The sequence below is a fragment of the Pseudoalteromonas sp. P1-9 genome (assembly GCF_001399975.1).
Classification (GTDB): Bacteria; Pseudomonadota; Gammaproteobacteria; order Enterobacterales; family Alteromonadaceae; genus Pseudoalteromonas.
The window spans coordinates 57,672-115,342 of the sequence record NZ_LKBD01000009.1 but is presented as its reverse complement, the minus strand read 5'-3'; the positions used below and the strand labels follow the sequence as shown (position 1 = coordinate 115,342).

General features: G+C 41.6%; 55 protein-coding genes (1 of these 55 only partly in view). 29 read left to right on the top strand and 26 right to left on the bottom strand.

The features are described 5' to 3' along the window. The first annotated feature begins 97 nt into the window (after nucleotides 1-97). Complete coding sequence (locus AN214_RS08460) at nucleotides 98-841, top strand: ABC transporter substrate-binding protein (protein WP_054979329.1); 744 nt, start codon at nucleotides 98-100, stop codon at nucleotides 839-841. A 22-nt stretch (nucleotides 842-863) separates the two neighbouring features. On the opposite strand, the gene AN214_RS08455 is transcribed toward AN214_RS08460, so the two are convergent. Further along, complete coding sequence (locus tag AN214_RS08455) at nucleotides 864-1,661, bottom strand: helix-turn-helix domain-containing protein (RefSeq protein ID WP_054979328.1); 798 nt, start codon at nucleotides 1,659-1,661, stop codon at nucleotides 864-866. A gap of 120 nt (nucleotides 1,662-1,781) precedes the next feature. Between AN214_RS08455 and AN214_RS08450 the strand changes: the two genes are divergently transcribed. Continuing rightward, nucleotides 1,782-2,954: an MFS transporter gene (locus AN214_RS08450; protein WP_054979327.1), complete on the top strand. Its 1,173-nt coding sequence runs from the start codon at nucleotides 1,782-1,784 to the stop codon at nucleotides 2,952-2,954. 79 nt (nucleotides 2,955-3,033) lie between these two features. Here AN214_RS08450 and AN214_RS08445 read toward each other — a convergent pair whose 3' ends face one another. Next, complete coding sequence (locus tag AN214_RS08445) at nucleotides 3,034-3,474, bottom strand: MerC domain-containing protein (RefSeq protein ID WP_235576725.1); 441 nt, start codon at nucleotides 3,472-3,474, stop codon at nucleotides 3,034-3,036. A 158-nt stretch (nucleotides 3,475-3,632) separates the two neighbouring features. On the opposite strand from AN214_RS08445, the gene AN214_RS08440 reads away from it, so the two are divergent. Further along, nucleotides 3,633-5,147 carry a serine hydrolase gene (locus AN214_RS08440; RefSeq protein WP_054979326.1) on the top strand — a complete coding sequence of 505 codons (1,515 nt, stop codon included), beginning with the start codon at nucleotides 3,633-3,635 and terminating at the stop codon, nucleotides 5,145-5,147. Nucleotides 5,148-5,201: 54 nt separating this feature from the next. On the opposite strand, the gene AN214_RS08435 is transcribed toward AN214_RS08440, so the two are convergent. Continuing rightward, nucleotides 5,202-6,233, bottom strand: coding sequence for a LacI family DNA-binding transcriptional regulator (locus tag AN214_RS08435; protein WP_054979325.1), 1,032 nt, complete (start codon nucleotides 6,231-6,233; stop codon nucleotides 5,202-5,204). Between the two features lie 115 nt (nucleotides 6,234-6,348). Here AN214_RS08435 and AN214_RS08430 point away from each other — a divergent pair, with 115 nt between their 5' ends. The 8 genes from AN214_RS08430 to AN214_RS08400 all read left to right on the top strand — a co-directional run bounded on the left by AN214_RS08430 (nucleotide 6,349) and on the right by AN214_RS08400 (nucleotide 16,034). Then, the gene (locus AN214_RS08430; RefSeq protein WP_152960743.1) at nucleotides 6,349-8,751 is read left to right on the top strand and encodes a GH92 family glycosyl hydrolase; all 2,403 of its coding nucleotides are present in this window, start codon (nucleotides 6,349-6,351) and stop codon (nucleotides 8,749-8,751) included. A gap of 20 nt (nucleotides 8,752-8,771) precedes the next feature. Further along, the gene (locus AN214_RS08425) at nucleotides 8,772-11,297 is read left to right on the top strand and encodes a GH92 family glycosyl hydrolase (RefSeq protein WP_054979324.1); all 2,526 of its coding nucleotides are present in this window, start codon (nucleotides 8,772-8,774) and stop codon (nucleotides 11,295-11,297) included. Then, a complete protein-coding gene (locus AN214_RS08420) occupies nucleotides 11,297-12,505 on the top strand; it encodes a sugar MFS transporter (RefSeq protein ID WP_054979323.1) in 1,209 nt (402 codons plus the stop codon). The genes AN214_RS08425 and AN214_RS08420 overlap by 1 nt, the downstream gene beginning before the upstream one ends. Then, nucleotides 12,502-13,494: a carbohydrate kinase gene (locus tag AN214_RS08415; RefSeq protein ID WP_054979322.1), complete on the top strand. Its 993-nt coding sequence runs from the start codon at nucleotides 12,502-12,504 to the stop codon at nucleotides 13,492-13,494. The genes AN214_RS08420 and AN214_RS08415 overlap by 4 nt, the downstream gene beginning before the upstream one ends. Before the next feature lie 9 nt (nucleotides 13,495-13,503). Beyond that, the gene (locus tag AN214_RS08410; RefSeq protein ID WP_054979321.1) at nucleotides 13,504-14,697 is read left to right on the top strand and encodes an AGE family epimerase/isomerase; all 1,194 of its coding nucleotides are present in this window, start codon (nucleotides 13,504-13,506) and stop codon (nucleotides 14,695-14,697) included. A 166-nt stretch (nucleotides 14,698-14,863) separates the two neighbouring features. Beyond that, nucleotides 14,864-15,316: a cellulose biosynthesis protein BcsD gene (bcsD, locus tag AN214_RS08405; protein WP_010559468.1), complete on the top strand. Its 453-nt coding sequence runs from the start codon at nucleotides 14,864-14,866 to the stop codon at nucleotides 15,314-15,316. An 8-nt stretch (nucleotides 15,317-15,324) separates the two neighbouring features. Then, nucleotides 15,325-15,486, top strand: coding sequence for a hypothetical protein (locus AN214_RS22665; RefSeq protein WP_161805670.1), 162 nt, complete (start codon nucleotides 15,325-15,327; stop codon nucleotides 15,484-15,486). Nucleotides 15,487-15,575: 89 nt separating this feature from the next. Next, entirely contained in the window at nucleotides 15,576-16,034 is a 459-nt protein-coding gene (locus AN214_RS08400; RefSeq protein WP_054979320.1) for a hypothetical protein, read from the top strand. Between the two features lie 35 nt (nucleotides 16,035-16,069). Here the strand turns inward: AN214_RS08400 and AN214_RS08395 are convergent, their stop codons facing one another. Further along, nucleotides 16,070-18,700, bottom strand: coding sequence for a serine/threonine-protein kinase (locus AN214_RS08395; RefSeq protein ID WP_054979319.1), 2,631 nt, complete (start codon nucleotides 18,698-18,700; stop codon nucleotides 16,070-16,072). A gap of 98 nt (nucleotides 18,701-18,798) precedes the next feature. On the opposite strand from AN214_RS08395, the gene AN214_RS08390 reads away from it, so the two are divergent. Continuing rightward, the gene (locus AN214_RS08390) at nucleotides 18,799-19,722 is read left to right on the top strand and encodes an FHA domain-containing protein (protein ID WP_054979318.1); all 924 of its coding nucleotides are present in this window, start codon (nucleotides 18,799-18,801) and stop codon (nucleotides 19,720-19,722) included. A 149-nt stretch (nucleotides 19,723-19,871) separates the two neighbouring features. Here AN214_RS08390 and AN214_RS08385 read toward each other — a convergent pair whose 3' ends face one another. Next, nucleotides 19,872-20,717, bottom strand: coding sequence for a DUF2306 domain-containing protein (locus tag AN214_RS08385; RefSeq protein WP_054979317.1), 846 nt, complete (start codon nucleotides 20,715-20,717; stop codon nucleotides 19,872-19,874). Nucleotides 20,718-20,904: 187 nt separating this feature from the next. On the opposite strand from AN214_RS08385, the gene AN214_RS08380 reads away from it, so the two are divergent. After that, nucleotides 20,905-21,999 carry an AraC family transcriptional regulator gene (locus AN214_RS08380; protein WP_054979316.1) on the top strand — a complete coding sequence of 365 codons (1,095 nt, stop codon included), beginning with the start codon at nucleotides 20,905-20,907 and terminating at the stop codon, nucleotides 21,997-21,999. Between the two features lie 63 nt (nucleotides 22,000-22,062). On the opposite strand, the gene AN214_RS08375 is transcribed toward AN214_RS08380, so the two are convergent. The 3 genes from AN214_RS08375 to AN214_RS08365 all read right to left on the bottom strand — a co-directional run bounded on the left by AN214_RS08375 (nucleotide 22,063) and on the right by AN214_RS08365 (nucleotide 26,382). Further along, nucleotides 22,063-22,740, bottom strand: a complete 678-nt coding sequence (locus tag AN214_RS08375; protein ID WP_054979315.1) for a manganese efflux pump — start codon at nucleotides 22,738-22,740, stop codon at nucleotides 22,063-22,065. Then, entirely contained in the window at nucleotides 22,724-24,337 is a 1,614-nt protein-coding gene (locus AN214_RS08370; protein WP_054979314.1) for a hypothetical protein, read from the bottom strand. The genes AN214_RS08375 and AN214_RS08370 overlap by 17 nt, the downstream gene beginning before the upstream one ends. A gap of 218 nt (nucleotides 24,338-24,555) precedes the next feature. Further along, nucleotides 24,556-26,382: an alkaline phosphatase PhoX gene (locus AN214_RS08365; protein WP_054979313.1), complete on the bottom strand. Its 1,827-nt coding sequence runs from the start codon at nucleotides 26,380-26,382 to the stop codon at nucleotides 24,556-24,558. Nucleotides 26,383-26,890: 508 nt separating this feature from the next. Between AN214_RS08365 and AN214_RS08360 the strand changes: the two genes are divergently transcribed. Beyond that, complete coding sequence (locus AN214_RS08360) at nucleotides 26,891-27,178, top strand: hypothetical protein (RefSeq protein ID WP_054979312.1); 288 nt, start codon at nucleotides 26,891-26,893, stop codon at nucleotides 27,176-27,178. Nucleotides 27,179-27,471: 293 nt separating this feature from the next. Here the strand turns inward: AN214_RS08360 and AN214_RS08355 are convergent, their stop codons facing one another. Then, nucleotides 27,472-29,232 (bottom strand): endonuclease, encoded by a 1,761-nt coding sequence (locus AN214_RS08355; RefSeq protein ID WP_054979311.1) that lies wholly within the window; start codon nucleotides 29,230-29,232, stop codon nucleotides 27,472-27,474. 289 nt (nucleotides 29,233-29,521) lie between these two features. Between AN214_RS08355 and AN214_RS08350 the strand changes: the two genes are divergently transcribed. The 3 genes from AN214_RS08350 (at nucleotide 29,522) to AN214_RS08340 (ending at nucleotide 33,268) form a co-directional block, all read left to right on the top strand. Beyond that, nucleotides 29,522-29,722 carry a hypothetical protein gene (locus AN214_RS08350; RefSeq protein ID WP_054979310.1) on the top strand — a complete coding sequence of 67 codons (201 nt, stop codon included), beginning with the start codon at nucleotides 29,522-29,524 and terminating at the stop codon, nucleotides 29,720-29,722. A gap of 58 nt (nucleotides 29,723-29,780) precedes the next feature. Continuing rightward, on the top strand, nucleotides 29,781-30,905 hold the full coding sequence (locus AN214_RS08345) for a TRAP transporter substrate-binding protein (RefSeq protein WP_054979309.1): 1,125 nt from the start codon (nucleotides 29,781-29,783) through the stop codon (nucleotides 30,903-30,905). Nucleotides 30,906-31,144: 239 nt separating this feature from the next. After that, nucleotides 31,145-33,268 carry a TonB-dependent receptor gene (locus AN214_RS08340; RefSeq protein ID WP_054979308.1) on the top strand — a complete coding sequence of 708 codons (2,124 nt, stop codon included), beginning with the start codon at nucleotides 31,145-31,147 and terminating at the stop codon, nucleotides 33,266-33,268. Between the two features lie 58 nt (nucleotides 33,269-33,326). Here AN214_RS08340 and AN214_RS08335 read toward each other — a convergent pair whose 3' ends face one another. The 7 genes from AN214_RS08335 to AN214_RS08305 all read right to left on the bottom strand — a co-directional run bounded on the left by AN214_RS08335 (nucleotide 33,327) and on the right by AN214_RS08305 (nucleotide 39,073). After that, complete coding sequence (locus AN214_RS08335; protein WP_054979307.1) at nucleotides 33,327-34,187, bottom strand: EamA family transporter; 861 nt, start codon at nucleotides 34,185-34,187, stop codon at nucleotides 33,327-33,329. A gap of 201 nt (nucleotides 34,188-34,388) precedes the next feature. Continuing rightward, on the bottom strand, nucleotides 34,389-35,390 hold the full coding sequence (locus AN214_RS08330) for an NAD(P)-dependent alcohol dehydrogenase (protein ID WP_054979306.1): 1,002 nt from the start codon (nucleotides 35,388-35,390) through the stop codon (nucleotides 34,389-34,391). Between the two features lie 66 nt (nucleotides 35,391-35,456). Beyond that, entirely contained in the window at nucleotides 35,457-35,723 is a 267-nt protein-coding gene (locus AN214_RS08325; protein WP_054979305.1) for a hypothetical protein, read from the bottom strand. Between the two features lie 131 nt (nucleotides 35,724-35,854). Beyond that, nucleotides 35,855-36,697, bottom strand: a complete 843-nt coding sequence (locus AN214_RS08320; RefSeq protein WP_054979304.1) for an alpha/beta hydrolase — start codon at nucleotides 36,695-36,697, stop codon at nucleotides 35,855-35,857. A 126-nt stretch (nucleotides 36,698-36,823) separates the two neighbouring features. Further along, the gene (locus tag AN214_RS08315) at nucleotides 36,824-38,266 is read right to left on the bottom strand and encodes a DKNYY domain-containing protein (protein ID WP_054979303.1); all 1,443 of its coding nucleotides are present in this window, start codon (nucleotides 38,264-38,266) and stop codon (nucleotides 36,824-36,826) included. A gap of 107 nt (nucleotides 38,267-38,373) precedes the next feature. After that, nucleotides 38,374-38,583 (bottom strand): helix-turn-helix transcriptional regulator, encoded by a 210-nt coding sequence (locus AN214_RS08310; RefSeq protein ID WP_054979302.1) that lies wholly within the window; start codon nucleotides 38,581-38,583, stop codon nucleotides 38,374-38,376. Continuing rightward, entirely contained in the window at nucleotides 38,576-39,073 is a 498-nt protein-coding gene (locus AN214_RS08305; RefSeq protein WP_054979301.1) for a hypothetical protein, read from the bottom strand. The genes AN214_RS08310 and AN214_RS08305 overlap by 8 nt, the downstream gene beginning before the upstream one ends. 280 nt (nucleotides 39,074-39,353) lie before the next feature. Between AN214_RS08305 and AN214_RS08300 the strand changes: the two genes are divergently transcribed. The 3 genes from AN214_RS08300 to AN214_RS08290 are packed head-to-tail and all read left to right on the top strand — an operon-like array spanning nucleotide 39,354 to nucleotide 41,618. After that, entirely contained in the window at nucleotides 39,354-39,650 is a 297-nt protein-coding gene (locus AN214_RS08300) for a hypothetical protein (RefSeq protein ID WP_054979300.1), read from the top strand. Nucleotide 39,651: 1 nt separating this feature from the next. Beyond that, the gene (locus AN214_RS08295; protein ID WP_054979299.1) at nucleotides 39,652-41,256 is read left to right on the top strand and encodes a PepSY domain-containing protein; all 1,605 of its coding nucleotides are present in this window, start codon (nucleotides 39,652-39,654) and stop codon (nucleotides 41,254-41,256) included. Then, the gene (locus AN214_RS08290; RefSeq protein ID WP_054979298.1) at nucleotides 41,253-41,618 is read left to right on the top strand and encodes a DUF3325 family protein; all 366 of its coding nucleotides are present in this window, start codon (nucleotides 41,253-41,255) and stop codon (nucleotides 41,616-41,618) included. The genes AN214_RS08295 and AN214_RS08290 overlap by 4 nt, the downstream gene beginning before the upstream one ends. Nucleotides 41,619-41,698: 80 nt before the next feature. Here AN214_RS08290 and AN214_RS08285 read toward each other — a convergent pair whose 3' ends face one another. The 3 genes from AN214_RS08285 to AN214_RS08275 form a co-directional block, all read right to left on the bottom strand. Beyond that, nucleotides 41,699-42,556 carry an alpha/beta hydrolase gene (locus AN214_RS08285; protein WP_054979297.1) on the bottom strand — a complete coding sequence of 286 codons (858 nt, stop codon included), beginning with the start codon at nucleotides 42,554-42,556 and terminating at the stop codon, nucleotides 41,699-41,701. A gap of 70 nt (nucleotides 42,557-42,626) precedes the next feature. Next, the gene (locus tag AN214_RS08280; protein WP_054979296.1) at nucleotides 42,627-43,010 is read right to left on the bottom strand and encodes a hypothetical protein; all 384 of its coding nucleotides are present in this window, start codon (nucleotides 43,008-43,010) and stop codon (nucleotides 42,627-42,629) included. Continuing rightward, nucleotides 43,007-43,312, bottom strand: a complete 306-nt coding sequence (locus AN214_RS08275; protein WP_408002957.1) for a hypothetical protein — start codon at nucleotides 43,310-43,312, stop codon at nucleotides 43,007-43,009. Before AN214_RS08275 ends, AN214_RS08280 begins: the two co-directional genes overlap by 4 nt. A gap of 222 nt (nucleotides 43,313-43,534) precedes the next feature. Between AN214_RS08275 and AN214_RS08270 the strand changes: the two genes are divergently transcribed. After that, a complete protein-coding gene (locus AN214_RS08270) occupies nucleotides 43,535-44,635 on the top strand; it encodes a c-type cytochrome (protein WP_054979295.1) in 1,101 nt (366 codons plus the stop codon). A gap of 91 nt (nucleotides 44,636-44,726) precedes the next feature. Here the strand turns inward: AN214_RS08270 and AN214_RS08265 are convergent, their stop codons facing one another. Further along, nucleotides 44,727-45,098, bottom strand: coding sequence for a DUF2750 domain-containing protein (locus AN214_RS08265; protein WP_010559495.1), 372 nt, complete (start codon nucleotides 45,096-45,098; stop codon nucleotides 44,727-44,729). Between the two features lie 195 nt (nucleotides 45,099-45,293). Here AN214_RS08265 and AN214_RS08260 point away from each other — a divergent pair, with 195 nt between their 5' ends. Continuing rightward, a complete protein-coding gene (locus AN214_RS08260) occupies nucleotides 45,294-45,974 on the top strand; it encodes a tellurite resistance TerB family protein (RefSeq protein WP_054979294.1) in 681 nt (226 codons plus the stop codon). Nucleotides 45,975-46,021: 47 nt separating this feature from the next. Here AN214_RS08260 and AN214_RS08255 read toward each other — a convergent pair whose 3' ends face one another. The 3 genes from AN214_RS08255 to AN214_RS08245 form a co-directional block, all read right to left on the bottom strand. Next, nucleotides 46,022-46,594: a YSC84-related protein gene (locus AN214_RS08255; RefSeq protein WP_054979293.1), complete on the bottom strand. Its 573-nt coding sequence runs from the start codon at nucleotides 46,592-46,594 to the stop codon at nucleotides 46,022-46,024. Between the two features lie 171 nt (nucleotides 46,595-46,765). Then, nucleotides 46,766-46,999: a hypothetical protein gene (locus AN214_RS08250; protein ID WP_054979292.1), complete on the bottom strand. Its 234-nt coding sequence runs from the start codon at nucleotides 46,997-46,999 to the stop codon at nucleotides 46,766-46,768. 282 nt (nucleotides 47,000-47,281) lie between these two features. Continuing rightward, entirely contained in the window at nucleotides 47,282-48,199 is a 918-nt protein-coding gene (locus AN214_RS08245) for a LysR family transcriptional regulator (RefSeq protein WP_054979291.1), read from the bottom strand. Nucleotides 48,200-48,308: 109 nt separating this feature from the next. Between AN214_RS08245 and chrA the strand changes: the two genes are divergently transcribed. Continuing rightward, on the top strand, nucleotides 48,309-49,454 hold the full coding sequence (chrA, locus tag AN214_RS08240) for a chromate efflux transporter (protein WP_054979339.1): 1,146 nt from the start codon (nucleotides 48,309-48,311) through the stop codon (nucleotides 49,452-49,454). 83 nt (nucleotides 49,455-49,537) lie between these two features. Continuing rightward, nucleotides 49,538-49,873, top strand: coding sequence for a DUF5522 domain-containing protein (locus AN214_RS08235; protein ID WP_082428535.1), 336 nt, complete (start codon nucleotides 49,538-49,540; stop codon nucleotides 49,871-49,873). Between the two features lie 101 nt (nucleotides 49,874-49,974). Here AN214_RS08235 and AN214_RS08230 read toward each other — a convergent pair whose 3' ends face one another. Beyond that, nucleotides 49,975-50,223, bottom strand: coding sequence for a DUF3297 family protein (locus AN214_RS08230; protein WP_054979290.1), 249 nt, complete (start codon nucleotides 50,221-50,223; stop codon nucleotides 49,975-49,977). 249 nt (nucleotides 50,224-50,472) lie between these two features. Between AN214_RS08230 and AN214_RS08225 the strand changes: the two genes are divergently transcribed. Continuing rightward, nucleotides 50,473-50,865 carry a hypothetical protein gene (locus tag AN214_RS08225; protein WP_054979289.1) on the top strand — a complete coding sequence of 131 codons (393 nt, stop codon included), beginning with the start codon at nucleotides 50,473-50,475 and terminating at the stop codon, nucleotides 50,863-50,865. A gap of 55 nt (nucleotides 50,866-50,920) precedes the next feature. On the opposite strand, the gene AN214_RS08220 is transcribed toward AN214_RS08225, so the two are convergent. Next, a complete protein-coding gene (locus AN214_RS08220) occupies nucleotides 50,921-51,763 on the bottom strand; it encodes a Tim44 domain-containing protein (protein ID WP_054979288.1) in 843 nt (280 codons plus the stop codon). 238 nt (nucleotides 51,764-52,001) lie between these two features. On the opposite strand from AN214_RS08220, the gene AN214_RS08215 reads away from it, so the two are divergent. Continuing rightward, nucleotides 52,002-52,502 (top strand): NlpC/P60 family protein, encoded by a 501-nt coding sequence (locus AN214_RS08215; RefSeq protein ID WP_054979287.1) that lies wholly within the window; start codon nucleotides 52,002-52,004, stop codon nucleotides 52,500-52,502. Nucleotides 52,503-52,599: 97 nt separating this feature from the next. On the opposite strand, the gene AN214_RS08210 is transcribed toward AN214_RS08215, so the two are convergent. Continuing rightward, entirely contained in the window at nucleotides 52,600-55,104 is a 2,505-nt protein-coding gene (locus AN214_RS08210; RefSeq protein WP_054979286.1) for a S8 family serine peptidase, read from the bottom strand. A 397-nt stretch (nucleotides 55,105-55,501) separates the two neighbouring features. Between AN214_RS08210 and AN214_RS08205 the strand changes: the two genes are divergently transcribed. The 3 genes in view from AN214_RS08205 to AN214_RS08195 are tightly spaced (at most 33 nt apart) and all read left to right on the top strand, a layout consistent with a single transcriptional unit that may run on beyond the window. Continuing rightward, on the top strand, nucleotides 55,502-55,984 hold the full coding sequence (locus AN214_RS08205) for a curlin subunit CsgB (RefSeq protein WP_054979285.1): 483 nt from the start codon (nucleotides 55,502-55,504) through the stop codon (nucleotides 55,982-55,984). A gap of 18 nt (nucleotides 55,985-56,002) precedes the next feature. Then, a complete protein-coding gene (locus tag AN214_RS08200; protein WP_054979284.1) occupies nucleotides 56,003-57,511 on the top strand; it encodes a curlin in 1,509 nt (502 codons plus the stop codon). Between the two features lie 33 nt (nucleotides 57,512-57,544). Next, nucleotides 57,545-57,671: the 5' end (the start) of a CsgE family curli-type amyloid fiber assembly protein gene (locus AN214_RS08195; protein ID WP_010559511.1), read on the top strand. 269 nt of this gene lie beyond the right edge of the window; the window shows 127 of its 396 coding nt (coding positions 1-127); the start codon lies at nucleotides 57,545-57,547; its stop codon lies beyond the right edge, outside the window.

The window sequence follows — 57,671 nt, the reverse complement described above, 5'->3', positions numbered from 1 at the left end:
CTTGTGATTCAACGCAAAAAAGTAGTCATTTTTGATTTAAAGCAACCCATGCTTAAGGTAGGCTATTACTTTACGTTTAGTTGTTGTGACCGCCCTTATGCTCAAGTATGTTTGTTTAGCACTGGTTCTTTTTGCATGTGATTTGTTTTCATGTGACATTACCGTGCGAGTTGAGCAATATTCTGCACAATCACAGAAAGTTACGGGCCGCTGGCAAGGGCTCGATGTTGAACTAGCCGAGCTATTATTAAATGAAGCACACTGTGAATTCGATTTTGTCGATTTACCTTGGGCGCGCTCGCTTAAGCTGCTCGAAAATGGTGAAATTGATTTGATGATGTCGGTTACTAAAACCGACGAACGCGAGCAGTTTGCCTACTTTGTTGGTCCGCAACGCTTTGAAACTTTGGTATTTGTTAGCCCGCCCATGAGTGAAGAAATCACTCAAGTAACACAGCTTTTTTCACTAAATAACCCCGTTGCCATTCAAACAGGGTCGTTCTACGGCGAAGCCTTTATGAACACCTTGGCACAGTCTGAACGGAATAAAGATAAAATTGTTTGGGTGACAAATAATCAAACCAAAGCCATTTTATTAAAATCGCAGCGTATTTCAGGATACCTTGAGGCCAAACTCAATATCATGTTTGAACAACAACAAGGCACGGCAATGCCAAACTTGAAAATTCATCCGCTTATTGTAAACAAGGCTGCGGTTTATTTTGCGTTCAGCAAGCAGAGCGTTTCACCTGCGCTTGTTAGCAAACTAAAACACGCGTTTTTGGTGCTACAAAAAAGCGGTAAAATTGACGCTATCTTGGCTAAATACGGTGCTAAGTAATCACAAAAACCCATACCCTAAGTCAGCTTTTATTTACGTGATGTGATTTTACATAGGCATTTGGGGCTATGCCAAAATAATGTTTAAATGCGGTATTAAATGCCGACACCGATTCAAAGCCGAGTTGATGTGCAATATCTTGCTGACGATACCCTGCTTCTAATAACTCTACCGCTTTAAATGCTTTAAGCTTTTGTTTCCACTGTGAAAACCCCATATTCATTTGCTTATTGAACAAACGACTGAGCGTACGGCTTGATGCACCCACCTTTTCACCCCACTGTTCAATGGTGAGTTTATTCCCAGGGTTAGCCAAAAGCTCACTAATAATTGGCATTAAACGTACATCCTCACTTAGTGGCATCACAAAGTTAGTTTCTTTGGCAAGTTCAATACGGTCAATAAACACATCGATAAAACGCTGAGTTTTATCATCTAATTGATAGTCATCTTGCCACGTGCAGATCTCTAAAATAAACGCACGGAGTACACTATCGACTTCAATTGATTTGGCAGATGTGCCTAACCGTTCGGTAAACTTTTCATCAATATAAACACTGCGAAACTTACCGCCATAGCGACAAAAACTTTCATGCTCAAGCCCAGGTGGCAGCCAAAGCGCTTGCTGGGGCGGAATAATAAATTTGCCTTCCGGCGTAAAAAGCGTAAGTACGCCATTACTGGTATAAGCAAGCTGTCCCCACGTATGTTTATGGGTTTTTACATGCTCCCACGGCGGCATATTGGTGGCTCTTGGCAACACTGGTCTGCCAAGGATTTTCTTTTTAAAGCGAGAAGGAGTTGAGCGCCATTGGTTCATTAATGTGTATTATAATCTTGTCTGATTTTATAAATAGAATGTCATATATTCGATAACATGACAAAGCGTTACTGCTTTACACTTTTAGCGTTCTTATTCAAAACCGACAGGAGCGTCACTTTGCTTAACGCTATCAAATCTTATAAAGCCAGTCCCTTTAGCTTTTTAGCTATTGCCGGTGCAGTAATGGCATTTACCTTTTCAACGTGGAATGCACTGTTAAATAACTTTGCGATTGAAGCCGCTAATTTTAACGGCGCCAAAATAGGCATGTTGCAGTCACTTCGAGAAATACCGGGGTTTCTTGCCTTTACTGCGGTGTTTGTATTACTGGTATTAAAAGAGCAAACCTTTGCACTTATTTCTCTCGCGCTATTAGTAATCGGTGTAGCACTTACGGGGCTATTTCCAACAGTTTATGGTTTGTACGCAACCACAGTACTTATGTCGATTGGTTTTCATTACTATGAGACGATTAATCAATCACTGAGTTTGCAGTGGTTTAGTAAAGAAGAAGCGCCTGAAAAGCTCGGTAAGTTACTGTCTATCAAATCAATTGCATCACTGTGTGCATTTGCCATTATTTGGTTCTTGTTTACCTTTATGGCAACCTCGTATCAATTTGTTTATTTGTTTGTTGGTGGAATTGGCTTAGTTGCAACTCTTTGGCTTTGGCTCTCACACCCACACTTTCAGCAACACGCTGCACAAAACAAAAAACTGATTTTAAGAAAAGAGTATACCCTCTTCTATTTACTCACTTTTTTCTCAGGTGCAAGGCGTCAAATTTTCATGGTGTTTGCCGGCTTTTTAATGGTTGAAAAATTTGGTTACGGCGTTGCTGAAATTTCCGCACTTTATATGCTTAACCATCTACTGAATATATTTATTGCGCCAAAAATTGGCAAAATGATCGGTAAGATTGGCGAGCAGCGCGCATTATCAATCGAATATATTGGACTAATATTTGTATTTATTGGTTATGCTATTGTCGAAAGTGCAACCGGCGCTGCTGTGTTATATGTGATTGACCATATCTTTTTTGCGATGGCAATTGCCATTAAAACCTACTTCCAGAAAATCGCTCGCCCTGAAGACATTGCCGCAACAGCTGGCGTAAGTTTTACCATCAACCATATTGCTGCAGTAATTATTCCAGCAAGCTTTGGTTTAGTATGGCTTTACGATAATTCACTGGTGTTTTATTTTGGTGCAGTACTAGCGTTTTGTTCACTGATATTAAGTCAGTTTATTAACCCACATTTGGCACGAAAAGAAGCAACGTTGGTGTAACTTCTTTTGTAATCGCTACGTGTTAAGCATTTAAATATTTTAGATACTTAGCACGTATATCATGTTTTAAAGCGAGAGTTTATTCGGGACACGTTTGATGGCTACATTCAAGTTGTTTACACAAACGATAATTTTGAACATGACCAATAATCACAAAAAGCGACCCAACTAAAGTTAACCCTTTTTCAAAGAGTTCACCAAAGTCATGGCCAAATAACACCGCACCAATTAAGAGTAATAAACCGCCCAACCCCCAAGCCAAAACACGCCATGCTTTATGTCGTCTGCAGCCCATAAATAATGCACTACAACTGGTTAATAACACTGCAACAACCAGCATTTGGTGAAACGCTTCGTCAGCAAGCGTTTGTAAACCAATTGAAGGGATAAGCACAATACCTATTGGCAGTAATAAGCAGTGCACGATACACAATGAAGAAATACTAATGGCTAATTTATCTAGACGTTGTTGCACAAAATGATTCTCATCACAAATAATGAGATAATATAACATATCCATTTGAGTTATCAATAAGGATTATGGATCCTGCCCTAAAAGTGCAAAAGCACACTTACACAAAGCAACAGTTTCTCACAAAGCCTCACTAACACTTACAGAAAACCGAAACTGTGCGTTTTATAGTCTATTTACTGTTACTTTTTATCAAGGAATATAGAATGAAACACACGCTATTTTTAATCACATTTACACTATTAGTCACTGGCTGCGGCGGCTCATCAAAAAAAGATGATGCTGTTGTAATAACCCCGCCCTCAGCATTAATGCAACAAGCAGAACAAGATCGTATTAGTAATAATGCGGGTGCAATTTCAGTTGCCATTTATCATAAAGGCGAAGTCGTTTTTGCTGATGCGGTTGGCAATAAGCAGCCAAATAGTACCGAAAAAGCTGATAAAAACACCCTTTTTCAAATTGGCTCTACCACCAAAGTACTTACCAGCATTGCCGCACTTCAACTTGTTGAACAAAATCGTTTAGCGCTAGACGATAAACTTGTTGATCACCTACCAAATATAAACTTTCCTACTGAGCACGCTGCTTTTTGGCAAGCAATTGAGCTTGAATGGTTAATGACTCACAAGGGTGCGTTTGAAGATGACTATGAAGGCATTAGTGAAGATTCAGATTTAATTTCGTTTATGCGCGATGAATACACCATTGATAATGGTGTGCTTAACCAACCTGGACTTTTCTACAACTACTCTAACCCTAATTATTCGTATTTAGGTGCCGTGATCGCGTTAGAAAGTGGGCTTGATTATGCAAGTTATGTAGAGCAAGAAGTATTTACGCCACTTGCTATGACGCGCTCAACATTTTCAAATGAAGAAGTAAAAGCCGATGGCAATTTTGCGCTCAGTATTGATGACGGCAATAATCAAATTAAAAAGCACACCAGTATCGAGGAATTACTTTTCTCTGAAGTCGTATTACCAGCGGGGGGCAATACCTGGTCAACGCCAACAGAAATGCTTAATCTGGCAAAGCTCTTACTTCAAGGTAATGAAAATGTGCTTACACAGGCATCCTCGCAAACACTTAGCGGCAAACACGTATTAATACCCAATCCGCTGCCTGTTCATTATGGCTATGGCATGTTTGTCAGCGATGGTTTTATGTATGACAACAAATGGTACCCAATTAGGCATTTTGAACACGGTGGCAATGCTAATGCTTACACCAGCTTGTTTTATGTATTCCCAGATCATGACCTAGCAGTTTCAGTGCTTAGCAGCGGTGAGTCAGATAATTTATCAGGTACATTGATTGCAGCGCTTAAACATGTCAATGTGCTGCCAGAAGCACAGCCGTTTGAATTACCAGCCGTTAACACTGAGTTATTTGATAAATTTGCTGGTGAATACACCATTTATGGTTTGGATTTAACCATTACAAACATATCGGGCAAGCTACAGGTATCCATGCCAGCGCTTGACGCACAAGGGGTAACTTATAGCGAAACACTCACACCTGTCTCTGCTAATATGTTTGTTTTAACATTGAATGAGCAACAACTAGCTTTTAATTTTGTCTCAACTGATGAAGGGCAAAGCTATGACTACTTTGTGAGTCGGCAAGCCGTTGCAACACGTAAATCTGTTAGCGCCAGTGTGGGGCCAAATTCACATAATGCGTTACAACTAAACAAGCTTCTCAAAACTAACGACTAATGATCAATAACTATCAGCCGAGACACTCTCGGCTGATGTTTAACGCGCTAACACTTAAGAGCAACGCTCAATAAGGCTAACAGGTACTTGTTTTAAGTTTACTGTTTCATCACCTTTTAAGATCTCACACACCGCTTTGGCTATATCGTCCGCGTCAATTTTTACAGTACTGAGTGGCACACTCATTAGTTTAGAGTCGTCTAAATCATCAAAACCAATAACGCCAATATCCGTTCCGGGTTTAATATTTTGTTCGGCCAAATATTCCATCACACCGTATGCCACAATATCGTTAAAACACATTACCGATTCAATGCTTGGCACTTTTTCTAAACACATCGACATCGCCAATCGTCCGCCTTGGCGGTTAGTCGCACTATTAAATACCCAAGAGCTTACATCTGAGTGTTCATTAATAGCGTTTTTAAAACCTAATAATCGTTGATGATAATCCGAAATCGCATCATCACCTCCAATAAACGAAATTTGTTTATGGCCGCGTTTTATTAGTGCTTTGGTGGCGGTGTAAACCCCCTTTTCATTGTCAGGAATTACACAAGGTATAGTGCTACCGCTTACTTGACGCATAATACTCACCACTTGGGTTTGCATTGTTTGCAACTCTTCAAGCCACTGTGCTTCAGTATTGGGTGCAGGACAAATAATAAAGGCTTTAACCCGATATTCTTTCAGTTTGGCAACAATTTGCGTTTGTGTTTCTACATCTTCACTGGTGTTAACTAGCGTTGCCATTAGCCCTAACTGACGAACATGTTTTTCAAGTGCCACCGCCAATTTAGCAGAATACGGGTTAGTTAAATCATTAATGACTATGGCCACTAAGTCCGATGATTTACTGCGCATGGCTGCAGCATCTCGGTTATACACGTAACCGGTTTCTTCAATCGCCTTTAGCACTTTGTCTTTTGCTTTCGCACTTGTTTTTTCACTGCCGCGTAAAACTAACGATACAGTTGATTTAGACACCCCTGCAACGCGGGCAACATCATGAACTGTAACGGATTTTCCATCCTGTTGAGGGGACGCTTTTAGTGATTTATTTAATGAAGAGGTGTGATTTACCACTCAGCTTACCAGCTATAAATTTGGTTATTATGGCTTGTATTCTAACAAACTGATCAGTATATTCAAATTAAAATTGGAACGTTCCATTTTGTTTTATTTCGGCATGAGGCACACAATGAAAACAATAAGCCAGCACTGGCAACGTACAAAAAAAACCGCTTTATCCCTGTTTGCAAGCGGCGCAATGATGCTGACAACCCCTGTTGTATCGGCAAATACCCAATATGTAGACCCATTTATTGGCACTGGTGGTGATGGCCATACGTTTCCAGGAGCCGTTGTACCATTTGGCATGATGCAGTTAAGTCCAGATACCGATTCGGTATTTCGCGGTATCGACCCTCAACCCGAAATTTATAAACGCTGTGCAGGTTATCACTATGATGACACCACCATTGTTGGCTTTTCACATACTCATTTTAGTGGCACAGGGCATTCAGATTTAGGTGATTTACTGATGATGCCTATTACAGGAGAGGTAAAACTAGATGCGGGCACAGCCAAAAACCCTGATTTAGGTTACCGCTCGCGCTTTAACCATGAAAATGAAAGTGCGAGAGCTGGCTATTACCAAGTCTTACTTGAAGACTACAAAATAAATGCTGAATTAACCGCCACCACGCGTGTAGGCATGCATAAATACACCTTTAAAGAACACGATAAAGGCAGCGTACTACTCGATTTAACCCATGGTATTTATAACTTTAAAAACAAAGTAATTTGGAGCGATGTGCGCGTAATCAACGACCGCACTATTTTAGCGTACCGTGCAACTAACGGCTGGGCGAATAATCGTCAAATGTACTTTGCCATCGAGTTTTCTAAGCCTTTTAAAGACATTGAACTAATTAACCTCGATAACAGCCGTTATCGCTGTAATGGCTGTTTAAGCGAAGGTAGCGGTAAAAAACCATCAACCATTGTTAATTACAAAATTCCAGAAGCTGCAGGCAAAGCCCTTAAAGTAGTCGCTGATTTTGATAATTTAAAAGGCAACCCACTATTGGTTAAGGTGGGTATTTCTGCGGTAAGCAAGTCCAATGCTCTTGAAAATTTAAACAGTGAAATTCCACACTGGGATTTCGATAAAGTCGTAAAACAAGCTGACGATGTTTGGCATAAATCGCTCGATAAATTTGAAATTGACGGCTCGCTTTCACAAAAACGTCAGTTTTTCACCTCGGTTTATCATGCACTGCAAGCGCCAAGTGTGTATCAAGACGTCAACGGCCAATACCGCGGTGTTGATGGTGAAATCCACCAAGCAAAAGATCACACCCATTACACCTTGTTTTCGCTTTGGGATACTTACCGTGCACTTCATCCGCTCTTAACGTATGTTGCGCCGGAGAAAGTATCAGACATGATTGCCTCGATGCTTGATCACTACCAGCAAAGTTATGACAAAATGCTGCCTATTTGGTCATTCCACGGCCACGAAACTTGGACCATGATTGGTTATCATGCGGTATCGGTTATTGCCGACGCCTACCTAAAAGGCATTCGTGATTTTGATGTTGCCCTTGCCAAAGAAGCGATTTTAGCAACCGCAAACCACCCTCATTATGATGCCATTCCAGAATACAAACACTATGGCTATGTGCCACTTAATGTATTGCCCGAATCAACCTCGATCACCCTTGAATACGCTTACGACGATTATGCCATTGGCCAATTTTTAACAGCACTTGGCGATAATGAACTTGCAGCTGAGTACTATGAGCGTGCAACGTATTATCAAAATGTATTCGACCCAAGTGTTAAATTTATGCGCGGGCGCATGAAAGATGGTTCTTGGAACCCAGATTTTGACCCGCAAGAAGCGAAATACATGGGCGCATTTACCGAAGGTAACAGCTATCAATACAGCTTTTATGTGCCACAAGATGTGCACGGTTTAATTAACTTAAAAGGTGGCGACAAAGCGTTTATTGCACGTCTTAATGAGCTTTTTGAAACGGAACTTGCCTATGAAAAAATCAAAGAGCATGAAGACATTGCGGGTTTAATTGGCCAATACGCTCATGGTAACGAGCCAAGCCATCATATTGCTTATTTATACAATTACGCGGGTGAGCCATGGCGTACACAAGCACGCATTCGCCAAATTATGGATACCCTATCATCAGACAAACCTGATGGCCTTGCAGGGAATGACGACGTAGGGCAAATGTCGGCATGGTATATCTTCTCGGCGATGGGTTTTTACCCTGTTGCTCCCGGTGATTTAAGTTATGCACTCGGTGCACCACAACTGCCAAAAATTACCTTAAAACTTGCCAATAAAAAGCAATTTACTGTGCTTGCAAAGAACCTGTCAGCAGATAACAAATTTGTAAGCCAAGTATCACTTAATGGCAAACCGTTAAATCGCAGTTACATTACGCACGACGATATTATCTCAGGTGGCACCCTTGAATTCACCATGTCAGCAAAACCAAACAAAACCTTTGGTAATGCGTTATCGTCGCGTCCACCGTCACTTAGCAATCCGAAAAATCCAAATACATTGCATTAAAATTTTAATAAGAAACAACTATGAAACAGATTCTCTCTCGTTCATTGATGCTAATAACCCCGCTGCTGGCGCTAAGCGCCTGTGGCACGCATCAAGCTGATACCAGCAAAAGTGAAAAAAACGCCACAACGCAAACAGACTTTGTGCAAAACCCCGCACAATTTGTAAACCCGTTTATTGGCACCAAAGGCCCATTTAACCATCGCCAAGCAGCAAATGTTGTACCTGGCGCAGTTAAGCCTTTTGGTATGTTCAACTTCGGCCCTGAGCATGCGTATACCGAAGCGCTGATGGCTGAAAGTGAAGGCATTAGTAAACGTATCAACGAAGATAATGTGCGCATTCCCGTTTCGCCCGGTGGCTATAACTGGCAAGCAACACGCTTAAAAGGCTTTTCGTTTACCCGTTTATCGGGCACGGGCTGTTTAGGTGCATCGGGTGATGTGCCTGTACTACCTTTTAATCAAGCGATTAAACACTCCCCTGCCAGCGATAAAATTAATGCCTACTATGGCGCTAATTTTAGCCACGACGATGAAACGGCTATTCCAGGTTATTACCAAGTAGGGCTCGATTCAGGAATAGATGTGCGTTTAGCGGCTACCGACCGCACCGGTATTGCTGAATTTACTTTTTCGTCAAAAGAGCAGGCAAAACTGATTTTTAGAACGGCTTACTCGCAACTCGGCAGTGGCGATGCGTTTACCAAAGTAGATGCCGCCAAAGGCGAAGTGTCAGGTTATGTCACAAGTGGTAACTTCTGTGGCTACCTTGGCGAATACAACCGCCGCGATTACTACACACTGCATTTTGTTGCCAAAATTGATGCACCCATTACCGGTAGTGGCGCGTATGTCGACGACACAGTTTTGCCTAATGCGACCTCAAGTAAAGGCGGTATGGGTTATGGCGATACGGGCGTGCCAGAATGGGGCAAAGGCTCTGGCCTTTGGGTTGATTTAGACGTAAACGCTACCCAGCCTGTCACCATGCGTGTAGGCATTTCTTACGTAAGCCTTGAAAATGCCCGTGAAAACCTTGAAAAAGAGCAAGCTAGTCAAAGCTTTTCACAAGTAAAAGACAACGCTTATACCGCATGGAATGATGCCCTTGGACGCGTAAAAGTAAAATCAAACGATAGCGATTTGTTAACCACCTTTTATACGGCGCTCTTTCACAGCCAATTCCACCCTAATATCTTTAGTGATGTAAACGGTGAGTACCGCGGTTTTGACCAACAAGTTCATACTGTGAGCGCTAACCAAACGGCGCAATATGCTAATTTTTCCGGCTGGGATGTCTATCGCTCACAGTTGCAGTTAATTAGCTTAACGCATCCCGATGTGGCAAGTGATATTGCCCAATCGCTGTTTAATCAAGCCAATCAGTTTAACGGCATTTGGGATAGATGGACGCACAACAATGGCCCAACAGGGGTAATGAGTGGCGACCCATCAACTATTGCGATTGCCAACTTTAAAGCCTTTGGAGCTGATACATTTGATGTCGCAGGTGCTTATCAATCGCTTTATAAAGCAGCCACAGAGCCAACCGAATATGATTTATCAAATGTCGGGTGCCCAGTATTTTGTCGCGGTCAAAAGCCATCACTTGATGAATGGTTAAGTCTCAATTACTTATCGGATCAATCTAATTCATGGGAAGGTGCCAGCGAAACGCTAGAGCAAGTATCTGCTGATTTTGCACTTTCACAACTGGCAGCGCGTCTTGGCAAAACTAAACACAGCCAAACGCTGCTTGAACGTTCAAGCTACTGGAAAAACCTTTATAACCCTAAAGCCACAGAGCAATTAGGTTATATTCAAGGACGCAATCAAGAGGGTAGCTGGAAAGAAAAATTCGACCCATTTAGCGGCCACTTGTTTGTTGAAGGCAGCCCAGCGCAGTATTTATGGATGCTACCGTTTGACGGCCAAGGCCTAAACGAGTTGCTGGGTGGCGATGAGGTGATGGCATCCCGTTTAGATAGTCATTTCCGAAAGCCCGATGGTAGCTGGGTGCTGTATCGCGATTCAGCCGAATATGCCGATGTATCAAATCAGCCATCAATTGCGACTCCATGGATGTATTTATATACCGGTAAAGCCTATAAAACGCAGCAAACTGTGCGCGAAACCATGAATCAACTTTGGCATAACACGGTATCTGGCATTCCGGGGCAAGATGATTTAGGGCAAATGTCGTCATGGTATGTGTTCTCAGCCCTTGGCATGTACCCGTTTTATCCAGGTCGCGCTGATATGGTGCTTTCAAGCCCAGCGTTTGAAAAAGCAAAGATTGGTAATATTACCGCTAGCGCACCAAACGCAAGCGCAGATCACATTTACATTAAATCACTCAAGGTAAATGGTAAGCCATCAATGCAAAGCTGGATTAACGAAAACCATGTCAACGCGCCACAACACCTTGAATTTACCCTGAGCACAACACCAAACAAGACGTTTGGCCAAGCACAAGCACACCGCCCGCCGTCGTTTTCAACATCATCAATAGTTGCAACTAAGCTTGTTGGAGATAAACCCTAATGGCCAAGCAAATTAATCAAACCATGGCGTTTTACGCCATGACCACTTTGTTTTTTATTTGGGGTTTTATCACCGCGCTGAATGATATTTTAATCCCCTTTTTAAAAGCAGAGTTTTCACTTAGCTATACCCAAGCCATGCTGGTGCAGTTTTGTTTTTTTGGCGCTTACTTTTTAGTATCGCCACTGGCTGGCCGCATGGTTTCCAAATTTGGCTATCGTAATGGTGTATTTATTGGCTTATCTACCCTTGCCCTTGGCTGCTTGCTGTTTATTCCTGCCGCCAGCATTAAAGAATATGCACTCTTTTTAGCAGCGTTGTTTGTACTTGCAGGCGGTATTACCATGCTGCAAGTCTCAGCTAACCCTTATGTAAACTGTTTAGGGGAAGAAAAACACGCTGCAAGTCGCTTAAACCTCGCACAGGCGATTAACTCCCTAGGTCATACCGCAGGGCCATTGTTTGGTACTTACTTTATTTTGTCAGCAACATCGCAAAATGCAGGTGCCGAGCAAGTGCAACTGCCCTATTTTTTAATCGCCTTAGCTGCGATTACCATTGCCTGCTCTTTTAAGTTTATTAAGTTACCTAAGCTTGATTTTGAACAGCAAAGTGATAGCCAAACAAAAGAGTCGATTTGGCAACATAAACACCTTGTTTTAGGCGCACTTGGCATCTTTTTATATGTGGGTGCTGAAGTATCAATTGGCGGCTTTTTAGTAAACTACTTTGAATCCCCTGACATTGGTGGCTTAACCACCGCACAAGCAGGCCATATGGTGGCCTATTATTGGGGTGGCGCGATGATTGGCCGCTTTATAGGTTCTGCGTTAATGCGACAGTTCTCACCCAGCTATGTACTCGCCTTTAATGCCATTATGGCAGTTGTGTTGTTAATCGTTACGGTATTTAGCAGCGGCAAAATCGCGATGTGGAGCGTACTCGCTGTTGGCTTTTTTAACTCGATTATGTTCCCAACCATCTTTAGTTTAGCGATTCGTGGTTTAGGGCAGCTTACTGCAAAAGGTTCGGGGCTACTGTGCCAAGCCATTGTGGGTGGTGCTGTGTTCCCGTTAATCCAAGCAGTTGTTGCCGATGCATTTTCAGTACAGCTTAGCTTTTTAGTGCCTGTGTTGGCGTACGTGTATATTGTGTTTTTTGCCATTAGCCAGCACCGGGTTAGTGCTCAAAAGGAGTTACCCGCATGAGCAAAGTGATCTGTTACGGCGAAGCCTTGATTGATTTTTTACAAATTAATCAACACAACCAAGAAGGCGTAAATTTATCGGATTACCGTCAGTTTCCGGGTGGTGCACCAGCGAATGCCGCTGTCGCCCTTGCCAAACTGGGTGGTAAATCACATTTTGTTGGTCAAGTCGGTAATGATCAGTTTGGCCATTTTTTAATTAATAGTCTTCGCCATTACGGTGTTAATACTGACTGCACGCTTATACACAAAAGTGCTCCTACGCCACTTGCGTTTGTGCATTTAGATGCGCACGGTGAACGCAGTTTTACCTTTATGCGAAAAGGCAGTGCTGACTTAAAACTTCGCCCAGATGACATTAAATCACAGTGGTTTACACACGCTTCGTTAATGCACTTTTGCAGTAATACACTCACTGAAAAAAGTGCCATAGACACTACACAAGCGGTACTTGAACACGCCAACGAAAACAATTTAACCATTTGTTTTGATGTGAATTTACGCGCTAATTTATGGCAAAATTCAGCACTTAATATCCCGCTTATTAATGAGTTTGTAAAAAAAGCGCATGTGGTGAAATTTGCCCGAGAAGAGTTCGAACTGCTTTATCAAAATGAAGCTGAAGACTATATCAACAAGTGCTTTAACGGCAATTGCGAGCTGTTACTTATCACGGGTGGCGGTGACGACATTGAATACATAACCAAACATTGCCGAGGCAGTATTAGCCCTGCTAAAGCAAAGGTGGTTGATACCACCGCGGGCGGCGATGGGTTTATTGGCGCAATTTTGTATCTATTGAGTGATCGTATTTCGTTAAGTGAACTCACTGATAATGAAAACGCGCTTAAAAGTGCCGTTGCTTTTGCCAGTTGCGCAGGTGCCCTTGCCGTGAGTCGCCAAGGCGCTTTTCCTGCACTGCCCTCATTAAATGAGGTAAACACCCTTTTTAACCAGCAATTTAGCGCCCTCACCGGCGCATTTTTTTAGAGAACGCACGTGAACTTTTATAACGCTGATTTTTTAACACATCACAGTCAGTCGATTGTTAACTTTTATACCGACCGATGTGTCGATAACGACCTTGGCGGCTACTACCAAAACTATTTAGACGATGGCTCATTATTTAAAGCTGGCTTTCGCCAACTTGTGAGCAGTACACGTATGGTGATTAACTTTTGCCGCGCCGCTAAGCATTTTAAAAACAACGAATATTTAACCCTTGCAAAGCATGGTCTTGATTATATTGAAGCGCATCATTGGATTGCAAAAACGAAGCAATACGCGTGGACGCTTGACGATAACCAGCCACAAGATATGACTCAGCAAGCCTATGGCTATGCCTTTGTGTTACTGTGCTACGCCCATTGTTACAAAGCAGGCGTAATTTCATCCGATCGAAAAATTGATGAAACCTTTGAGCTACTCGAATCACGTTTTTGGCAAGCCAATGAAGGCATTTACGCCGACACCATTTATGCCAACGGTGAGCTATGTGAATACCGCGGCCAAAATGCCAATATGCATATTTGCGAAGCGCTTATTAGTGCCTACAGTGCAACTAATGAACGCCGTTATTTAAAACGAGCACAACACCTTGCCGAGCGTTTTTGTTTTGAACTATCTGAACAGAGCTTAGGCTTGGTATATGAGCATTTTACGCCAGCCCTTTTGCCTGATTTTGATTACAATAAAGACGATGCTAAAAACTTGTATCGCCCATGGGGTTTTCAACCCGGCCACCAAACAGAATGGGCTAAGTTATTACTTCAAATTAATTTTTTTGAAGCAAAACCAAAGTTTGTTGAAAAAGCGCAGCACTTGTTTGATGTTGCTTTTGCTAACGCATGGGATAACACCCATGGCGGTTTAGTGTATGGCTTTGATACACATTACATCACCTGCGACAGCGACAAATACTTTTGGGTGCAAGCCGAAAGTTTTGCAGCCGCTGCATTACTTTTTGATGCGACACAAAACAATGCTTACTTAACCCATTACAACGCCCTTTGGCAGTATTGCTGGCAGTATTTTGTCGATCATGACCATGGTGCATGGTATCGGGTATTAAAAGAGAACAATCAAAAATACAGTGCTAAAAAAAGCGAAGCGGGAGCAAAGTGCGACTATCATACGCTAGGCGCGTGTTTTGATGTATTGGAATATACCACCAACCCGTTTCCAACCAATTGACACATTCCCCCAATGTGCCTCAAAGCCAAGCATTGTGCTTGGCTTTTTTACGTCTAGTCAATCGTGATTTTACGTGTAATAACACGTGATACACCCACTACCCACCTTATCCTATTCTTGAATGCATAAGATTTATGTCTGTGAGTAGGTTACTTTGCAATACGCTATGCATTTAAAATCATTAGTAAAACAAAATATTTCAGGGCAGTGGCAATTTTTTGTAAGTTCGTTATTCGATACCTTAGAAGCATCTTATCCCGCACAAGAGCGAGTTTCGTTTTTAACTAAAATGGGCAAACATGCCAGCCGCTCGTTAGACATTCACCCCGAGCTAACATTAGTTGAACTCAATGAACGCATAAACCAGTTTTGGTTTGAACGTCGCTGGGGTCACTGCAATATTTTTGAAAAAGACAATGGCTTAGTAATTGAACATTACATTTCACCGCTCTGTGCTATTTTAAAACCCGAACACCAAGAATACGGTGACGCGTTTTTAACAGGGCTTTATTCCGAGTGGCTAAAAAACGCCAGCGCACCATACCAAGGCATTATTAAGAAAGTGAATGCCGAAAACATTGATGACATTGCAGTGCGTTTAAGCTACCACGTCATTTAGGAAAGACTATGACGACTCAATATCCTGCTTGTAACAATGTTATTCATGTCACTTTTGCAAAAAAGCAAATGCATTCTAAACACATGCCAAAACAAGATGAAACACTCGCAGAAATGTTTAAACGACATAAAGTTGTGGTGCCTTCTGATCTGATTTTTAAATACAAATAAAGTAAATAATGTCAGACAGTTGCCGATAATAAAAAGCGTTATAAAATATAACTAAAATTCTCCTCAAAAATAAAATAGGAATTAACAAAATGGATAATAATCCTACGGTTAAAATCATCGTTGACTTCGCCGGTATTTTTCAAAACATCGACCAGAAAGTAGTATATTGTAAAAATTACTTTGCATTAGTCGGTGATAAGTTTATTTCTTACGACACTGAGCATGATCCTAAGAAAATGATTACGATTACAGAGCCAGCGAAACCATCTTTACCACCAATTATTACCCTAAAAGGTGACAGTAGCATTTTCGATTTCAAAGTTTTTGATTTAGCGACAGGAAATGAAGCAACAAACACATTTCTAGATTGGTTTCATGACAGTGCATTGAAACCTGTAAAGTTAGGCGTAAACAGTAATGTTACTAGCTATCAACAATTAAGTTCAGGTACGCTTGATGTAACTATGATGTTGGTTGCACAAAACCCGACTGATAAACAAGAATACACGATTGGGTGGGATCCGACTATCGAAGTCGTCGATCTTTAAGTAGGTATAATATCGAGTAGTGGTTTGAACAACCACTACTCTGCTACCATTTTTTTAAATCGTACATCGGAATCAATATGGTTCCAAAGAGGGGAAGATTTTACCTCACTCTTTGAGTATCCTTTTTCCAACGCAATTTTTATGCTTTTAAGCGCCCTCTCAATATCGCCAATTGCATCATAACTCAGTGCAGCTAGATAGAACTCTAAATTATCTTCCTTATCAGACAAAGACTCTAAAATTGTGAGAGATTCCTCTACTCTATTTAGTTTCGCCAAATAATACGCTAAATGAAACCGTGCACTGCTGTCCTGTTTATTCGTTGCTAATTTTTTTTCAGCATACTCTGCCGCTTTTTGATAAGTGCTATCTGCTTTGTCGCTATTTAAGACCCAGTAAGAATCTGCTAAATTTCCCCAAATGACGAAATGTGTAGGTGAAAGTTTCAACGCTTCTTTGTATGAATTAATTGAGTCTTGGTAATGTTTTAAATGAAATTGTAATGCACCGATATTTGAAAACCCCGTATGACTGGGTTTAATTTCATTAGCTTTTATAGAGGCCGCCAATGCTTTATTAATCTCTCCTAAATTATAATAACTTGCAGACAAACCTAAATAGGCTGCAAAATTATGTGGCGTGATTTCCTTCAAATTAGAATATGCTCGAGCGGCTTTTTCAAACTGCCCAGTGCGAAAATAAAAACCACCTAGTCTACCAATTCCTCGCCAATAATTAGGAGTAATTCTCAGGCCTTCCAAGTAACTTTTTTCAGCCAATTCTTTGCTATTTAATTGCTGGTAAGCTCGCGCTAATTCAAAATGCAAACGTTCATCCTCTGGCTCGATGCTAATCGCAGCAGTAAGTTCTTTCACCGCTTCTTGTGCTTCACCACGACGAATTGCAATAACTGCTCGGAAATAACGTTGAATATTCTCACTTGCAAACGTTTCCATTCGCATAACGGTGGTATTTACCTTGTCGAGCCAAATCGAGTCTTTTGTCAATTGATACTTACTTAAATAGGTCTCTGCTAACCCAATATATGCAGCCTCATAATAATTATCTAAGGTAATCGCCGTTTCAAATTGTTCAATCGCTGAATCAATGTTCTCGCCAACGTCAAACCGAAACGAATACCCAACTGCTGCAATATAATGTTTATACGCACCATCAAACTCGGTACCCTTTCTTGCCATCTCACTTTTGGGCCAATTTAGCATGCTAATGGCTTTGTCAAACACCGCTTGGTTTGAGGCAAATAAATCTTTAACATTCACCTTAAATTGCTGCTGATTAAGCGATACACTAGATGCGCCGTCTATTAATTCTAAATTGATTAAACGCTGAGAGCCTAAATGCTGAATACTGCCCGTTAATACTAAATCGGCACCATAACGAGTATGTACATCGTTAACGGTTAAATTTTTAAGTTTGGCTACTTCGGCGCTTGGAATAACCCAGCTATTGGTTTTTTCTCGACCCACCTTGCCAAGCTCGGTGCTTAACGTTACCGCTAAGCCTTGGCTAAACAGCTGTACTTGCGGGTCGTCATTAATATTTTGTAATGGCAATACCGCAATGCGTTTATTTTCACTGATGCGCTTTTCGAGTATCTGCTGATTGCTAGGCGGAAATAAAATAGGCTGTAAAAGTACTGCCATCACACCTAATAACATCGCCGATATAGTCACTTTTTGCCACGGTGCACGTCGCTGCCACCAGTTTGGTTTTTGCACTAAGGCTTGGTTTAAATCGGTAAATGCATCGATTACATCTGAAAGTGGCGGCCTTTCTGATGGTTCAACCACCAGCAAGTTTTGCATAAGGGTGACTAACGCTTCGGGTAATTGTGTGTCTTTATCAGCTAAATTTTTGGCTTCACCTGTTGTAATGTGTGCTTTTATCACTTCAAGTGATTTTCCATCAAAGGCTTTTTCACCCGAAAATAACTCAAATAACACGGCGCCAAGGGCAAACAAATCGCTTTCTTTACTAGCGTTTTGCCCTAAATACAGTTCAGGGGCTAAATAAGCAGGCGAACCGATTGTGGCTGCTTGTGATTCACCACCTAGTACATGAGATAAACCAAAGTCGAGTACTTTAAGCTGGTTATGTATATCAAACATAATGTTATCAGGCTTGATATCACAGTGCAGAATAGCGTTTTTATGGGCGTAGTCGATGGCATTACACAGCTGCAGCGCAATATGGGCTTTTTCTTTTAATGGTATCTCTGTGACGAGTTTTGCTTTTAGGCTGTCGCCGTCAACCCATTCCATCACGATGGCAAGTTGTTCATCGTTTTGAATAATTTCATGAATGGTAACAATATTGGGGTGGCTTAATTTACTGGCGAGTTTGGCTTCTTGCACTAAGTCGCTTTGCTGGTCGCTGTTTGGTACAAGTTTGAGGGCGACAATACGATCCAACACAGGATCTTTAGCTTTTAAAATTGTGGCAAAGCCACCTGAAACCGTGCCTAAAACTTCAAAGTCACTGAGGTTTCGCTGGGTGACAATAGCAGCTTCTTTTACCACATCACTTGCGGGTGTAATAACTTGTGTTATTTCTAAATCACCGCCCGTGTTAGTTTGGTTACAACGAGTGCAAGTAGCGGTTGAAACATCTAACGCGTTGCCACAGTGATGGCATAATTTACTCATAGTGCAAAGCTTTTATTATTGTTGATTGTAATTAAGCAAAGTTACACCACATAATAACGGCAAAAGATTCCAATACCAAGCGTTGATATGAGGGAAAAATGGGTACATTTACAAATTCGGTTACAGAGCAAACAATTCAGCTGCGAGACCACCACATTATTGGCCGTCACCCAGAAACAGCACACACCTTAATTAGAGAAACTGCGGTTTCACGTAGCCACTGTTTAATTGAATGGCAACAAGGTAGTTGGTTCTTACAAGACATCAGTGCCAACGGCACTTACATTAATGGCAAACGCGTTGCTAAAAACATCAAACACGACTTAAAAATAAATGATGTTGTGCAGTTTGGCGATAGCGAAAGCGTAAAATGGCAAGTTTCGAGTTTAGATCTGCCATGCCCATTTTTAAAAAGCACCAATGAGAGTGTGAGTGACTTTGCCCTTAACCACCACGTAAACATGCTTAATTGCGATGACCAAGAACAAATGATCAGCCAAACGCTCTCTGGCCAATGGTTACTTGAGCAAGAAGGTAATGTTAAAGCCATTCATAACGGCGATTTAGTACGTTACCAAGGCAATCAATACATTTTAATTGCGCCAAGCGATATTGACGCGACACAAGAATGCGAACAGACCGCCGAGCACACCGTAGATGTGAACTTTACAGTAAGCCAAAACGAAGAGCACGTTGGTGTGCTTGTAAATATTGACGGTCAATTAATTGATTTAGAAGACAGAACGCACCACTACTTGGTGTTATTACTGGCGCGTAAATACGTGGAAGACAAGCAAAACAACGTACCCGACAGCGAAGCGGGTTGGCTTGATAAAAGCCTGTTAATGCGCCAAACACGCATGGAAGAAACCCATATCAACACGCAGTTTTATCGTTTTAGAAAGCAGCTGCATACCGCGGCGAAAAAACTAAATTTAGACGTTGATATTATTGCTAGACGCCGCGGCGAAATTCGCTTGCAGTGTAACACCATTAATATTGCACAAAGCAAAGTAGCTTAAAACCGTTTAACGTGCCCTCGCACTGCTCAATGTGAGCAAGCGCAACTAATGAATCGCCCCTTGGTTGCGCTTTTTTGTGTCTGAAATTTACTTTTCGCTTATTATGGATGCTACGCGGAGCGTGTTAACACTACTCACTACCGTGGCTGTTAAAAAAGCGCGTTAAAAACCTTGTCAATGCGTGGCAGCCACATCATCATCGTTGCCGCCCCTACCCCAATTAATGTAATCGCTGCGCCAAACACCGACACAAACGCAACCAGCCATTTTACTGCAAGGTTATTTGTACGTTTTGCCCAAAATACGAGTTCTGCAATGAGCATAGGCAACACGTAACAAGCAAAAGACATTGCGATATCCGCAGGCCCATCAAGATTACGTGAATTACCAAGCGGTCCCTGATTTACCACAAACCAGCCCATTAGGTACAAACGGAACGTCCAAACCCCATTTACCAACAAAAAGCTGTGCACAGCAAAACGCTGATGCAAGTTAAATTGTTTTTTACACGCGGTACGCCACGCAAAATAGATAAAAATAGGAATTAGAATACCGTTTAGCGTAATGCCCATTGAACCAATATCGCTAAAGCGCATGCCTGTCACCCAAGTAAGGTATAAACCGGTTACCGCACCACTAATACCCAAAATAAAGAAGATGCGACCATTGATCCGGTGAAAACGCGGATAGGTGTTTCTAATTGTTGGTACCAACTGTGAAATACCACACAATGCCAAGATAATTGCTGGTACCACATGAGAAAAAAACATCACGCCATCAAACACGCGTTTATCTTGCACCCCTTGACCTGGTAGCAAATTATGTGTCACCTCGCTGTTACCAGCGATTGTGGGCATGACATATAAAATAAGAATGTATAACGCGAACATCCACTGCCCAAAAAGAGCGGTAACAAACCAGGTTTTAACGCTTTTATCTAAGATTAGTTGTGGTGAAAAGCCGTTTTTCACACCATCTGCTAGTAAACTTTGCATAACTTCCCCTAATTTTTAATTTATTGATTTAGTTAATAAATTGGCATATCAAATATTTAATTTCGCGCCGAGTTTGAAATTCGGCATACAAAAAATACGAAAAAGTTACTTACAAATAGCAAATTGATTGATAGGTGCGGGCTGGTTACACTTACAGCTAGTTTAATTCTGGTTTTGACATGTTGTTATGACCCTTTCGAGTTTTTATATTTTAGTGCTTTGCATCAGCATTGGCGGTTTAATTGCGCAACTGTTTGTACGTGAAAAGCAACTACCGCACATTTTATTTGCAGTATTTTGTGGCTCAATCGCCATGACACTGACGCAAAAACTAAGCGGCGATGCTATTGGCGCTTATAAATATTTAATTGGCTTAGGAACCGTAGCAACCTGCAACTGCTATTGGTTATTGTCGCGTAGCTTCTTTCGCCAAGAAAAAGCCATTGAACGGCACCACTTGGCCTTTGCGCTTGTCATTTCATTACTCATTTTCGTTAAACAAGGTTATTTGTTTGCAAGCTCCACCGCATTAATTAATGCAAGTGACCAGTCGCTATTTCGCCATGCACTGTCTGAAATCACCATATTGCTGTCATCGTGCGTGTTGGTTTTATCTTTTTGGGAAGGCTGTCGCGGCTTTAAAAGCGCTTCAAAAAAAGAGCAAATGCAACGCGTGTGGTTTTTATCAACCTTCGCATTAGCGGTAGGCATTAGCAAGTTGAGTAACTACCTCTTTGCTGGTGATGTAGTAGCAAAGCAGTGGGTGATCACAGCCATTATTTTAATGGTAGTTGTTAATACTCACATTTTGCTTATCTGGCGAAATAGAACCCCCTGGCAACAACACGCTAGTACAGAAAATACAGGTAAATATGCTGTAGCGGCAACAGAAACCCGTGTTTTATCATCTAACAGTGATGTGTTACTTGCCGCACAAATTAGTCAATTAATTGAAAACGAATCCTTATTTTTACAAGCTAATCTCAAGGTCGCAGATGTAGCCCGTCATTTAGATGTGCCTGAATACCGTGTTAGCCGTGCGTTAAAAACGCACATTAGTGATAAAAATTTCAATCAGTACATAAATGGGCTGCGTATTGCGCACGCCAAAGAACTGTTGGCCGATACGACTAAACAAAATTGGTCAGTATTGGTGGTTAGCCTTGAAAGCGGTTTTGCCTCTGTAGGGCCATTTAGCCGCGCGTTTAAAAGCGAAACAGGTATTACTCCCAACCAATTTCGCCAAATGCATTTGAGTGATGCGTTAGTTAAAGCAAGTTAACAAGTACGATTGTTGTTGCGGGTGTTGCTAATAAATTAAAAAAGGGCCTGAGCCCTTTTTTAATTACGATAAGGCAGTTGAAAATAACGGCCGTTGTTTTACCAATACAATGCGAATAATAATCGCGCTTAGCGCAAAGATTTGCCAGTCGGGTACATCCAACGCAAAGGTATAGCGCATCAATGCCAGCAAGCCAAAATAACCAATCGCCGCGTATTGCAACCACAGCCAAACAAATGGTGTATTGTTTTGCCTGCACGCTAAGCGCTTGCCAACTTTAAGCCCAGCAAGGGTAAATAGATATACCACAGCGCCCACCACAAGAAATGATGTCCAGACAAACACGGTTTGCCACTCAACTACTTGCGCCGACTTTGCAGGCCCCGACCAAAGCGCATCCCAACTTACCGCAACAATCAACGACCACGAAATGGTCGCGACCAGCGCATCGGTTTCATCATCGGCAAATATCTCGTGATATAAATACACTGCAATAAAGCCAATTGCGACAACACCCAACAACGGCGTTAGCCAAGGTAGCCATTTGATGCCGTAAAAACTCAGTAAATAGCCACACATAGGTAAAAGTGTGTGTGAGCCAACCACGCCGGTGATCCATTTCGTGCGTGTTTTACGGCACGTAAGCTTGGTACTGTAAAGCGCTGTTACTAGGGCTACATCCATGCCAATCGCAGCGCCCATCAGTAAGCAGGCAATAAGGTATTCAGCGGCGAACTGCATTGTCTTCACCCATTAACCAAGCAAGTCTTATGTCCCACTTATGGTGATGCTCAGGCGCAAGTGGCGCTTGCTTGTCATCAACCTGTTCAAGTACATTTTTGGCTTTGCTGATATTGGCATCGCGACCAAATAAGAAGCTTTGCTCTTGCACTATGGTTTTATAGGCTTTGTTGAGTTTAAGCGCGCGTTCTTTTGACGGCATAATCAGTTCATAAATGCTGCTCAGGTTAGCAACTTTATCGCGTTTTACTGTGCCGTCGCTTTCGAACCAACGCAGTAACATTTCTTGGTTTTGCCTAAACTCATCACCGCCGCCAACGCGTTGCAGATACGTTAAAAATTCGCCTTGCGATTCGCCTCGCGTAGGAACATCTTTTTGCGCTTTTAAGTCGATATAACGCCAACCGAGTTTGCCTTCTACTTTACGTGGAAACGAAAAGGTTTGGTCGATAGTCGTACCAACGGTTTTATGGCAGCCGTTACAAAACATCAGCTCTTGATAATGTTGCGGGCGAAGTTTGCCTTGTTGGTCTTCAATATAACCATTAATGGTCCAGCTAAAGCCGTTATCAATACCGCGCTCGCCAATTGAAATGGTTTTAGGTAGTTGCTCAAATTCTTTTTCTTTTGCTTCAAGTGTGTACGCACCGCGCAGCTTGTTGGCTGATTTGAATCCGTGCTTTTTCATATAACGCACTTCTTTCATGCGCGGGGCATTGTAAATTTCGCCTTGTGCATTCACCCCTAGATAACGCACTGTGTGTAAAAACTCTGTGCCTTTGGGGTACAGCATACTGTGAAGCGGTATTTGTTTAGCGTCACCCAAGTAGTGGCTTTGTTTGTTGATTTGCGAGACTTTGCCAAGCGTACCGTCATTATTTAAATCAACGTTAATAATACGCTCGTCAATTTCTGGGGTAGAAATTGTTGGCAGCTCTTTAATTGCTATTTCAACCAAGCTTAAGTTGGCAAAATACACATCAAGATTAAATTCGCCGTTAATTTCACGAAAGGCGTTAGGCAAGCGGATCATCGCATCACCGGTTGAGCCATTTGTTGGCCAAAAAGTACTTGGAAACGGCTTGTAGTTAAATGCCACCCAATGACTGTTATCTTTTGCAAGCCCTTGCTGATTAAAGGCTTTTTCAGGGTACGCCAAATTATTGATAAACATTGCATTGGCTTGTGGCGATGTATGGTAAGTGTGTGCAAACTGACCATAGTTATCTTGATTAACGTAAGCCAAAATGGCGTCGTCACTGATACCTTTAATTAAGTCAGAGCGATCAATAAACAGGTTTTTCCAACTGTTGTTCATTCCTTCATCTGAAAACTGGTAATCGCCCTGTAAATCGCCATCATTCATAATATTTGGGCGTTTTTCGCTATGCTTATAAGTTTGATGACAGGCATAACACGGGTTGTTTTTGCCTTCGGTTTTGGTGTAGCACTGCGGTGGGATCACCGCCTCAGGGTTATAAATTTCATTGTGTTTAATGTAATCGAGCGCGTTATGGCCGGCATTTTGTTTGTTTGCAAAAACACAAAAACTCGCAAACGTTATAAACGCAGCAAGTACAAGGCTTGGGTATTTCATACTCATTCTTCCAACTAAATGAGAAGTGCTTATACCAATTCTGTAAAGTATGTGATCAACAATAGCGCTCAATAAATGAAATGGTAACAAGGCGGAATTTTTCTTATGCAGTTGTTCTACATTGATAAATTCTAACGCAGTTAGCATGATATTTAGTCCGCTAGGATGATCCGCTACTTAAGTGAATTGGTATTATTCACTTCTCTTAAAACAACTGCTTACTTTTTCACAGGCTCATAAAGCCAAAGCGTATTGTTTTCTTGGAAACCGTCTTCACCAATGATGATGCGGCCGTCGTCCATTACGATAACGTTATCTGGTTGTGATAACTGGTCAACATCACAACGTGCTGCACCTGATAAGCTGCTGCGGTAGGTTGAACCCATTACTAATGGTTCGATACGGCTGATGTTATAACCTTCTTCTAGTTTTGCACGATAAACACCACCACAATCTTTAACGCGGCTTGATAGCTGAATATCACCTTCGTTATCAATTAGCGTGTTATCTAAATCGGCAATCGCAAGGTACACGTACGCATCACGTACATCTTCACCATCAATGGTGTTTACGCCTTCAATTGCTTCTTGCGCACGCTTGGTATTAATTGAAATACCTTCAAGCTTACGCCATTCTGCCGTGGCACCTTTTAAACGCGCCGCTTGACGTGACTCTAGGAATACAACACGGTTATCCATCGGCTCACCTGCGGTAACTTTACCGCCACCATTGGCAACCGTTGGGTAAGTTGCCGCGCCATTTGCCCACGCTTCCACGTCAGCCATGGTCATGTAGCTCGTTTCGCCTTCAACGTATTGATCGGTGCCAATACCGTCAAAATCAGCAATCCATGCTTCAATCATTGCATTGTCGCCGTGACCAAGTTCAACCCACGCTACATCAAAGCCTGTCGTCGCAGGGTCATTCTGACCAACATCTTGAGTTAATTTAGCGCCATAAAGCGTACCTGCACTTAAATCTTCAGGTGTATCTGCAACAAATTTAAATAACACACCACCGGTATCATCTTGTGATAGATACACCGTTTTACCATCTGGCATTACCGTTGCGTTTTCATGCTCAAAACGGCCCAATGCATAGTGCTTAACTACCATTGGCTCATTTGAAGTTGGGTTTTGTACTTCGGCAATATAACCATAGCGATACGGGTTTGGCGCATCCGGTGCGGTAAGTTGCCACATGTAGCCAATGATATCTGTATTCATTACCGCAGGGTTATTCCAATCTGGGTGGGTGGTGGTATCTACTTTTGAATCTACAATCCACTCTTCTGATGTGAGCGGTGTATTCCACGGGGTTACTGAACCAAAACAGTTTGCAGCAGTGCCTTTTACACCATCAAAATCAAGCATCATGGCATCAGTAACTGTCCAGCTACCTTGATTATCTTTTTCAATTGCCATACGACTCATACCACCCGGGTACATTTCCCAGTTAGTGAATAAATAGCCTTTACCCGCGCCCGTTTGAATAAAGCCGTTAAAATCTGGCATGTCGTTTTCAAGAATAAGCTCATCACCTACCATTGAATAAATATGACCTAAGCCTTTTGCTAACTTACCGTCATAAGTATCGCCCGTTTGGCCGAGAATTTGATATTGACCGTACGCGCTCATTACCGTTTGGCGTTCTTCATCGCTCACAGGTACAGGTGAGTCAACCAGCGTTTCTGGTAGGTTATTAAAATTAACGCCAGCAAGCACACCCACAGTACCTGTTTGGAATGTTTTACCTGCAGCATTCGTTACTGTGTTGCTGTCTGATGGGTGTTGGGCATTGAAAAATAAATCACCTTCTTGTGATAAAAAGATACCCGTCACTTCCGCGCCTGTTGGCACTGTTGCAAGGCGCGTTAGTTTGCCAGCTGAGCCATCGCTACCATTTGTGCCATCTAAACCATCAGTGCCATTTTGGCCTGCAGCGCCTGTTGGGCCTTGCGCACCATCATCGCCATCTGAACAAGCCGTTAGCGCGAGTAATACTGACAGCGCAAGTGCGCTCATTTTTATTTTTTTATGTTCCATTTTATTTTCCATAAGTGACGGTAATTAAATTCGCGCCCTATGGTGTCGCGTTAATATGAAAAATAAGTTACTGAATAATTAATAAAAGAAGTCGGTTTGATTACGTTACATGCTTATCAAGCACACCAAGGTTTAATTTAGGCATACACATTAAACTCAATGTGCCAACCTTAGATACAACATAGAATTGCACTTGAACTACGTTTAAAGATGAGAGTAGCTTATGTGGAATGACGTTTTGTGTGTGACTATTCTGAGTATCCATTTATCTGGAATGCAAAATGAGACTCTTTCGAGCGGATATTAGAACACTACTTTTCAGCACTTATTTTATATCTAGTCGCAATGAGCAAATATTAATCGTTCACATACATTCAATTTATTTCTTATAACTTAATTAATTTTTCAATAGATTAAGATTTTGTTATTTTGCTTTTTTCGTATTTTACAAGCTAAGCAACTTTGCAAAGTCTGATTTATTAGCTTTTAAATGTTTGAGGGATAAACAGTGAATGATATTGAAAGAAATAAACTAATAAAAACAAGTTGGCAATTGCATAGTTTGGTAGAAGATAGTTACCTCAATAACTCCGCGACCAAGGGAGATGAAGAGTGGCTAGAAAAGCAGCGTATTCTGTTAGCAGATATGGCGATTCATTTATTACAAACAGCTATGAAACCAGGAAGCATAGAACTTGATAAACTAAAAAATAATCTTCACTCAATTTTGACCATTACAGATCAGTTTTTACCGCACTCAGGACTCAAAGAAGCAACAGATAAGCTTTACGAATAAAAATAGAAGTTAATCAAACTAGGTTTGCTAATACTTGCCGCTATTGAGTTACGCCAAAAGAGTTTAGCCTTCGCTTATATGCGAACAGAGCAATACTTAAAAGCAAAAGAAGGGTTTTCACACGCGCTAACGCTGTATAAAAAATGGCGGTACTGATTATACTGTGATCGATTTTTTAAAAAACATGATTAGTCACGCAAATACCAAACTTATGCATTAAGCAAATACAAAAAGCGCCAGATGTCATTGGCGCTTCATTGTTAAAATTACGATTTACCTAACTATAAATGCCATTATTTAAAGGTAATTGACCAACTGTTTAGCGTGCCCGTATCTTTACGATAGTTGTCTTCTACGCGTAGCTGCCACTCGCCATTTGCAACCGATGAGGTTGTTACTGAGTACTGTGCTTTTACGTCATTAGCAGAGTCTGAGCCATTTTTACTTTTAAGCGTAAACTCGCTGCCGTCGGGAGCGATTAACACCAAGCTAATATCACCACGATAGGTATGCGTAATGTCCACATCAATCGAAATAGTGTTGGCACTGCCAAAACGCGTTACCGCTAAGTTTGATGTTACTGACGCGTTATCAGGAATTGCCGTTGCTGTCGTATTGGTAAATATTGACTGCTCTGGCTCGGTGGGTGTTGTGCTACCACCTTCGAATGTTTGACCTGAATTTACTTGATTTGATGTAGCTGATGCCAGTTGCCAACTAAAGTCGCTATACACGTTACCGGTGCCTTTTAGCTGCAGTGACATGCCGACTGCGGTACTGGTGTTTTCAGCTGCACCAATATCTGTCGATGTTAAGCCGTTAGCTGGGCCATCTGTTGCGGTTAAACTGCCTTCGTAGCTTAAAAATTGCACCACTTCATTTTTCGAATTTATCAGTGCAATGCCATCAGCCGCACCATTTTGCAAACCTGCAATCGCAAAGAATTGCGTACCGAAGCCGCCCTGCTGATCTGCAAGTACACCCGATAAACTTACGGTTTTATAAGCGCTGCCGCCATTGCCATTGTATGCCACCAGCGACCAACCGCTGAGATCAATGCCTGCTGCACCCGCAATTTCAACACCCTCGTTTACGTCGGTGCCGTCATTGTCATAGTGAAGCTCGTTAATCCAAGGTGTGCTGTCACTCGGCGTGCCGGTATCAGGGCCATTACCTGAGCAGCTGCTTTCAAATACACATGCAACAAACTCTGGATGGTCAATAAATGGGTTACGATTGCCTTGATGCTCAAAGATTGCGTCGTTTCGGCGCGTTTCAAAACTGTCTACTGGATCGGCTTTATGCCATGCCAGCAAGGTAGATTTTAGTCCCATGTAAGCAATCGCTTCATTGCCACCTGTTTTTGAGCCCTCAATCAACATGCGATCATCGGTCAGAATAAGATCGGGTTCTAACACTCCTGTGATTGAGTGACTACCACCTTCATAACGCACTGCTAAATACATAAGTGCACGCGCTACATCACCACGGCGTGCAGGCCACGTTTGCCATGTTCCCGTCGCACCTGAACCCAACGTTAAGTTAATATCATCTGAGCCACCGCCGCGATTATTGTTAAGCTCCGTTGCTTTTACAATACACGCCGCATCGCTGCACGTTGCATACGGTTTATTACTGCGGCTTGAGTTGTAACTGCTATCAGCAATAAACAAATGGTGCAAATCAGTGTAAGGGTAATTATTGCTGCCGTCACTTGGAAAGCCGTACGACTTTGGCCAACTATGTTCGCGATTATACTGAGTGTTGCCGCCGCCAACTTTTGCATAGCTAGCGTTTTTATACACATCAATCACGTTATTACTATTTGCTGGATCTTGATCCGCAATTTCCAGTACATCCCAAGTGTCGGTGCTGGATGAGGTATACGGAATTTTAGTATGCCCTTTAATGATGTTATGTAGGCTTTGTTTTAGTTTAGTTGGCGAAGATTGATCAGCCAATTGATAGTAATTTTCAGGTGCTGCTGCCAGCGATTGCGTTGCATAACTTGCAACAATAATTGATGTTACGATTTTTAAGCGTGAGAGATTCATGGTTATCCATTTGTTTTTATTAAAAATTCAAATCAATACCATCCTTTGCATACTTCTTCCTGTGCAACTTTTTGAAATTATTGCCGCGCTACTTTAAAGTATTATCTTTACAATTTCCTTACATTTAGAGTCAAAACTCTATTTGAATTTCGATTAAGTCTGCTGTAGGCCATACAGAGCAAGGGGTTTGCAGTTTCGATAACAAATGTAAACAGGAGGTAAAAGTAATTGTTTAAAATTTCTTCAAACTGTGTCATTAATTTGTAATCAAAAACGGGTAAACCAAAAGATGAGCATACAAATCATCGGTGGCAATATGATGACAACTAAACGATATCTAATTGAATTTGCGATCAGTGAAGATGACAGCGTGCAACGTTATGTGGCAGGACCTAATCTATCACTAGACGGCGTAACCGCGTGGGCAGAAAAACTAGAGCAAGAAGAGGAGATTTTTGAGTCTTTTACGATTAAAGATGTATCTGACTAACAAATAAAACAGCCCTAGTGCGCATTGAAAGCACCGTGAACTTGGCTAAACTTAAAATATGCCAATATCACGTCGTTATTTTATCAAATCGTCGAGCGCGCTTGTTGCAAGCTCGCTTTTTCCGTTTGGCAATGTAACCGCTGCAACAGCAAAGTTAAGTGCTGACGATATTGCACAAGATGAAGCGATAAAACAAACTGCAGAGCACACCTTAGTATTCGCATCGCCCTATCACACCTCAGATGCCTCATTCGTTCCACATTTACACATCGAGTTTAAACGCAATATTCAAAGCCTGTCACAAGGCAAAATCTATGTTGATATCCACGAACAAGGCGAAATGGGCATTGGCACTGACCTGATGGCGGCTGTTTCGCGAGGGCAAGTCGACGCTGCGCTCATTTCAGTTGCAAATTTATCGCGCGCGTTACCACTTCTAGATATTCTAAACATTCCATTTTGGGCAGGTAACAATCAAGCCTTTTTGAATCTAATTAGTTCGCCGTACTGGCAGCAAAACGTAATTGAAAAAATAGCAAAACAAGGTAAATTGGCTATTTTATATCACTACATTACAGGCGCACGTACACTAAGTACCACAAAACTTGCCAATACAGTGGTCAAAACACCAACAGACTTAAAGAATATGGTGCTACGCGTACCCGCAAGCAAGGTGCTAAAACACTTTTATGCCATGACCAGTGCACATATTGTGGAGGTTAACTGGGCGAATGTCGCGAGTATGGCGCGCTTAGGCAAGTTTCAGGTACTCGACCCCGGTATAATCGGCCTGTATGCAGGTCCAAATAATTTACGTGACGAAATCGCAACCATTGCGCAGCTTAACACCGTACCTGATACTTGGGTCAACATAGTCAGTCAAAAGTGGCTTAACACCTTACCGCAAACACTGCGCTTAGCTGTTAACGATGCCGCTGAAAAAACCTTTTTATCTCAGCTAAGTAATGTCAGTCATATCGAATCAAACTGTGAACAGGAGTTTATAAAGCGAGGCTGCACTGTGTTTAAACCAGATCAACCAACGATTGCCTTATGGCAAGACCAATTTGGTCATCATCGCCACGAATGGCGCGATATTAAAAAATCACTGCTCGGCTCGAGTAATGAGTTTTCTAGATTATTAGACGCAACTAAAACCCCAAGTAAACACTCGCTAACTTAAATTATGTCTTGTTATCAACTAGAATCAAGGTCCCGCAATTACAATCTAGTTAATACGTACCAAAACAAGTAATACACTGCTTCTCTGGGTGAGTCATTCAGTAAAACTGTAACTAGCTCTTTGATACATATAATTAAAATAGTAAATAAATAAAACTCAGCAGCCCCTCACTTATTGCAATTAATAATTAATATCATTAACATCCGCACTAATTTTTTTACTCAAGTATCGGATCAACCATGTTAAAAACCTCCCTCAGCCTAACCGCGCTCTTTGTTTCAGGTGCCGTATTTGCCGACGCACCCAACGCCGAACAGCAAGCCAAAGATATGGAACGCATTATCGTAACGGGCAGCCGTGTTGAAGAACGTTTAGATGAAGTAACCGCGTCGGTAGTGATTGTCGATCAGCAAGCGCTACTAAGAAACATGGAAGTAACCAATGAATTGCAAAGCATTTTAGCCATTCAGGTACCAGGCATGGGGCCAAACACTGGCACTAACAGTAGTTCAGGTCAAAACTTACGTGGCCGTAGTGCGCTTGTATTAATTGATGGTTTACCGCAATCTACTCCCTTAAGAAATGGTCGTTTAGCAATTCGTTCTCTTGATCCAAGTGTTATTGAACGCGTTGAAGTGATTAAGGGTGCGACCTCAATTTATGGTAACGGCGCTGCGGGCGGTATCATCAACTACATTACTAAAAATGCCAACAGCAAAGACGGCTTTAACGGTAAACTTAATCTTGCGACTAATTTTTCCGCAACCGACTTCAACGACAGCCTAGGCAAACGTGCCGATGTAACTCTAGATGGTCGTAACAACAAGTTAAGTTATGTTGCCAATGTCGCTTATGAAGATAACGGCATTATTAAAGACGCCGACGGCGACCCGCTTGGTTTGCTTTATGGGATGTCAGGCTTTGAATCTAAAAATGCATTTACTAAAATCGGCTACGACCTAACCGACCAAAGTGCGCTATCGCTTACTTACAACTATTTTGAAGGTCAGCAAGAAACCGACTATATCAGCATCAACAAAACCGTTAACGACGGCGAAAAAAGCTACGCTGAGAAAAACACCAGCGGGGTTAAAGCCCCGGGCGATCCTCAAGGGCCGCGTGGTAACCACAACTTAAAGTTACAATACGAGCACGCTGAAATCTTTACCGATACCTTATTTACCGGTGATGTTTATTGGCAGAAACTTGAAAATGTGTTTTTCTACAGCACTAAATTCCGTGATCCTGAGCTAGACTTAGCGGGCGGCCAATCTATGATTGAGTCTGAAAAAACAGGTATTCGTGCAAACTTTAATACTACAGTTGATTTTGATAACACAGCGGCAAGCTTCACTTACGGTATCGATTTACTCAACGACGTGACAGCGCAAACCATGGTAGATGGCCGTGATTGGACGCCTGAAATGGACATGGATAACGCTGCGCTTTATTTACAATCAAAGTTCGTAATTAATCATGATTGGGTAGTAAAAGCGGGTCTTCGCCATGAAGAAATTGATGTATCAGTTAATGACTTTCAAACCCTTATGGTGTGTCGCAAAACTTGTAGTGACGTAGTCAATGTCACTGGCGGCGATATTGAATACAGCGCAACAACCTACAACCTTGGTTTACGTTACAACGCATTTGATACCTTTATGCCATTTGTAAGTTATTCTGAAGGCTTTGATGTGACAGATTTAGGGCGTACCTTACGCACCGCATCTGCACCAAGCATCAATAAAATTGATACAGATGCGTCAATCATTAAAAACTATGAAGTTGGTTTTGACGGTTACTACGGCATTTTCAACTACCAGTTTGCCACTTTCATCAGTAAATCAAATATCGGTACCAGCCTTGTAGAAGATGCAGCAACAGGCAAATACGAAAGCGTGCGCTCGCCGCAAGAAATCTACGGTTTTGAAGCGGCACTTGAAGCAAAACCAAGCGATACCCTGACACTAGGTGTTAACTACAGCTGGTTAGAAGGTAAAAACACCGATACCGATGAATACCTTAACGGCAGTACGATTAACCCGCCTAAGTTTGCCGCTTATGCCGATGTCACCATCACAAATGACTGGCACGCATCACTTGCCATGATGCATGTTGGCAGCCGTGACCGTTTTGAAAAAGTAGGTGACGTATACACAGGCACCAATGGCCCGGTAAGTAGCTACAATGTTGTTAACTTGAGTACTTCATACCAAATAAGCCAAGATTTCAAAGTATATGGCGGTGTAGAAAACTTACTTAATAACGATTACTACCCTGCTCGCTCTCAGTCTTACACAGGCAGTGGCTACAATGTGAAAGGCAAAGGCGCTACGGTTAATTTAGGTATTAACTACCTGTTTTAATTGTTAATTAAATTGAAAAGGCACCAATTGGTGCCTTTTTTATGTATTAAAAATGCTATTATTGTGAATGGGCGAGACGTTTTGTAAAAACCCGATTTAGCCAAAGCGCCAAGAGCATAATTGCCCCGCCAAGCGATAAACGAAGTAAATCTGCATCACGATTCCAAATCACTAAATTTACAACAATGCCCGCCGGAATAAGTACATTATTCATTACCGCAAGTGTGCCTACATCAACCGCTACTGCGCCTTTGTTCCATGCAAAGTAACCAAAGCCCGATGCGATTAACCCTAAGTAAGTTAAAACGCCCCATTGCGTAACTGTTGTTGGTAATTTATTGATATTGCCGAATAAGGCAAAGCACGTTGCCGCAACAATTAAGGCACCCACAAAAAACCATGCAAATGCTGTTTTATGATCAAGCGATTGTTCGCTCATTACACGCTTATAAAATACTTGTCCGCTGGCAAAGCAAATATTAGCGCCTTGTACTAAGCATAAGCCAAACACAAAATCGCCATCAATGCCCTGATAGCGAATCGCCACCGCGCCAATAATGGCAATAATGGCTACCAGTAAAAACTGGGCGTTAAAGCGCTTTTCTAAAACATCGTTTAATAACGTGATATAAAGCGGTGTCATTACAGTAAACAGCAGTACTTCAGGCACACTTAAATACAAAAAACTGTGGTAGTAAAAGCCATACATAGCGCCTAATTGAATCGCCCCGATAGCAATTAATTTAAGCGCAAGCGGTTTAGCAATACGGGTAATGTTTAAAAACGGTAAAAACACCACTGCGGCAAGCGCAACACGCATTAACACACTAAACCAAGCGTCGACTTGTCCTGCCAAGTACACACCGATTAAGCTAAATGAAAATGCCCACAAAATAGTGACTGAGATTAAGTAATTCATGAATAAATACGGATGGTTAATAAAGCTATGTTATTCCGAAGAGTGTAACCAATTCCCCATCACAATGGTATTAAAGAAGCGTTTTCGCTGGTATTAAACTGAACAATTAAAACGGTGTTAGAAATTAAAAGTGATATGGCGACGCCATATCACTTTTAAACGTATTACTCACTAAATAAGTATTTACACCCTATTAGCCAATTAATCTTTTTCAAGCACAATACGATAGCGCGCTTTACCCGACTTTAAATGCGCCAATGCATTGTTCACATCACTCATTTTAAAGGTTTCAATGTGTGGTTTAATATTGTGCTGCACCGCAAATTCCAGCATTTGAGCTATCGTTGCCGGACTGCCCACAGGTGAGCCTGATACTTGCTTTTGTCCGCCAATTAACCCAAACGCACCTAAATCAAGCGGCTCTAACGTAGCCCCTACAAAGTGTAAGCGCCCTTTTGGTTTTAATGTTGAAAGGTATAAATTCCAATCCAGCTTTACATTGACTGTTGAAATAATGAAGTCGAATTGATTTGCCGCGGCCTCAATTTCACTGCTATCTCGCGAGTTCAGCGTATGGTGTGCACCAAGACTTTTTGCTTCGTCTGATTTTGCCTCAGATGATGTAAATGCGGTAGCTTCACACCCCCATGCATTTAAAAATTGCAGCGCTAAATGCCCAAGGCCGCCAATGCCGATTACCGCAACCTTGTCGGTTGGTTTTACATCAAATTGCACCAGTGGGTTAAATACGGTAATACCGCCACAAAATAGCGGCCCCGCAGATTGCGCATCCATGCCATCTGGTAACGCAACCACCGCCTTTTCATTAGCTCGCACTTTATTTGCAAATCCGCCATGGCTCATTATCGTAGGCGTTGCCGCTGCGCATAAGTTTTCATCACCGGTATGGCACGAATAACAGGTTTGGCAATAGTCGGAATGCCAGCCTAAGCCGACTAACTGGCCTTGTTGTAAACTATTCACGTGACTGCCAGTTTTTACAATACGACCAACAACTTCATGACCCGCCACAAGCGGATATTGTGAAAACCCCCACTCGTTGTCGATCATTGAAATATCGGAGTGACAAATGCCACAATATTCAACGTCAATTTCTACCTCGTGAGCGCCTAATTCACCTACTTCAATCGTATGTTTTTCTAATTTGCCACCGGGCTCTTTTGCTGCGTAAGCTGTAATCATGATTGGTTTCCCTTAGTTTTTTAAATTTGCTTAAGTGGGTACTGAACAACACGGTGTGGCGATCACTTAAAAGTCGCAATCTAATAATTTCATTGGCTTATCTGCCGCCATCACACACCCTCTTGCTTCATCGCTCGCCGCTTTACACTGCTTCAACATTTGTGAACTGCTCGGCGCTTTATCACCTAAAACACGCTTTGCATGACTTACCACAGTTTTACATTCAGTTACGGGAACGGGGTCGGCTTTTGAGCAGCCACTTAAAACTACAATGGCAAAACTACAAGTTAGTGAAAGTGTAACGCTAGACGCGCGGAATTTAAGATGGTTCATAACAAGTCCTGAGAAAATAATCGTTCACTCAGTATAGTCATAAATTGGGGCGGTCAATTCGCTGTTAACGAATATAAGCCCACTTTGCATTCGCGTTTGTGTGGGCTCAGTTACAGGTTAAAAATTACAGGTTAAAATTTTGCAAGAAAGGTTTGATAAGCAACTTGCACATTTTTACTTTTGAACATTTCGCCGTGACCGGCATTTTCTGCAATCACCAGCTGCTTTTCGGCACTTGTACTTGCATTAAATAGTTTCTCTGACAAAATTGCTGGCGTTTGTTTATCATCAGCGCCACCAATTACAAGCAGTGGCCCTACATAGTTTTCACTAAGTACTTGTTTATTATCAACCGAGTAAAACGCATCATCAATTTGCACATCAACAAATACTTTTGAGTACCAAGGCATCGCTTCGTCTACCCAATCATCTACATTAGTCGCCGAGCCTTGCATTACTAACCCATCAACCGCTTTATTTTTGGCAAGTTGCGCAGCAATAAAGCTGCCAAGTGAATAACCGTGCACAATCACTTTGTCGGCTTTAAGGGATTGCTTGGTATAGTCGAAGGTAACATTAGCGTCGCTGATTAAATTAGCGATTGTGGCAGTGCCTTCGCTCGCACCTAAGCCGCGACGGTCAAATATCACGATGTCGTAATCGTATTCGGCAAGCTCAAGCAAGGCGTTGGTAGCCGCTTTCTCAACACTCATGCCATTACCAGGGATGTACAAAACTGTGTTTTGTGTTTTCTCATTGTCTAAAAACACGCCGTACAAGGTAGTGGTTTTATCTTCTGACGGGATTGAGATCACGTTGACATTATGGTGCGGTGTTTGCGCATTCAAAGTGTTGATAAAGGTATCGCTATAAAGCGTTTTTTCGTCACCTTGTACAATAAAGCGTGATTCTTTAATAGTGGCCGTACAGCCGGTAAGCGCTAATGCAGATGCGAAAAAGACCAGGCGTTTCATATTTATATCCTTATTATTATTTTTAGTATAAGAACATCACCAATATGAAAAGTTCAACATCTTCATGTGTTTAGTGAGTAGCTTAGTGGCTGTTAAACGCTATTTTTGTAAATCCACTAGGCGCAACTAATCATTCCTTGTCGCAACGCGAATGCCGTTTTTATAAAAATAGCGTTTGTCTTCTGCATCATATTTTTCGTAATTGCGATGACTACGCATAAAGGTGTTCACATCTGCACCTTCAACTCGTGACCCACGCCAATAGACATGGTTCGCATCACGAATCGCCATATCACGATTAATCACAATCACAGTATTTAAATCAACGCCTTCAACTTTTTTATCTTGAAAATAAACCGCATTGCCATCACTTGCGTAACTTGCAAAGCGTTCCAATAAGGTAAAATAGTCAGCATTTGCACCTTCTATTACTTTACCTTGGAAAAATACTTTGCCACCACTTACTAAATAATCATCGTTACTCAGCACTTTTAACGGTGTTTGTTTTTCACCAAGTAATTGGTTTTTGTAATAAATACGTGAATTATCGCGGCCGTAGCTGCCGTGTTCTAGCAATAACGCATAACTGTGCGCATCGGCATTAGGTAAGCGGTGTTGTTGATAAAACACCTGACTTGCATCTTTGGCAAAGCCGGCATTATTAATAATCTGAAAGGTTTTAGCATCAGCGTGTTCTACACGGTTTTTGCCAAAATAAACGCTGTCATCGAGGGTAAAATAGTCATCATTAAATTGCGTAAAAGAATCGATATTTTGATAAGCAACCGACTCTAACCATACACTCGATTGCGAATCGCCATTATCGTTTTGCTGATAACTGGCATCAAACCAATACAGCTTATGCTCGTCGTAAATAAACAGCTCATTTAGCGCGTTAACATGTAGTCCGGCAACTTGGGTTTTAATAAAATGATCATCGTGTTTAATAAATACCGCATGCGCATCTTTCACTATGTATTCATTTAAAAGCGCTAACGATGCAACATCAACCGCTTGCGGCACAAAATAATAATAAGCCTGCTTGTCATCTTTCGTCCAAGCATCATTTATTATTTCAAAACTAGCGGGATTTGCATCACTAATGATATGCAACGGGGAATCTGATTGTTCAGCTAAGGCACTTTCAGTAACAAGTCGGGATGGCACATAAACGTGGTTTTTATCGCGTGCAATTAGCTCATTAATAAGTGAAAAAGTCATGTAATCAACTGAACGGGTGATCACGTCTGATTGGTAATAAATATTGTTTTTGTCTTTAGCAAAATCGCGCGCAAGTACTTCAAATGTCTCAACATCTGCCCCTTCAATTAGGGTGTTGCCAAGCTCAAACCAATTCCCCATGGGCGAATAACGAATTTGCTGTTTATCGTATGAATAATAATAAGAATCTGATTTGTCTTCGTCGACTGCACCAGAGAACCAAAACGACGGATTGATAAGGTAACTTAACCAAGGTCGGTCATCGGCGCGTAATTGTGATGCAAAACCCAAAAGTACCGCAATAAACACGGCACTTAGCCAGAATTTGCCATTAAACAAGAAATCCATTGCTTGATTAGCCTTTATTTTTTTATTTTTATCCTAATCTAAAACGTAATTTATGTCAGTGTTTATTATGACTAATTTGCATATTTAATGCGCAACTTAGTCGCTTATTATTGATACTGAAACACGCTCTCTAAAGGCAAATTAAACACAGCAGCAATTTTAAACGCGACCTCAAGCGAAGGGGAATACTTGGCAGCTTCAATTGCCATAATGGTTTGGCGCGTAACGCCAACACGATCGGCTAATTCTTTTTGCGTCATTTCGCCATTCATAAAACGCAGCATTTTTATTTGGTTAGTAATTTGAAGTTCAGCCATATACTGCACTCATTCGGCTTTTAACAAGTTGCATTATATAGTTAACCGCCTCCGACAGAATAAACGACACAACCATAATATGCAGCGCTAAAAATGGCAGTTGATGCCCTTTAGCCGACAGCCAGTTTTGCGCCTCAGCAGTGTACTGAAAAATAGCAATGCACACACCGGCTTGGAGCACCCACAAGGCATGCTTATTGCCAAATAAATCAATTAACTTCTCTCGTTCATCAAGGGGTCGCTCTAACTCTCCGTCGCTAACCACTTGCAGTAATATTCTGCTCGCAATAGCAACCACAATCGAAAATACAATTGCCTTAAGCAATAAGCTTGAAACAAAACCAGCATCAGCTTGCATTTCAGGCGTCGCAGCAATCAAACGCGTTAAATAGAAATATAAAATGCCAAGTGTTGCGACTAAATCTACCGTTAGCGTCAACTCACGAAAGCTAATCGAATTAAGAAAATCCCGTAACTCATTTTTAGTCATATTTATTATTCCTTACATTAAGTTAAAAATATTTAACATTAATAAATATAAACCAGCATCCCTGTATGTCAAATATTTTTTACTTTGAGTTAACTAAAACTAACTTCACAACACCTCAGGTTTTATACTCACCATTAACGTATTCAACACAGTTCAAACCAAACACCACACGCAACAACAAATAATTACGCTCTTATCGTGTCAAACATCTCTGCTATATTTATAATAAAAACAATAACTGTTATCATTTATTGTCTCTAATTTTATTTCTCGTTTATTTATGGAACATGTTTCGTCAAAAAGCAGTTTTAAAAAGGAAATCTGCTACCGTATTTTAATTGCCGCATTTTTAGGTTATGCACTAACCATCTCAGTCAGTGTTTTAATTTCTTTTCTATTGCCTCTCTCACAAAAAGACGCCGTTGCTGCCAGTTCAATGTTGAGTTTTGCTCTTTATACGGGTTACATCATGTACGTATTTTCAGCAAAAAGTTATCGCAGCGTTTTCATTAACAGCCTGTTAGTACTCGCCGTTAGCGCGCTGGCCAACGCGCTTATGTTTTGGCTAAGAGGTTAATATGAAAAGTGGATTTCGCCAGTCTATGGCGTGGCTTCATACCTGGACAGGCATTTTAGTAAGCTGGCTGCTTTATTTTATTTTTGTTACCGGCACCTTAGGTTATTTCGACAGTGAAATTGATGCATGGATGGCGCCTGAATTACCAAAGAACACCGCCAATATTGAAACGTCGTTAACAACCGCGCAAACCCATTTGCAGCGATACGGGCAAGACGCCAAAGAGTGGCGTATTTATTTACCCCTCACTCGTAGCGAACCGCATTTATGGTTAAGCTATCAACAAAAAAATGACGAAGATAAACTATCACGCGTTAGTAAAACTCTAAATGGCGAAACAGGCGAAGTACTTGAGCACCGTAAAACGGGCGGCGGACAAGCCTTGTATCGCATGCATTATCGGTTGCATTACTTGCCTACCCGCTTTGCTTATTATTTAGTGGGTATTTTCACCATGTTTATGTTGCTTGGCCTAGTTACTGGCATTGTGGTACATAAAAAAATCTTTAAAGAATTTTTTACGTTTCGCTCAAATAAAGGCGCTACATCTTGGTTAGATGGGCATAATTTAATGAGCGTGGTGAGCTTGCCGTTTCATTTAATGATTACTTACTCTGGATTAATCATGTTTATGTTTACTTATGTGCCGTTTGTTATGAACGCAAGCTACGGCTTAGGTGAACAAGGCAAAAAGCAATTTTTTGATGAGTATTATCAACGCGGAGCTCCGAATGATGCAGCTGGAATACCTGCCGTCCAATTACCACTGCCTGTACTTTATCAAAAAGCGCAAGATGTATTAACACAGCATAACGATACACGACAAAGTTACGCGGTGCGTATTTATCACCCTAACGATTTAAACAGCGTAGTGGTATTTTCCCTTGAGCAAACCTCACCAAGTGATGACGGTACAAAACTTATTTTGCACGCCACTAACGGTGCAACTTACGCATATACACCACAGTTTGAAGGCACGCGTCATGTTCAATCTATCTTTTTAGAGTTGCATGAAGGTATTTTCGCAAGCTTGCCAATACGTTGGTTGTACTTTTTAACGGGATTAACGGGCTGTGCCATGATTGCCTCTGGCATGGTACTTTGGACGACAAAACGCCGTAAAAAAGCGCTCTCAAACCCTACAGGCTTGCCATTTAGTTTTAAATTAACCGAAGGGTTAAACATTGGTACAGTGGTTGGGTTACCCGCCGCCATTGCTGTGTATTTTATTGCTAACCGTTTGTTGCCTATAGAAATGGCATCGCGCGCAAATTGGGAAATGCACTGTTTATTTATAACTTGGTTAGTATTTTTGCTGCACGCTTGTAAGCATTCTTGGCAAAATCGCGGCGCAGTTGCTTGGTACCAGCAATGGCTTATGGCTGCCACTTTATTTGCGCTGGTACCAATTACCAACGGCCTAACCACCGAGCGCGGTTTAATTACCAGTATCAAGCAAAACGATTGGGGTTTTGCTAGTTTCGATTTAGTTAATCTTGCTGCTTCTGTGCTTTGTATGTGTATTGCAATACTTGTGAAAAAACACCGTTTAGTAAACGCTGAAACAGCACCAAGTAAAAGACCACGCCGTGAGGTAGCTGCATGATTTTATTAATTTCAAGCTTATTGATTTATCAGGCGCTTTGCTTATTTATGTTGGCGATGCCCAAATACACCAAAGCGCTTGGTCGTGAATTCAAACCGTCGTCTCAACAAAGCACAGGGTATCGCCTCGGTGCGTGGCTTTTAATCGCTTTGAGTATCACAATATTAACCTTTGAAAATGGTTTTTCAAACGCACTTGTGTCGCTTTGTGGCTTAGTTACTTTGCTTGCGTGTATATTAAGTGTGCTATTTGAAAAAAAGCCCTTTTACGCGTTAGTGCCAGTTATTCCAAATAAACAGCCATTAAGCGTCATATTTGCGTTAATACTGGGGCTAGAACTAACTGGATGGTACTTTATATAACTCGTATTTGGGTTTTCAAACCGCCTAAGCGTGCCTTTAAATGCGCTTAACACAGCATAATAAAGGCACCTTTAACCCTGCTAAGGACTGGTTAACGTATTACTTGCGACTAAACTTGCGCCGCGATTTTTTCTGATATGTGCTAATAATCGCTGCTGATTATTTGGAAATTCGTCGGTAAAAGTGCGCGCGTGGCGGCAACCATTAAATTGCCAAAATTGGCTGTTATCGCCAGCGACTTGATAGAGCGCCTTGCCACGAGTAATAGGGATCAATCTGTCATCATTACAATGAGCAATAATGGTATCAATATTCACAATTTGCTTAATGTTACTGGCAGGTGAGCGTTCATCACTCACAAGCGCAGGAATACGACTACTAAACCACTTTGCAATTGGTACATTTGCTACTACATCTCGCGCAAGATTTTGATAACTGTCAAAGCTTGAATCAATTACTAACAGGTCGAAATAACGCTCAAGTTTGCTTTTGGCTAAGCCATCAAGGGCAATCGCACCGCCCATTGACGTGGCAACAATCACTTTATGTTGATGGGCAAGACCGTGACTAATTTCAAACACAGTTTGAGCATCTAATGCTAAGTTTTCACGGGTCGGTTTGCCGTTTGATAAGCCGTAACCAGAATAATCAACTAACATCACGTCGTAACCCTCATCAACCAGCCATACTACCTTTTCAACGGTTTGCGATAAATTACCACGATTACCATGGAAGTGGATAACGAGTCCTTGAGGGTTGTCGCTTAAATGATGTTGTAAATGTAAAGTGTTGCCCGAGCGAGAGCGAATAAAACTGTCTTTCACTGGGTGAGAAAAGTCGTCTTTTGAAAAGACAATTTTGTCATTTGGACTATATAAAAAATAGTTACTGCTGCATCCTTGCAAGAAAAGTAGTGCGCCAAGTATTAACCACTTCATACACACCTCTTAAACTGTGTTGATGTAGTTAGTTTTACGCGCCGCTCAGTCTGTTAGTTCACTTTGAGCGTTATTTATCTACTTTAATGCTGCGCGGTGCGCCAAGTAAAATGCCTAAATGGCACACACACACCGAGAAAAACGCGCTTAAACCAAGGGCACCGCCATAATCTTTAATGAACGGCACCAAGTTTTCAAACAATACTGAAAACAGCACCGCCGCAATCACCTGAGTATAAACCCCAAAGCGTTTAGGAGCGCTCATGCCAACAAAGGTGCTGCCAAAAAACACTAAACTATAAAGCGCAACATCCCATTGCACGGTGTAAAAAAACAAATAAGCAATAATCGAAAGCGAAGTGGATGCTCTTATGCCATCAAACCGATTGCGCTTGGCAAGTAAATAGGTGGCAAGTGAACCAAACAGTGAAATAAGCATAAAATCTAGGCTCATAGCACACCTTTAATCAATACAAACAAAGCACTACAGGTAAACGCGATTCCACCTAATCTGCCGCCAAATCCTTCAAATAAACTAATGCTTTTTATATACAAAAATGTGCCAATCAAGGCGACAAATATTAGTTCCCAAAGTGAGTTAATAGCTGCAGTAGAGCACATTCCGGCAAAGCAGCCCGTATAAATTGCAGCATAAGGGTGATGTTTAAACTCTGTTTTAAACGGGATAAAGCTGCCAATAAGTGCAGGAAACGTCGCCGCTAACACAATTGGTACCGAAAAAGAGGAATGCAGCACGTAGCAACTCACACTGCCGAGCAAAAATAAACTATAAATAAGGGGAGTAAATAAGGTCATCACGGCTATTTTAATCAAAACGCCGTTAGATAAATAGCCATACTTTTAGCCATATACAATAAACGTAAATACTTTCACGTAATTGTTACTAAATTTGTTTTTCACTAGTAATAAAGTCACTGCCTGATATTCTGGATTTTGGGGCAAATTACAAGGAATTCCATGCTAACCTTTACTCAAAAAATCACCATTGCATGTTCAGCAATACTGGCATTTGTGTCATTTAACAGTACTTCAGCTGAGCGCGAACTGCGTTCACCTCCACGCAAATTAACCACACAACAAGCTAAAGTCGCTGCAGCTAATTATCAAAAATACTGTGCTCTTTGTCACGGTGAAAACCGCGAAGGTCATAAAAACGATCACGCACCGTCACTTCGCAGTAAAAGCTTAATGGAATCAGGCATTGCCCATCAAATTTTACGACCAATGCAATACGGACGTGTAGGAACAGCAATGGGTGGTTATTTAGATGAGGTTGGCGGTCCAATGACATTGGATGAAACCTGGGATCTCACCTATTGGCTATTTGAACAAGCGGGTTACGATCGCTTAAAGTTTACCACTAACCCTGTTCACGGCGATATTAAGCGAGGTGAGCAAGTCTACCAAAAAGAATGCGCTAGCTGTCATGGCGATAAAGGCCAAGGGATCACCGGCCCTGCCATTATGAACCAATCAGCGCTGGCTCATAATACCGATGAGTTTATTCGCTATGCCATTGAAAATGGGCGGCAAGATACGCCAATGCAATCGTTTAAAGACAAACTTTCAAGTGCTGATATCGACAATATTACCGCGTTTTTACGCAGTAAGTCGCTCGGTTGGAAAGATGAGACACCGGTACTCAAAGCACTGCCTACGCCAGAAAATTACATCGTAAACAAAAACGGCGACGATCCAAACTTTGATTTAAAAGATGGCATGTATGTGCTGTCAAAAGACTTAAACAAAGCGCTTGAGGCCAAAAAACGCATGGTGCTGCTCGATACGCGGGTTACATCGGTTTGGCAAACTGCACACATTGAAGGGGCGATTCCTTTCCCCTACTACGCAGATTTAGATGAAACTGTGGCTGGCATTCCAAAAGACGTACAAATTGTTGCCTATTGTTCATGTCCGCGTGCGGCCGCCGATCACACGATTAATCGTCTAAGGCAACGTGGTTATACCCGCACAGCTGTCTTGTGGGAAGGTATTTTTGGTTGGATGAATCAAGGCTATCCGGTGAGGCGTGGCGATATTGACGGCGTTAACGATTAATGCACTTAAAATTAAAAGTCGGCGTAAACTACGCCGACTTATTAAAGCAATTCACTTAGTGTGTGAATGCTGCTTAAAAATGGCTATAACGTTATGATTTAACTGGTTGAATGCTGGCAAGCGCTTGGCTAAAGTCAGTCACTTCAAGCTCAACAATATCGCCTTCTTCAGCCCAGTTTACACCCACAACAATGTCATCATCTTTTAAATCTTCTAGCCAATAATCTAACCAGTCGTTAATTGAAATTTCGCTTGGTGTAAATGCTTGCCATTCCTGTACACAGTGTGTTTCGGCCAACGACTTGCTTGACCAAACTGGCATCACTTCTGCATTTTCAAAATTAGGAGAATCTAATACAACCCAATCTTCACTTTCTTTATCTTGCAGTGCCCACACTGATTGGCTTGTTTTACTTTGCGCTAAAAATTCCGCTAAGATTTCGCGTTGGTTGGTATCACTCATAGCATCTCCTACTGTCTGTGTTATGTGTGTGAGATTATACCTTTTATGTGACAAATTTATCGCATAGAAATGTAACTCACACATTTTAATTGCCGATTATCACAAAATGTTTGAATCACTTTGTAACAGTTCTGCTGTTCCTTTATTGCATCATTTTTTTTACTCTAATGAAAGTTATCAATTGTGGAGAAAGCAATGAAAGATCTACAAAAATTAGTTGGCAGCCTAAATAAATCAGGTGCATTAAGTGGTTTTTTAGGTGGTGTAGCAGGTGGCGGCTTAACCAGTTTGCTATCAGGTAAGAAGTCAAAAAAAGTGGGTAAGAAAGCAGTAAAGTATGGCGCACTGGCCGCCGTTGGCGGACTCGCTTGGAAAGCTTATCAACAATACAGCGAAAAAAGCAGCCAAACTCAGCAAGCCTCTGATAGGCAGGCATTTGATAACGCTATGCAAAATCGCAGTAGCCAATACCGCGTTGAGCCGACACATATGCAAGAGCAAAACTTTGATGCCGTTGTTGAAGACGAAACGGGTAACGGCCAGTTAATTATAATGCGCGCCATGATCGCGGCAGCGTATGCCGATGGCCATATTGATGAAAATGAGCGCCAAACTATTTTCGCTCAAGTAGAGCAAATGGCACTAACAACACAAGAAAAAGCCATGTTGTTTGATGAATTACGTGCGCCAATGAGCTTAAGTGAGCTAGTTGCAACCGTGCCTAACGCACAAACGGGCATTGAAGTGTATGCAGCAAGCGCAATTGATTTAAACCAAAGTGCATCACAGCAATATTTACAAACTTTAGCTAATCAACTGTGTTTACCACGCGACTTAGTAAACAGTATTCATCATCAACTAAACCAAGCTGATTAGCGAGAGCAACAACTAAAAAACCAGAGTCGCCTCTGGTTTTTTGAGTGTTATTGCTTATACGGTGTGTAATTGTATTTTTGCCCAGCAAGTGCAGCTTCGTACATAAAGCCGCCTTTTGCCAGCGTCATCACCGCCATGCCTTTACGGTATTTTGCTTTATTTTGCTTGGTGGAATTCGCATCGGTGCCGACACTAGAACTAACACCCGTAGAGCCTGCCTGCGCTTGAACCGCGGCGGTAATAGCAACTGCTGACGCCCCTGCACCAAATTCAAAATTGCCCGAGGTAAATTCATCAAACGCACGTTTGTCTTTTAAGAAAATGATTTGGCTGTAGGCTTGCCCTCCTGCTTGAAAGCCAACCGATAATTGACTAACACTTGTTTTACCCACCGCTTTGCCTTGCTTGTAAACCTGACCTTTACCAAAGGCAGCGCCTAACCCTAAGCCACCTTTACCAATGGTTGGAAATACCACATAGCCATAAGCACTATTAAAAAAGCGCTTGGTTTCGTGAGATTGTTTAAAATTTTGTAGCGTAGTTTGATATTCATCGGCACTGGCGAACGTACTGATGCTAACAAGTAGTAGTGACAGTATTGGTGTAAGAAACTTTCCCATATTCTCTCTCCTTTTACATGTTGAATAATCTTTGTAGCTGACCACGTATTTTATTGTGCTGCACAAATGGCATGTTCAGCAAAAAAGCAGCACGTTTAATCGGTAAAAACATCGCCCTTTTTAGCAGGCGATTAAGGTTTATTTGAATTCGGGTTAACTAAACAATTAAAACTAGTTAATCACTTTTTCGATTTTGCCTTTATAAAATGCGTATTTTGGCTTTTTAAAGCCGTTCCCCGTTAGCGTACCGCCACGTAATTTTGCAATTAACACGTTAAGGCCAATAAACATCATCATGGTTAGCCATAAAAATAACACTATTGGCAATAAGAATACGCCAAGCCCAATAGCGGCTAACAGTGTTAATGTAAAAGATAGCTTATTTTGAAAAATTAAATTGCTCATAACTTTTTCCTTCTGTGGAGTGCGTATTGTTCAATTATTTCCCTTAATCCAAGCTTAACATTCAACCACTGTTTTATTTTTGTGCTATTTGAGCAAAATTTAATTATGGTGCCTGATTAGCTTCCTATTGTATTGCTCCTCATTGATGTAGGAAAGTGACTTTGCTGAAGCCCAAAGACGCTATCGGCAAACTCACATAAAGTAGCGTTTCCACCTAGCCTTTTCCTTGTCTAAAACCAAATCAAACTGCTGTAAAAAGCCAACTTGAACCGTCAACGGTCCCTAACTTACGACTTGTTTCATGATTGAACGCAGCCAAATGTGTTTTTCATTGGCCCGTGAACGTTTTAACCACAACATAGAAATATCAAAATCAGGTACCTTAATAGGCGGCGTGACGCTTTGTAGCGCATCGTTAGGTAATGAGATTTCGGCCATGCGCTTTGGCACAATCGCGATAAGATCTCGCTCCAACAGTAAACGTTGTACGGTTAAAAAGTTACGACTAGCCACAGTCACCCTGCGTGTTAAACCATCTTCACTCAGCAAATTATCTACTTGAGTGGTTAAACTACCATCGGGGCTGACAATCGCATGTTCAATATTAGCAAGAGTATGCTTTGTGATTGGCATTATGCGTTTGGCAAACTCTTTATTTAACAAACACATGTGTTGCTCGCTATACAGTAACTCGCTTTCAAACGCGTTATGTAAGTTAGGAATGCTGCCAATCACCAAATCAAGTGATTCTTGCTCACTAAGTTCACGGTAATTCACCCTATTTACGTTAACGAAACTAATTTGCGCATTAGGCGCTTGCGCACGAATTAAATCGAAAATAGCCGGCGCAAAAATATACTCAGCGTAGTCGGTTAAGCCAATTCGACAAACCCCTTGATAGGTTTTTGCATTGAAAGTGTCACGCTTTAGTACCTGCTGTTGCACTAATTGCAGCATCGACTCAACACTCGGATAAACCGCATGAGCAAAGTCTGTTGCCACCATTTTATGGCCCACTCGCACAAACAGTTCGTCATCAAGTAATATCCGTAAGCGCGATAAACTGTGACTCATTGCCGATTGACTAACAAAGTTTTTTTCTGCCGCTAAGCTAACGCTTTCAAAGCGATACAAATACGAAAAAGCCACCAGCAGGTTTAAATCGACATTGCGCCATTTCGTTTCTTCAATCGAAACCATTAACCAATCCCATTTAATTCATATTTATTACAAATAATATTAATTGGATTAATTGTATCGCTTTTTTTAAGCTTTGCGCAGGTTTGATAACACAGATATTTATGCGCGTATGTTCAGTATTTTTAAAACGTTCTTTTTACTCGGCTGGGTCAGTTTCGGGGGGCCTGCCGCCCATATTGGCTACTTTCGCCAAACCTTCGTCACTAAATATAAGTGGTTAAGTGATGAAGAGTACGGCCAACTGATTGCGCTTAGTCAGTTTTTACCCGGGCCTGGTTCAAGCCAAGTAGGCTTTGCATTAGGTTACAAACGTGCCGGTTTACAAGGTGCGATCGCGGCGTTTGTTGGTTTCACTCTGCCATCGGTGATTATTATGCTGGCGCTTGCAATCACCTCAAGTGCGCTGGTTAATAACAGTATTTTTGAAAGTATTGTTCACGGGTTAAAGCTACTCGCCGTTTTAGTAGTGGCAGACGCCACATGGGGAATGTTTAAAAACTTCTGTAAAGACACTAAAACCGTATTTTTGTGCATCGCCACAGCGTGCGTATTGCTTGTAAGCCCTACTCTTAGCACGCAATTTGCCGTGTTAATTAGCGCTGCGCTTATTGGCGCGGTTGCATTAAAAGGTAAAATACCGACGACACATCAGCAAGAATTTAAACCTAGCCTAATACCATTGCTGTTGTTTATTGTCTTGTTACTTGGGCTGCCTTTAACTGCATCTTTGGCACCTGAAATAAGCCTATTTAATGATTTTTATCAGGCTGGTAGTTTAGTATTTGGCGGTGGTCATGTAGTACTGCCTTTACTGCAAAACATCGTTGGCGACCAATTATCACAAGACGCTTTTATAACAGGCTACGCAGCGGCGCAAGCAGTACCTGGGCCTATGTTTACCTTTGCTACCTATATTGGCTATGAACTATTTGATAATGCGCCAATTATCGGTGCGCTAAGCGCTACCTTAGCGGTATTTTTACCAGGCTTTTTACTGTTATTAACGGTGCTAAAAGACTGGCAAGTACTTGCTAACAAACCAAGCGTAAGTGGTGCGCTTGCAGGCGTTAACGCCGCGGTTGTAGGATTGCTAATAGCGGCGCTTTATACGCCTATTTTCACAAGTGCGGTAAGTGCACCAAAAGATATCGCTTTGGTATTGATTGGCTTTTTAATTATGAAACAGTTAAAACTTCCTATTATTTGGTTAGTTGTTAGCTTTATGCTAGGCGGATTAGCGTTAAGCGCCATTTAGGCAGCAAAGGGTGCAAACGCCGCAAATTGAAATTTGCGTTAGTGTGGGATTTTACTTATGCTAACGCTTTTTTGCGCCAAATTATGAACTGTATTTCTTGCCAAGCCCCATTCAAATGCGAAAGCCAACAAGGCAGTTGTTGGTGTTTTTCGCTTCCCAATATTTTACCAGTCACTAAAGACGCCAATTGCTTATGTAAAGCATGTTTAATCGATAAAATTAACGATGAACTATTACGTCTTTACGAAACGAAATCAAATAGCGAATTAGTTACGCTTGCTGCGCAATATCAAAACCAGTTTCCCGTTGAAAAGTTAGATTATTATTTAAATGAAGACGGTTATCGTGTGATGACGAAATGGGCGCATTTAAAACGCGGTTATTGCTGTGGTAATGGCTGTAAGCATTGCGCTTACTAAACAACCTGAGTTTAGGCTTAGTCGAAAAGCCCAGTAACTCAAAATCATTGAGCGATAGATAGCTGCTGGAAAAGTGCACCTAAAAAGGTGCACTTTTTAGGTTAACGGTAGAACGCTTCAACCGTGCCTTTTGATTTGATAAGCATAGGTTGGCCGTAACGATCTAACGCTTTTGGTGCAGCAGTTTTAATCCAACCTTCACTGATGCAATACTCTTCAACGTCAGAGCGCTCTTTACCATTGAAACGAATACCAATATCCTGCTTTAACACTTCTTCAGAGTAGAATTTGCTGCGCGGGTTAATTGAAAGACGATCCGGTAATGCTGGTAAATCTGTTTTATCGTTCATAGTTATTTCTTTATTACGTATTTAATTTGCGCCATTGTAGAAAATTGACCGTATACGCTCAATAGCAAAGCACTAAATTAATCGAGAATTGTAAAAAGCGTACTTTACCTTTGCTAAAAAGCGGTGAGGTAATAATCATTTACACAAAACAATTTGTTAGCAATGTGCTTTTGCTTCTATAGTAAGCATATTGGCCAAATAATTTAAAACCTTAACGCGGCCAACAATTTGAAGTAAGGGAGTGTGCGTATGAGAAAACTCATTAAGAATAAATGTGTCTCGTTTTACTTACTAAAACCCGAAACCTACTTGTTTGGTAAACACCACTTTATTCGTAATAAAATTAAAGCTGCGGGCTTTAAAATAATCGGTAAACAGAAAATACAACTCACCTTTTCGGATTTAATGGCACTTTACCCCAATTTAATGGCGCGCATTACTATGTCGCTACGCGTACCATTTTTAATGGATTTGGACATGTACTTTGTCGAAGGCGACAACGTGGTGCCTCGCTTAAACGCGCTAAAATACGATATTAGGCAAGAATTATCTGGCGCAAGACTAGGTGGCTTTTTACATACTCCAGATAGTCCAACAGAGCTACAACAACATTTATCCATACTGTTAAAAAATCAGTCTTAATAAACGTAAAAAAGCAGCCAATCGGCTGCTTTTAACTTTTCATTCGTTTGGCAAATTACGCGGCGTTGTCTTCAATGCCTACGATAACCCAAGGTGCATCTTGCTGTGACAAGCTGCGCTCTAGGTGCCAAATTTCATCAATTGCCTCTTCTTGCTTATCGCCTAAATCGCGGTATTTACCACGAAAACGTACACTGATTTCCCATAACATAGGTGATGTATCAGCACGTGCTAGTTCTGCATCGATAAACATAACTTCAGTCGCCACTTCTTCAACCTCTGCTCGCTCTTGTTTTAGTTCAGCTAACAGTTGCTCACTTACGTACTCAGAAATCACCGTAAAGTCGTTATCATTCCATGCTTTTTGTAACGTATGGTAGTGCTCACGAGCACCTTGCAAAAAGCCGTTTAAGTCAAAACTAATCGGTAAATTCATAGGTACCGATTGGCTCTGCTGTGCAAAGCCTTGATTGCTAAATTGCTGCGGCGCAGCCTGTGACGAAGGAGCGTGTTGCACTGGCGGCACGCCTGCAAACTGCGATTGGCTTTGCGCCTTTTTCATCATAAATGCTTTAAACAATTTAAATAATACAAACGCAACGAGCGCAATAATGATGAAGTCCATAAATTGGAATCCTTCAAAATCGCCACCTAGCATTGCGGCAATTAAGCCACCGGCAAGTAAACCACCTAGAATGCCACCCATTAAGCCTTTTTTAGAAGATTTCTTTGCCGGAAGCGTTGGGTTATTTGTATCAACTTGCTGTTTTTGTTGTGTTGTTGTGGTTTGTTTCGTTTTACCTTTGCTTTTGCTGCCAAACTTTTTACGTGCTTCAGCATCAAACGAAAAAGAAAACATTAACGCAACGAGTGCGAAAAACCATGCGAATTTTTTCATTAAATTTTTCCATATTATTAAGCTGCGAGCATTCTAAAAGCGGCACTTTTAGAGTCAATAGGTTTAAGCAATATAAAGTGGTTAATTTTATTGAAAATTTCATTAAATTTTTTCTAAACATCATTACCTTGACCATCAATTTTTATAACAGAGTTGATAATTGACAAAAATCATGTAACAACATAAAGCCAAAGCAATTAGAGTAAACCAGCGAATTACAAAAGGATATTGCATCAGTATGCTGTTACGCCAAAATACTCCCCCATTACTTTGCCTAACACTTTGTTTAGGACTTGTTGCCTGTGCAAAATCCCCCTCAAACGCTACAGCACCTGTGCCAAACAACCAAGTAAACGAATCAAGTAATAACTCTGTGGCGAATGCGCTTTATCAACAGCTAGATGCTTGGCAAGGCGTGCCATACAAACTGGGTGGTACATCAAAAAAAGGCATTGATTGTTCGGCGTTTGTGCAAACGACCTATATTGACCGTTTTGGCTTTTTATTACCGCGTACGACCCTTAAACAGGCTGAATTTGGCAACAAAGTGAACAAACCAGACTTACAAGCGGGCGATTTAGTGTTTTTTAAAACAGGTTTTCGTACTTATCATGTTGGTATTTATATTGAAGATAATCAGTTTTTACATGCCTCTACCAGTCAAGGCGTTATTGTGTCGTCGTTAAAAAATAGCTATTGGCGAAGCGCTTTTTGGCAGGCAAAACGCATTAACTTTTAATAAAGACCCTCAAGTCCAATAAAAAAGAGTTACCGCACTTGCTTAAACATAAAGCGTACGATAACTCTTATCGGTTAGGTTATTAAATCACAATTGATTAATTGAAATTAACCGTTACTTCATTTGAGCAAACATCGCCTGCCTGACAAACTTTATAGGTAAAGTTTGTTTCCGTTACGCCACGGCTGAAGTCACGATAAACACCCACATTTTCTACCGTTTCATACAATTCACCATTACGGTAAACGTCGACAGTACCTTCTGTTGCGCCATCGATTAATAACTCAACGCGCATAAAGCCTGTACGCGATAAGTTTGCACGTTTCACATCAACCACAATGTTGGCGTCTGAGATTTGTACATCTTTACTTGCAGTATCACTTAGGCCTTCTGCATCAGTTGTGGTTAACGACACGTTGTAATTGCCCGCCGCCGCATATGCATGAACTGGGTTTGCTTCAGTTGATGTATTGCCATCACCGAAGTCCCATAGATACGACACGATATCATTGTTGCGATCACTACTTGCGTTAGTGAACATCACATTGTAGCCATCACGCTCAAAGGTAAAATCAGCAACCGGTGCTACTGGCGCAACATCGCCAATTGCACTGAAGGTTAACGACCAGCTGTCTAATGAGCCTGTGTCTGCGCTATAGGTATCTTCAACATATAAGGTCCAATCGCCAGCTGCATTTTCACCATTGAAAATAACTGCTTCATACGTTTGGTTAATATTGTCAGCCGAACCGCCCGATTTATTGTGCAGTGTTGTCACTGTGCCTGTCGGTGAAGTAAGGGTAACAATTAAATCGCCAATGTAGGTATGTGTAATATTAACCGTCGCGAGTGTATTAAAGATGGTGATTTCATCTGGCACAGTAATGACAGACGATACACCTGCGGGGTCATTGTCTGGAATTGATACTGCGTCGCTATTGCCGTAAGTGAAGTCAGCGAGCCCTTGTGGGTTAACATATAATCCAACAGTACTTGATTTCTCTAACGCGCCACTTTGACCTGTTACCGTGAAACTATAATCACCCCACTGCGTATCAGCGGCAGTAGGCACAGTTAGCGTAACAATCTGACCCGGTGTGGCAGTGTCAGTTGACAATGCTGCACCAGCAATTGATGAGTCTAAAGTAAGTGTTACTACGTCATCCCAATTCGCAACAGACGCAATTTCAAACTCATACGTTGCTGTTTGACCTGCTGTTACGGTTTGTGATGTTGGGCTTGTGATCAATCTAAATCCAGGCTCTGGATTAGACTGTTCAAGTGCGCTGTATACGTTTAGTCGTGTACCAGCAACTGTTTTACCTTGCAGTGCCGCGTTTGCATCACCTGAATTCATTAATAACTCTTTTAACTGTAATGCACTCAGCGTTGGGTTTAACGATAATACTAATGCTGCAGCACCCGCAACATGTGGTGTTGCCATTGACGTACCTGAGTAAGTTGCATAGCCATTACCTGGCACAGTAGACAAAATACTTGAACCTGGTGCGCCCATATCAACGCTTGTTAAACCCCATTGTGAGAAATTCGACATATTGTCAGAGTGATCAGTACTTGCTACAGCTAATACGCTGTCATGCTCGTAACTAGACGGGTAATGAGGGTTTGCGTCGTTATCTACCGCGTCGTTACCTGCCGCGGCAACAAATAAGATATCAGCTTGTTCAGATGCTGTGATCGCGTCAGATAGCGCTTGGCTAAAGCCACCGCCACCCCAACTGTTATTTAGTACCTTGATATCGACACCAGCATTTTTTAAGCCAACCATGTAGTTGATACATTTAATGGCATCTGAAGTTGACCCAGTACCCTGTGCTGATAAGAACTTACAACCAACCATAGATACACTGTGGTTAACGCCCACTACACCTTGGCTATTGTTACCCGTTGCACCAATTGTGCCTGCAACGTGCGTACCATGACCTTGGTCATCCATTGGGTCGCCCACATCGGTAATTGCATTTATACCGTGAATATCGTCAATATAACCATTGCCATCGTTATCGATGCCATCGCCTGCGATTTCATTTGGGTTAACCCACGCATTTGCTTGAATGTCTTCATGTGTGTGGTCAACACCCGTATCGATAATGCCCACGACAACGTCGCGACTACCGGTTGAGATATCCCACGCTTCAGGTGCATCAATATCGGCATCATTTGTGCCACCGGTTTGACCTGTGTTGTTCAGACCCCATAAATCACTGAACTGTGGATCATCAGGTTGTACATTAATCGACACTATATGATCAGGCTCTACATAGTCTACCGCTGGGTGATTTTGCAGTTTTGATATTGCGCCTTTTACATCGTTATCGTTCAACGTGTATTGCGCCATACGACCTTTAAGAATGTGGTTATAACGGTCATCTATTTCATCAAGGTTTGCATCTGAAATAGTCGCTGCTACAAGTTTACGTGCAGCTGCTTTATCTGCTGCGCGAGCATGTTGTTTGTACACAACAATAACTGAATTATTTTTGTAACCGTCAGCGCTTTTAACCGCTGGTGTCGTTATTGCTGATGCGCTTGCAACCAAAGGAAGCAAAGCAAGTGAAATTGCAGAAAGTTTCGCTTTCATTATTGAAATTCCATTTTTTTATAAAATGTACGCTCGTCAATCGAGCACCTATCTCAACAACTCATCAATCTAAATTTTTAAGCAACCTTTTTATCAAACACAGTTCCCAACAAAGGCGCAAGCGTTAATATAAATAAAAATTGATAAAACCTTTAACAAGCTGATTTTTATTGGAATTAATTTCTTGCAGCTGTTTTTAATCAATTAAATATTACTGTTTTACGACTAGCACTTTTTTGGTAGCTGGCCTTTCACAAATATTTAACACCACCGTAAAAAACAACATAAGCTCTTGTTTATTAGATAAAATTAAAGAAGCACAAATTTGACTGATAGCGCTCGCTTTCGTAAAAATAGTAATTTAATCGCTGTCGTGTTCTTACTCTAAAGCTCTGTGATGAAAGCAAAACTCTGTAAAACTCAATCTGGTATATGCAAATCGTTAGGTACGGTTTTGTGTACCTCTGTATTTTACTTAGCAGCGCTTAGTAATTCTCACTTAGCATTAGCGAAGGACCTACAAGAATCTCCTCTCTCTCTCAGTCTAAATACTTCCCTGCAATACCGAGTAGGTGCGCAACAGCATCAAGTGGTTATCACTCAGTACGGGATTTTAAACAAAGCAACAGTTAATCAAATAAACGAAACGTCCAATCAAGCGCATGTTACCCAATACGGTACTAACAACGAAGCTGCGTTGTTTCAGTATGGCGCAAATAACGTTGTAAACCTGTTACAACAAGGAAATAACAACCAAGCACATATACTGCAACAAGGCGACGGCAATACCGCCAATATCTCTCAAGCTGGCGAACAAACCTTTACAGTTCAGCAAATAGGTAACGGTATTGAAGTGAATGTGACGTTTTACAAGCAATAATTTTACAGGAGATACTCCGTGAATAAGAATAAATCTTTATTAGCCTTAGCTGTAGCACTGGCTGTTGGCTCTACTTCGGCAATGGCAAGTACAAAAGACGACAGTAAATCGGTTAAAGCAAATAACACAGTGCAAAATGTCGCAAACACTATGGTTGTAAACCAAACATCTGAAACCGGTGCGGCATTTGGTAACGATTTAGTTGCACTGCAAGAAGGTGATTTGAACTACCTTAAAACTGAAACGCAAGGTAGCGCGAACAGCACACAAACCACACAAGTGGGCACTTCTAATATGTTGCTGCTAAACACACAAGGTAATGACAACCTTGAATCGTACGACCAAAACGGCTCATCACACATTGCGCTAACTGAGCTAACAGGTGACGCAAACCAAATTACGGTTAATCAGTCTGGCGCTGACTTTTTTGGTATTTCTAATGAAGCGGTAAACATTGTGACAGGTGATAATAACGATATCACAATAGAGCAAGGTGATGGCGGTCATTGGGCTTACAACCAAGCAATGGAAGGCAACGACAATACGGTTTACATTAATCAGTCAGGCGTATGGAATGAAACAAATCTAGAAAGCGTGCAAGGCGATGTAAACAATATTGAAGTTGAACAGTCTGGCTTTTGGAACGTACTTGGCGTTCAAGAATTAGTTGGCCACAATAACGAGCTAAGCGTAAATCAACAAGGCGATGTGCAGCGCGTTGCAATTGGCTCAGTTACTGGCGACGATAACGACATCAGCATTGTACAAGAAGGTGCTGAGAATGATTTCACAGCAGCCATTGTTGAAGGTTCAGATAACACGGTTTCAATCGACCAAGAAGGCACAGGCAACAAGTTTGATAGCACTTACATTATTGGTTCTGATAACGAATTAATCGTTGAACAAAATGGTGACGGCAACGAATCAAGCAGTGACATTGTTGGTGACAATAATGATTTCCAAGTAACACAACTTGGCAATGACAATAGCTCGTATGTTGGCGCAATTGGCGATAACAACGAACTAATCGTACACCAAGATGGTGACGCTAACGCAAGCCACCTAGCACATTTTAATGGTAGCGATAACGACGTTAACATCACGCAAGTGGGTAACGAAAACAGCAGTTATGTTCAGTCGTCTTACCCTGATCAATCACTTACTAGCTACAACAACGACATTAACGTGCAGCAGCTAGGCAATCAAAACGAATCAGCAGTGACATTTAGCACAGCCGTAGACAGCAATGACAACACGCTTGATATTGCCCAAAACGGCGAAATCAACTCGCTTGACCTACTAATTGAAGGCAGTGGCAACACGCTTGATATCGCGCAAACAGGTAACTACAACATGATTGGCGGTATGGGTACCGGCGGGTTTATAGTGCAAGGCTCTGATGTTGAACTATCAATTTCACAAGTTGGCGACGGCAACTTAGTGGATGGTGGTATTTACAGTGCTTCAGGTAGCGTAACTGTAACGCAAACGGGTGATTACAACACTGCAACGATTATTCAGCAGTAACAAAATGGTAGGGCCGCCCGCGGCCCTTTTCTAATGCATTCAATTATAAAACTAATCATAACGCTAACGCTTTTAGGCGCCTCTTTTAGCCCGCAAGCAAATGGCGAAGATATTGAAATTAGTGGCCTGTTACTCGACAGAACATTAAGTCGCTCGGGTA

Bases quoted from the DNA above. Each gene is read 5' to 3' on its own strand.
- AN214_RS08440 (WP_054979326.1), top strand. From the start codon at position 3,633: ATGAAACACACGCTATTTTTAATCACATTTACACTATTAGTCACTGGC.
- AN214_RS08330 (WP_054979306.1), bottom strand. From the start codon at position 35,390: ATGATTACAGCTTACGCAGCAAAAGAGCCCGGTGGCAAATTAGAAAAA.
- AN214_RS08245 (WP_054979291.1), bottom strand. From the start codon at position 48,199: ATGGTTTCGATTGAAGAAACGAAATGGCGCAATGTCGATTTAAACCTG.
- AN214_RS22665 (WP_161805670.1), top strand. From the start codon at position 15,325: ATGACGACTCAATATCCTGCTTGTAACAATGTTATTCATGTCACTTTT.
- AN214_RS08310 (WP_054979302.1), bottom strand. From the start codon at position 38,583: ATGGCTGAACTTCAAATTACTAACCAAATAAAAATGCTGCGTTTTATG.
- AN214_RS08270 (WP_054979295.1), top strand. From the start codon at position 43,535: ATGCTAACCTTTACTCAAAAAATCACCATTGCATGTTCAGCAATACTG.
- AN214_RS08415 (WP_054979322.1), top strand. From the start codon at position 12,502: ATGAGCAAAGTGATCTGTTACGGCGAAGCCTTGATTGATTTTTTACAA.
- AN214_RS08350 (WP_054979310.1), top strand. From the start codon at position 29,522: ATGAGCATACAAATCATCGGTGGCAATATGATGACAACTAAACGATAT.
- AN214_RS08355 (WP_054979311.1), bottom strand. From the start codon at position 29,232: ATGAATCTCTCACGCTTAAAAATCGTAACATCAATTATTGTTGCAAGT.
- AN214_RS08255 (WP_054979293.1), bottom strand. From the start codon at position 46,594: ATGGGAAAGTTTCTTACACCAATACTGTCACTACTACTTGTTAGCATC.
- AN214_RS08225 (WP_054979289.1), top strand. From the start codon at position 50,473: ATGAGAAAACTCATTAAGAATAAATGTGTCTCGTTTTACTTACTAAAA.
- AN214_RS08205 (WP_054979285.1), top strand. From the start codon at position 55,502: ATGAAAGCAAAACTCTGTAAAACTCAATCTGGTATATGCAAATCGTTA.
- AN214_RS08215 (WP_054979287.1), top strand. From the start codon at position 52,002: ATGCTGTTACGCCAAAATACTCCCCCATTACTTTGCCTAACACTTTGT.
- AN214_RS08290 (WP_054979298.1), top strand. From the start codon at position 41,253: ATGATTTTATTAATTTCAAGCTTATTGATTTATCAGGCGCTTTGCTTA.
- AN214_RS08390 (WP_054979318.1), top strand. From the start codon at position 18,799: ATGGGTACATTTACAAATTCGGTTACAGAGCAAACAATTCAGCTGCGA.
- AN214_RS08425 (WP_054979324.1), top strand. From the start codon at position 8,772: ATGAAACAGATTCTCTCTCGTTCATTGATGCTAATAACCCCGCTGCTG.
- AN214_RS08345 (WP_054979309.1), top strand. From the start codon at position 29,781: ATGCCAATATCACGTCGTTATTTTATCAAATCGTCGAGCGCGCTTGTT.
- AN214_RS08335 (WP_054979307.1), bottom strand. From the start codon at position 34,187: ATGAATTACTTAATCTCAGTCACTATTTTGTGGGCATTTTCATTTAGC.
- AN214_RS08385 (WP_054979317.1), bottom strand. From the start codon at position 20,717: ATGCAAAGTTTACTAGCAGATGGTGTGAAAAACGGCTTTTCACCACAA.
- AN214_RS08265 (WP_010559495.1), bottom strand. From the start codon at position 45,098: ATGAGTGATACCAACCAACGCGAAATCTTAGCGGAATTTTTAGCGCAA.
- AN214_RS08230 (WP_054979290.1), bottom strand. From the start codon at position 50,223: ATGAACGATAAAACAGATTTACCAGCATTACCGGATCGTCTTTCAATT.
- bcsD (WP_010559468.1), top strand. From the start codon at position 14,864: ATGCATTTAAAATCATTAGTAAAACAAAATATTTCAGGGCAGTGGCAA.
- AN214_RS08300 (WP_054979300.1), top strand. From the start codon at position 39,354: ATGGAACATGTTTCGTCAAAAAGCAGTTTTAAAAAGGAAATCTGCTAC.
- AN214_RS08320 (WP_054979304.1), bottom strand. From the start codon at position 36,697: ATGAAACGCCTGGTCTTTTTCGCATCTGCATTAGCGCTTACCGGCTGT.
- AN214_RS08325 (WP_054979305.1), bottom strand. From the start codon at position 35,723: ATGAACCATCTTAAATTCCGCGCGTCTAGCGTTACACTTTCACTAACT.
- AN214_RS08340 (WP_054979308.1), top strand. From the start codon at position 31,145: ATGTTAAAAACCTCCCTCAGCCTAACCGCGCTCTTTGTTTCAGGTGCC.
- AN214_RS08430 (WP_152960743.1), top strand. From the start codon at position 6,349: ATGAAAACAATAAGCCAGCACTGGCAACGTACAAAAAAAACCGCTTTA.
- AN214_RS08280 (WP_054979296.1), bottom strand. From the start codon at position 43,010: ATGAGCCTAGATTTTATGCTTATTTCACTGTTTGGTTCACTTGCCACC.
- AN214_RS08235 (WP_082428535.1), top strand. From the start codon at position 49,538: ATGAACTGTATTTCTTGCCAAGCCCCATTCAAATGCGAAAGCCAACAA.
- AN214_RS08315 (WP_054979303.1), bottom strand. From the start codon at position 38,266: ATGGATTTCTTGTTTAATGGCAAATTCTGGCTAAGTGCCGTGTTTATT.
- AN214_RS08220 (WP_054979288.1), bottom strand. From the start codon at position 51,763: ATGAAAAAATTCGCATGGTTTTTCGCACTCGTTGCGTTAATGTTTTCT.
- AN214_RS08375 (WP_054979315.1), bottom strand. From the start codon at position 22,740: ATGCAGTTCGCCGCTGAATACCTTATTGCCTGCTTACTGATGGGCGCT.
- AN214_RS08400 (WP_054979320.1), top strand. From the start codon at position 15,576: ATGGATAATAATCCTACGGTTAAAATCATCGTTGACTTCGCCGGTATT.
- AN214_RS08380 (WP_054979316.1), top strand. From the start codon at position 20,905: ATGACCCTTTCGAGTTTTTATATTTTAGTGCTTTGCATCAGCATTGGC.
- AN214_RS08370 (WP_054979314.1), bottom strand. From the start codon at position 24,337: ATGAAATACCCAAGCCTTGTACTTGCTGCGTTTATAACGTTTGCGAGT.
- AN214_RS08445 (WP_235576725.1), bottom strand. From the start codon at position 3,474: ATGGATATGTTATATTATCTCATTATTTGTGATGAGAATCATTTTGTG.
- AN214_RS08455 (WP_054979328.1), bottom strand. From the start codon at position 1,661: ATGAACCAATGGCGCTCAACTCCTTCTCGCTTTAAAAAGAAAATCCTT.
- AN214_RS08395 (WP_054979319.1), bottom strand. From the start codon at position 18,700: ATGAGTAAATTATGCCATCACTGTGGCAACGCGTTAGATGTTTCAACC.
- AN214_RS08420 (WP_054979323.1), top strand. From the start codon at position 11,297: ATGGCCAAGCAAATTAATCAAACCATGGCGTTTTACGCCATGACCACT.
- AN214_RS08260 (WP_054979294.1), top strand. From the start codon at position 45,294: ATGAAAGATCTACAAAAATTAGTTGGCAGCCTAAATAAATCAGGTGCA.
- AN214_RS08250 (WP_054979292.1), bottom strand. From the start codon at position 46,999: ATGAGCAATTTAATTTTTCAAAATAAGCTATCTTTTACATTAACACTG.
- AN214_RS08460 (WP_054979329.1), top strand. From the start codon at position 98: ATGCTCAAGTATGTTTGTTTAGCACTGGTTCTTTTTGCATGTGATTTG.
- AN214_RS08210 (WP_054979286.1), bottom strand. From the start codon at position 55,104: ATGAAAGCGAAACTTTCTGCAATTTCACTTGCTTTGCTTCCTTTGGTT.
- AN214_RS08285 (WP_054979297.1), bottom strand. From the start codon at position 42,556: ATGAAGTGGTTAATACTTGGCGCACTACTTTTCTTGCAAGGATGCAGC.
- AN214_RS08295 (WP_054979299.1), top strand. From the start codon at position 39,652: ATGAAAAGTGGATTTCGCCAGTCTATGGCGTGGCTTCATACCTGGACA.
- chrA (WP_054979339.1), top strand. From the start codon at position 48,309: ATGTTCAGTATTTTTAAAACGTTCTTTTTACTCGGCTGGGTCAGTTTC.
- AN214_RS08305 (WP_054979301.1), bottom strand. From the start codon at position 39,073: ATGACTAAAAATGAGTTACGGGATTTTCTTAATTCGATTAGCTTTCGT.
- AN214_RS08365 (WP_054979313.1), bottom strand. From the start codon at position 26,382: ATGGAACATAAAAAAATAAAAATGAGCGCACTTGCGCTGTCAGTATTA.